This is a genomic window from Streptomyces sp. NPDC057253, from assembly GCF_042669125.1.
In the GTDB taxonomy this organism is placed as follows: Bacteria; Actinomycetota; Actinomycetes; order Streptomycetales; family Streptomycetaceae; genus Streptomyces.
This window is the reverse complement of record NZ_JBHUXV010000017.1, coordinates 56,308-111,968: the sequence shown is the minus strand read 5'-3', so window position 1 is coordinate 111,968 and position 55,661 is coordinate 56,308. Positions and strand designations below refer to the sequence as shown.

Annotated in this window: 55 protein-coding genes (2 of these 55 only partly in view); 31 read left to right on the top strand and 24 right to left on the bottom strand. The window is 71.2% G+C overall.

What is annotated here, in order from left to right:
* From ACFULQ_RS12460 to ACFULQ_RS12445, 4 genes are all read left to right on the top strand, one after another.
* A protein-coding gene (locus tag ACFULQ_RS12460) for an FAD/NAD(P)-binding protein (RefSeq protein ID WP_383541888.1) crosses the window boundary here: on the top strand, positions 1-621 show its final stretch. It extends 1,269 nt beyond the left edge of the window; only the last 621 of its 1,890 coding nucleotides appear in the window; the start codon falls outside the window, past its left edge; its stop codon occupies positions 619-621.
* Complete coding sequence (locus ACFULQ_RS12455) at positions 621-1,676, top strand: LLM class flavin-dependent oxidoreductase (RefSeq protein ID WP_383541886.1); 1,056 nt, start codon at positions 621-623, stop codon at positions 1,674-1,676. Before ACFULQ_RS12460 ends, ACFULQ_RS12455 begins: the two co-directional genes overlap by 1 nt.
* Complete coding sequence (locus ACFULQ_RS12450) at positions 1,673-2,974, top strand: NtaA/DmoA family FMN-dependent monooxygenase (protein ID WP_383541884.1); 1,302 nt, start codon at positions 1,673-1,675, stop codon at positions 2,972-2,974. The genes ACFULQ_RS12455 and ACFULQ_RS12450 overlap by 4 nt, the downstream gene beginning before the upstream one ends.
* A gap of 456 nt (positions 2,975-3,430) precedes the next feature.
* Positions 3,431-4,333, top strand: a complete 903-nt coding sequence (locus tag ACFULQ_RS12445) for a S1 family peptidase (protein ID WP_383541881.1) — start codon at positions 3,431-3,433, stop codon at positions 4,331-4,333.
* Positions 4,334-4,415: 82 nt separating this feature from the next.
* Here the strand turns inward: ACFULQ_RS12445 and ACFULQ_RS12440 are convergent, their stop codons facing one another.
* Positions 4,416-5,288, bottom strand: a complete 873-nt coding sequence (locus tag ACFULQ_RS12440) for an alpha/beta fold hydrolase (RefSeq protein ID WP_383541879.1) — start codon at positions 5,286-5,288, stop codon at positions 4,416-4,418.
* 89 nt (positions 5,289-5,377) lie between these two features.
* Between ACFULQ_RS12440 and ACFULQ_RS12435 the strand changes: the two genes are divergently transcribed.
* From ACFULQ_RS12435 to ACFULQ_RS12360, 16 genes are all read left to right on the top strand, one after another.
* Positions 5,378-6,298: a slipin family protein gene (locus ACFULQ_RS12435; RefSeq protein ID WP_383541877.1), complete on the top strand. Its 921-nt coding sequence runs from the start codon at positions 5,378-5,380 to the stop codon at positions 6,296-6,298.
* Positions 6,299-6,530: 232 nt separating this feature from the next.
* Positions 6,531-7,613, top strand: a complete 1,083-nt coding sequence (locus ACFULQ_RS12430; protein ID WP_383541874.1) for a S1 family peptidase — start codon at positions 6,531-6,533, stop codon at positions 7,611-7,613.
* 217 nt (positions 7,614-7,830) lie between these two features.
* Entirely contained in the window at positions 7,831-7,986 is a 156-nt protein-coding gene (locus ACFULQ_RS12425) for a hypothetical protein (protein ID WP_383541872.1), read from the top strand.
* Entirely contained in the window at positions 7,979-8,386 is a 408-nt protein-coding gene (locus ACFULQ_RS12420) for a hypothetical protein (protein ID WP_141204196.1), read from the top strand. The genes ACFULQ_RS12425 and ACFULQ_RS12420 overlap by 8 nt, the downstream gene beginning before the upstream one ends.
* A 120-nt stretch (positions 8,387-8,506) precedes the next feature.
* Positions 8,507-9,082 carry a phage tail protein gene (locus ACFULQ_RS12415; RefSeq protein ID WP_356592961.1) on the top strand — a complete coding sequence of 192 codons (576 nt, stop codon included), beginning with the start codon at positions 8,507-8,509 and terminating at the stop codon, positions 9,080-9,082.
* A gap of 37 nt (positions 9,083-9,119) precedes the next feature.
* Positions 9,120-9,410: a hypothetical protein gene (locus ACFULQ_RS12410; RefSeq protein ID WP_359433020.1), complete on the top strand. Its 291-nt coding sequence runs from the start codon at positions 9,120-9,122 to the stop codon at positions 9,408-9,410.
* A gap of 47 nt (positions 9,411-9,457) precedes the next feature.
* On the top strand, positions 9,458-9,820 hold the full coding sequence (locus ACFULQ_RS12405; protein ID WP_383541914.1) for a hypothetical protein: 363 nt from the start codon (positions 9,458-9,460) through the stop codon (positions 9,818-9,820).
* 91 nt (positions 9,821-9,911) lie between these two features.
* On the top strand, positions 9,912-10,625 hold the full coding sequence (locus tag ACFULQ_RS12400; RefSeq protein ID WP_383541869.1) for a hypothetical protein: 714 nt from the start codon (positions 9,912-9,914) through the stop codon (positions 10,623-10,625).
* 59 nt (positions 10,626-10,684) lie between these two features.
* Entirely contained in the window at positions 10,685-11,884 is a 1,200-nt protein-coding gene (locus ACFULQ_RS12395) for a hypothetical protein (RefSeq protein WP_383541867.1), read from the top strand.
* Positions 11,881-12,741: a phage distal tail protein gene (locus ACFULQ_RS12390; RefSeq protein WP_383541864.1), complete on the top strand. Its 861-nt coding sequence runs from the start codon at positions 11,881-11,883 to the stop codon at positions 12,739-12,741. Before ACFULQ_RS12395 ends, ACFULQ_RS12390 begins: the two co-directional genes overlap by 4 nt.
* Positions 12,742-12,779: 38 nt before the next feature.
* On the top strand, positions 12,780-13,862 hold the full coding sequence (locus ACFULQ_RS12385) for a hypothetical protein (RefSeq protein ID WP_383541862.1): 1,083 nt from the start codon (positions 12,780-12,782) through the stop codon (positions 13,860-13,862).
* Between the two features lie 25 nt (positions 13,863-13,887).
* Positions 13,888-14,889 carry a hypothetical protein gene (locus ACFULQ_RS12380; protein ID WP_383541860.1) on the top strand — a complete coding sequence of 334 codons (1,002 nt, stop codon included), beginning with the start codon at positions 13,888-13,890 and terminating at the stop codon, positions 14,887-14,889.
* Positions 14,889-16,031: a hypothetical protein gene (locus ACFULQ_RS12375; RefSeq protein WP_383541858.1), complete on the top strand. Its 1,143-nt coding sequence runs from the start codon at positions 14,889-14,891 to the stop codon at positions 16,029-16,031. The genes ACFULQ_RS12380 and ACFULQ_RS12375 overlap by 1 nt, the downstream gene beginning before the upstream one ends.
* Positions 16,028-16,201, top strand: a complete 174-nt coding sequence (locus ACFULQ_RS12370; protein ID WP_383541856.1) for a hypothetical protein — start codon at positions 16,028-16,030, stop codon at positions 16,199-16,201. Before ACFULQ_RS12375 ends, ACFULQ_RS12370 begins: the two co-directional genes overlap by 4 nt.
* Before the next feature lie 136 nt (positions 16,202-16,337).
* A complete protein-coding gene (dnaE, locus tag ACFULQ_RS12365; protein ID WP_383541853.1) occupies positions 16,338-20,021 on the top strand; it encodes a DNA polymerase III subunit alpha in 3,684 nt (1,227 codons plus the stop codon).
* Positions 20,018-20,986 (top strand): hypothetical protein, encoded by a 969-nt coding sequence (locus ACFULQ_RS12360; protein ID WP_383541850.1) that lies wholly within the window; start codon positions 20,018-20,020, stop codon positions 20,984-20,986. Before dnaE ends, ACFULQ_RS12360 begins: the two co-directional genes overlap by 4 nt.
* Positions 20,987-21,017: 31 nt before the next feature.
* On the opposite strand, the gene ACFULQ_RS12355 is transcribed toward ACFULQ_RS12360, so the two are convergent.
* The gene (locus ACFULQ_RS12355; RefSeq protein WP_383541911.1) at positions 21,018-21,392 is read right to left on the bottom strand and encodes a cupin domain-containing protein; all 375 of its coding nucleotides are present in this window, start codon (positions 21,390-21,392) and stop codon (positions 21,018-21,020) included.
* A 64-nt stretch (positions 21,393-21,456) separates the two neighbouring features.
* Between ACFULQ_RS12355 and ACFULQ_RS12350 the strand changes: the two genes are divergently transcribed.
* The gene (locus ACFULQ_RS12350) at positions 21,457-21,903 is read left to right on the top strand and encodes a MarR family winged helix-turn-helix transcriptional regulator (RefSeq protein WP_383541848.1); all 447 of its coding nucleotides are present in this window, start codon (positions 21,457-21,459) and stop codon (positions 21,901-21,903) included.
* 171 nt (positions 21,904-22,074) lie between these two features.
* Complete coding sequence (locus ACFULQ_RS12345; RefSeq protein ID WP_383541845.1) at positions 22,075-22,938, top strand: esterase/lipase family protein; 864 nt, start codon at positions 22,075-22,077, stop codon at positions 22,936-22,938.
* 56 nt (positions 22,939-22,994) lie between these two features.
* On the opposite strand, the gene ACFULQ_RS12340 is transcribed toward ACFULQ_RS12345, so the two are convergent.
* Positions 22,995-23,996 carry a lytic polysaccharide monooxygenase gene (locus tag ACFULQ_RS12340; protein ID WP_383541843.1) on the bottom strand — a complete coding sequence of 334 codons (1,002 nt, stop codon included), beginning with the start codon at positions 23,994-23,996 and terminating at the stop codon, positions 22,995-22,997.
* A 140-nt stretch (positions 23,997-24,136) separates the two neighbouring features.
* Here ACFULQ_RS12340 and ACFULQ_RS12335 point away from each other — a divergent pair, with 140 nt between their 5' ends.
* Complete coding sequence (locus ACFULQ_RS12335; RefSeq protein WP_383541841.1) at positions 24,137-24,586, top strand: GNAT family N-acetyltransferase; 450 nt, start codon at positions 24,137-24,139, stop codon at positions 24,584-24,586.
* 21 nt (positions 24,587-24,607) lie between these two features.
* Here ACFULQ_RS12335 and ACFULQ_RS12330 read toward each other — a convergent pair whose 3' ends face one another.
* Positions 24,608-24,742, bottom strand: a complete 135-nt coding sequence (locus tag ACFULQ_RS12330) for a hypothetical protein (RefSeq protein WP_383541838.1) — start codon at positions 24,740-24,742, stop codon at positions 24,608-24,610.
* Between the two features lie 139 nt (positions 24,743-24,881).
* On the opposite strand from ACFULQ_RS12330, the gene ACFULQ_RS12325 reads away from it, so the two are divergent.
* Positions 24,882-25,457, top strand: a complete 576-nt coding sequence (locus ACFULQ_RS12325) for a class I SAM-dependent methyltransferase (RefSeq protein WP_383541836.1) — start codon at positions 24,882-24,884, stop codon at positions 25,455-25,457.
* Here the strand turns inward: ACFULQ_RS12325 and ACFULQ_RS12320 are convergent.
* Together ACFULQ_RS12320 and ACFULQ_RS12315 are read right to left on the bottom strand one after the other, a co-directional pair.
* A complete protein-coding gene (locus tag ACFULQ_RS12320; RefSeq protein ID WP_383541834.1) occupies positions 25,454-26,005 on the bottom strand; it encodes a DUF402 domain-containing protein in 552 nt (183 codons plus the stop codon). The two genes, ACFULQ_RS12325 and ACFULQ_RS12320, sit on opposite strands and share 4 nt — an antisense overlap.
* On the bottom strand, positions 25,986-26,915 hold the full coding sequence (locus ACFULQ_RS12315) for a GNAT family N-acetyltransferase (RefSeq protein WP_383541831.1): 930 nt from the start codon (positions 26,913-26,915) through the stop codon (positions 25,986-25,988). The genes ACFULQ_RS12320 and ACFULQ_RS12315 overlap by 20 nt, the downstream gene beginning before the upstream one ends.
* 71 nt (positions 26,916-26,986) lie before the next feature.
* Between ACFULQ_RS12315 and ACFULQ_RS12310 the strand changes: the two genes are divergently transcribed.
* The gene (locus tag ACFULQ_RS12310) at positions 26,987-27,358 is read left to right on the top strand and encodes a GntR family transcriptional regulator (RefSeq protein ID WP_383541829.1); all 372 of its coding nucleotides are present in this window, start codon (positions 26,987-26,989) and stop codon (positions 27,356-27,358) included.
* A gap of 34 nt (positions 27,359-27,392) precedes the next feature.
* Here ACFULQ_RS12310 and ACFULQ_RS12305 read toward each other — a convergent pair whose 3' ends face one another.
* Together ACFULQ_RS12305 and ACFULQ_RS12300 are read right to left on the bottom strand one after the other, a co-directional pair.
* Complete coding sequence (locus tag ACFULQ_RS12305) at positions 27,393-28,112, bottom strand: DUF72 domain-containing protein (protein WP_383541827.1); 720 nt, start codon at positions 28,110-28,112, stop codon at positions 27,393-27,395.
* 15 nt (positions 28,113-28,127) lie between these two features.
* Entirely contained in the window at positions 28,128-29,222 is a 1,095-nt protein-coding gene (locus ACFULQ_RS12300) for a DUF5925 domain-containing protein (protein ID WP_383541824.1), read from the bottom strand.
* 166 nt (positions 29,223-29,388) lie between these two features.
* Here ACFULQ_RS12300 and ACFULQ_RS12295 point away from each other — a divergent pair, with 166 nt between their 5' ends.
* Positions 29,389-30,810: a xylan 1,4-beta-xylosidase gene (locus tag ACFULQ_RS12295; protein WP_383541821.1), complete on the top strand. Its 1,422-nt coding sequence runs from the start codon at positions 29,389-29,391 to the stop codon at positions 30,808-30,810.
* A 21-nt stretch (positions 30,811-30,831) separates the two neighbouring features.
* Here ACFULQ_RS12295 and ACFULQ_RS12290 read toward each other — a convergent pair whose 3' ends face one another.
* The 7 genes from ACFULQ_RS12290 to ACFULQ_RS12260 form a co-directional block, all read right to left on the bottom strand.
* The gene (locus tag ACFULQ_RS12290) at positions 30,832-34,662 is read right to left on the bottom strand and encodes a lipopolysaccharide biosynthesis protein (RefSeq protein WP_383541819.1); all 3,831 of its coding nucleotides are present in this window, start codon (positions 34,660-34,662) and stop codon (positions 30,832-30,834) included.
* Positions 34,655-35,455, bottom strand: a complete 801-nt coding sequence (locus ACFULQ_RS12285; RefSeq protein WP_383541817.1) for a polysaccharide deacetylase family protein — start codon at positions 35,453-35,455, stop codon at positions 34,655-34,657. The genes ACFULQ_RS12290 and ACFULQ_RS12285 overlap by 8 nt, the downstream gene beginning before the upstream one ends.
* Positions 35,448-36,437, bottom strand: a complete 990-nt coding sequence (locus tag ACFULQ_RS12280; protein ID WP_383541816.1) for a glycosyltransferase — start codon at positions 36,435-36,437, stop codon at positions 35,448-35,450. The genes ACFULQ_RS12285 and ACFULQ_RS12280 overlap by 8 nt, the downstream gene beginning before the upstream one ends.
* The gene (locus ACFULQ_RS12275; protein WP_383541814.1) at positions 36,434-37,255 is read right to left on the bottom strand and encodes a glycosyltransferase family 2 protein; all 822 of its coding nucleotides are present in this window, start codon (positions 37,253-37,255) and stop codon (positions 36,434-36,436) included. The genes ACFULQ_RS12280 and ACFULQ_RS12275 overlap by 4 nt, the downstream gene beginning before the upstream one ends.
* A 348-nt stretch (positions 37,256-37,603) precedes the next feature.
* On the bottom strand, positions 37,604-38,725 hold the full coding sequence (locus ACFULQ_RS12270) for a GNAT family N-acetyltransferase (RefSeq protein ID WP_383541811.1): 1,122 nt from the start codon (positions 38,723-38,725) through the stop codon (positions 37,604-37,606).
* Between the two features lies 1 nt (position 38,726).
* A complete protein-coding gene (locus tag ACFULQ_RS12265) occupies positions 38,727-39,122 on the bottom strand; it encodes a hypothetical protein (RefSeq protein ID WP_383541809.1) in 396 nt (131 codons plus the stop codon).
* Positions 39,123-39,267: 145 nt separating this feature from the next.
* A complete protein-coding gene (locus ACFULQ_RS12260; protein WP_383541806.1) occupies positions 39,268-40,476 on the bottom strand; it encodes a S8 family peptidase in 1,209 nt (402 codons plus the stop codon).
* Positions 40,477-40,753: 277 nt separating this feature from the next.
* Here ACFULQ_RS12260 and ACFULQ_RS12255 point away from each other — a divergent pair, with 277 nt between their 5' ends.
* Positions 40,754-41,548 (top strand): SGNH/GDSL hydrolase family protein, encoded by a 795-nt coding sequence (locus ACFULQ_RS12255; protein ID WP_383541803.1) that lies wholly within the window; start codon positions 40,754-40,756, stop codon positions 41,546-41,548.
* Between the two features lie 7 nt (positions 41,549-41,555).
* On the opposite strand, the gene ACFULQ_RS12250 is transcribed toward ACFULQ_RS12255, so the two are convergent.
* Genes ACFULQ_RS12250 through ACFULQ_RS12235 form a run of 4 tightly spaced genes read right to left on the bottom strand, consistent with a single transcriptional unit; the run spans position 41,556 to position 48,121 of the window.
* On the bottom strand, positions 41,556-43,142 hold the full coding sequence (locus ACFULQ_RS12250; RefSeq protein ID WP_383541801.1) for a serine/threonine-protein kinase: 1,587 nt from the start codon (positions 43,140-43,142) through the stop codon (positions 41,556-41,558).
* Between the two features lie 57 nt (positions 43,143-43,199).
* Positions 43,200-44,942: a sulfite exporter TauE/SafE family protein gene (locus tag ACFULQ_RS12245; protein WP_383541798.1), complete on the bottom strand. Its 1,743-nt coding sequence runs from the start codon at positions 44,940-44,942 to the stop codon at positions 43,200-43,202.
* Positions 44,939-46,531 carry a tetratricopeptide repeat protein gene (locus ACFULQ_RS12240; protein ID WP_383541795.1) on the bottom strand — a complete coding sequence of 531 codons (1,593 nt, stop codon included), beginning with the start codon at positions 46,529-46,531 and terminating at the stop codon, positions 44,939-44,941. The genes ACFULQ_RS12245 and ACFULQ_RS12240 overlap by 4 nt, the downstream gene beginning before the upstream one ends.
* 57 nt (positions 46,532-46,588) lie before the next feature.
* A complete protein-coding gene (locus tag ACFULQ_RS12235) occupies positions 46,589-48,121 on the bottom strand; it encodes a DUF4331 domain-containing protein (RefSeq protein WP_383541793.1) in 1,533 nt (510 codons plus the stop codon).
* 207 nt (positions 48,122-48,328) lie between these two features.
* Here ACFULQ_RS12235 and ACFULQ_RS12230 point away from each other — a divergent pair, with 207 nt between their 5' ends.
* The 3 genes from ACFULQ_RS12230 to ACFULQ_RS12220 all read left to right on the top strand — a co-directional run bounded on the left by ACFULQ_RS12230 (position 48,329) and on the right by ACFULQ_RS12220 (position 50,088).
* Positions 48,329-48,871 (top strand): sigma-70 family RNA polymerase sigma factor, encoded by a 543-nt coding sequence (locus ACFULQ_RS12230; RefSeq protein WP_383541790.1) that lies wholly within the window; start codon positions 48,329-48,331, stop codon positions 48,869-48,871.
* Complete coding sequence (locus ACFULQ_RS12225; protein WP_383541787.1) at positions 48,868-49,692, top strand: anti-sigma factor domain-containing protein; 825 nt, start codon at positions 48,868-48,870, stop codon at positions 49,690-49,692. Before ACFULQ_RS12230 ends, ACFULQ_RS12225 begins: the two co-directional genes overlap by 4 nt.
* Before the next feature lie 126 nt (positions 49,693-49,818).
* Positions 49,819-50,088, top strand: coding sequence for a hypothetical protein (locus ACFULQ_RS12220; RefSeq protein ID WP_028809926.1), 270 nt, complete (start codon positions 49,819-49,821; stop codon positions 50,086-50,088).
* 192 nt (positions 50,089-50,280) lie between these two features.
* Here ACFULQ_RS12220 and ACFULQ_RS12215 read toward each other — a convergent pair whose 3' ends face one another.
* Both ACFULQ_RS12215 and ACFULQ_RS12210 read right to left on the bottom strand, forming a co-directional pair.
* Positions 50,281-51,063, bottom strand: a complete 783-nt coding sequence (locus tag ACFULQ_RS12215; protein ID WP_383541784.1) for an ABC transporter permease — start codon at positions 51,061-51,063, stop codon at positions 50,281-50,283.
* Complete coding sequence (locus ACFULQ_RS12210) at positions 51,060-51,998, bottom strand: ATP-binding cassette domain-containing protein (protein WP_383541781.1); 939 nt, start codon at positions 51,996-51,998, stop codon at positions 51,060-51,062. The genes ACFULQ_RS12215 and ACFULQ_RS12210 overlap by 4 nt, the downstream gene beginning before the upstream one ends.
* A 63-nt stretch (positions 51,999-52,061) precedes the next feature.
* Between ACFULQ_RS12210 and ACFULQ_RS12205 the strand changes: the two genes are divergently transcribed.
* On the top strand, positions 52,062-52,811 hold the full coding sequence (locus ACFULQ_RS12205; protein WP_383541779.1) for a TetR/AcrR family transcriptional regulator: 750 nt from the start codon (positions 52,062-52,064) through the stop codon (positions 52,809-52,811).
* On the opposite strand, the gene ACFULQ_RS12200 is transcribed toward ACFULQ_RS12205, so the two are convergent.
* The 3 genes from ACFULQ_RS12200 to hmgA all read right to left on the bottom strand — a co-directional run.
* Positions 52,798-53,952 (bottom strand): type ISP restriction/modification enzyme, encoded by a 1,155-nt coding sequence (locus tag ACFULQ_RS12200; RefSeq protein WP_383541776.1) that lies wholly within the window; start codon positions 53,950-53,952, stop codon positions 52,798-52,800. The two genes, ACFULQ_RS12205 and ACFULQ_RS12200, sit on opposite strands and share 14 nt — an antisense overlap.
* Before the next feature lie 40 nt (positions 53,953-53,992).
* Positions 53,993-54,742 carry a GntR family transcriptional regulator gene (locus ACFULQ_RS12195; RefSeq protein WP_383541774.1) on the bottom strand — a complete coding sequence of 250 codons (750 nt, stop codon included), beginning with the start codon at positions 54,740-54,742 and terminating at the stop codon, positions 53,993-53,995.
* Between the two features lie 281 nt (positions 54,743-55,023).
* A protein-coding gene (gene hmgA, locus ACFULQ_RS12190; RefSeq protein WP_383541772.1) for a homogentisate 1,2-dioxygenase crosses the window boundary here: on the bottom strand, positions 55,024-55,661 show its end. It continues 712 nt past the right edge of the window; only the last 638 of its 1,350 coding nucleotides appear in the window; the start codon falls outside the window, past its right edge — the gene reads right to left on this strand; the stop codon is at positions 55,024-55,026.

Here is a 55,661-nt window from a genome sequence, read left to right as displayed (position 1 = left end):
TTCTTCAGCTATCTCGCCTCCGGGCCGCCCGGACCCCGGCTGCGGCAGCTGCTCGCGCTGTCCCGGGCCGGGGTGCTCCGGTTCGTCGGCGCGGACATGGAGGTCCGCGCCGAGGACGGGGTGTTCCGGGCCTCCAGTCCCACGGTGCCCGGAGCCGTGGTCGAGGCCCATGCGCTGGTCGAGGCGCGGCTGCCCGAGCCGACGGTCCGGCGGGCCCTCGATCCGCTGCTGCGCGAACTGCATGCCGACGGGGTCGGCGAGAGCCCGGACGGGCTGCTGCGGGTGGACCGGGCCGACGGGCGGCTCCTGGACCGGTCCGGCCGGCCGCACCCACGGCGCTTCGCGCTCGGGCCGCACACCGACGGCCGTACCCCCGGCGCCTTCACCAGACCGCGCACCGGCGGGCCGGCCTTCCGGCAGAACGACGCGACGGCCCGGGCCGTGCTGCTGTTCCTCGCCGAACGCGCCGAACGCGCCGAACGCGCCAAACGCAGCGAACACGCAGAACGCAGCGAACACGCAGAACACGCGGAACACGCGGAACACGCCGAACACGCGGAACACGCCGAACAGGCCGAACACGCCGAAGTCGCCGGCCGCCAGAAGAAGGCGGTGCTGTGATGCTGCATCTCTCCGTCGCCGTGGACCAGCCGTCCGGCTGTGACGCCGCCTCCTACGTCGCCCTCGCCCGGCTCGCCGAGCGCGGTGGGCTCGACTTCGTGACGCTGGACGACAGCTTCGCCCGGCCCGGCCCCGACGCGCTCGCCGTGCTGTCCCGGGTCGCGCCCGCCACCACCCGGATCGGCCTGGTGCCCACCGTCACCACCACCCACACCGAGCCCTTCCACGTCCAGGCCGCCGTCGCGACCCTCGACTGGGTCAGCCGGGGCCGGGCCGGATGGCGGCTCGACGTGTCGACCACCGAGGGCGAGGCCCGCCTCTTCGGCCGCCGGCACGCGGCTGCGGCCGACGCCCTGTGGCAGGAGGCCGGTGAAGTGGCCGACGCGGCCGCGAAGTTGTGGGACAGCTGGGAGGACGACGCCGAGATACGGGACGTGCCGACCGGCCGCTTCATCGACCGGGACAAGCTGCACCACGTCGACTTCCGGGGCACGTCCTTCTCGGTCAGGGGCCCCTCGATCGTGCCGCGGCCCCCGCAGGGCCACCCGGTCCGGGTGGTCGACGCCACCGAGGGCCATGCCCGGCGGACGGCAGCGCGGTACGCCGACGTGGCCCTGGTACGGGCCGTCAGCGCGGCGCAGGCAGCCGATGTGCGCACACAACTGCGCACCCAGGCGGCTGAGTTCGGCCGGGACCCCGACGGGCTGCGGGTCCTCGCGAGCCTGCTCGTCGATCTCGGCGCCGGTGAGCACGCGGCGGAGCCGGGGCACGGCGGGGGCGGTCCCCGGCCGAGTCCGCAGGGGCCGCTGTACCGGGGCGGTCCCGTCGACCTCGCGGAACTGATCGCCGGCTGGCACGGCGAGGGCATCGTCGACGGCTTCCACCTCACGCCCGTCGAACCGCTCCGCGACCTGGAGCGGCTGGTCAACGGCACGGTGGCGCTGCTCCAGCACCGCGGGCTGTTCCGCACCTTCTACCCGGGCGGCACGCTCAGGGAGCACCTGGGCCTGTCCCGGCCCGCCAACCAATACGCCGTGACCGGGGGAGCGTCATGAGCCGCAGACAGATGCATCTGGCGGCCCACTTCCCGGGCGTCAACAACACCACGGTGTGGGCCGATCCGCGGTCGAGGTCGCAGATCGAGTTCTCGTCCTTCGAGCATCTGGCCCGTACCGCCGAGCGCGGTCTGTTCGACTTCTTCTTCCTCGCCGAGGGGCTGCGGCTGCGTGAACACAAGGGCCGTATCCACGACTTGGACGTGGTGGGCCGGCCCGAGTCGATCACCGTGCTCAACGCCCTGGCCGCCGTCACCGAGCGGCTCGGGCTCGCCGCCACGGTCAACGCGACCTTCAACGAGCCGTACGAACTCGCCCGCAGGTTCGCCACCCTGGACCATCTCAGCGGCGGCCGGGCCGCCTGGAACGTGGTGACCTCCTCCGACGCCTTCACCGGGGAGAACTTCCGGCGGGGCGGCTATCTGGACCGGGCCGACCGCTACACGCGGGCCGCCGAATTCCTCGACACCGCACGGGAGTTGTGGGACTCCTGGACGCCGGAGGGGATCCCGCGGCCGTTCGCGCACCGCGGGCGGCACTTCGACATCGCGGGCGAGTTCGGTCTGCCGCGCTCGCCGCAGGGGCACCCGGTCGTCATCCAGGCCGGGGACTCCGACGAGGGACGGGAGTTCGCCGCCGCCTCCGCCGACGTGATCTTCACCCGGCACAGCTCACTGGCGGAGGGCCGCGCCTTCTACGCCGATGTGAAGCGCCGGCTCGCCGCGTACGGCCGTTCGCACGGGGATCTGAAGATCATGCCCGGGGTCGGCGTCGTCCTCGGCGACACCGCGGCCGAGGCCCAGGAGCGGGCCGCCGAGATCCGCCGGCAGCAGACCTCCCCGCAGACCGCGCTTCTGACCCTGGAGCAGATCTGGGGCGTCGACCTGTCCTCCTACGACCCGGACGGTCCGCTGCCCGACATCGACCCCGTGGTCGATCCGGCGCTCACCCAGGGGCGGACCCGGCGCGGCGACACGGTCGCGATCGCCGAGAAGTGGCGGGCCCTGTCCCGGGAGAAGGGGCTGTCGATCCGGCAGACCGTGATCGAGGCGGGCGGCCGGCAGTTCTTCATCGGCACGCCCGAAGCCGTCGCCACCGAACTCGAGGAGTTCGTGCGGAAGGAGGCCGCCGACGGCTTCATCCTCGTACCCCATCTCACCCCGGGCGGGCTCGACGAGTTCGTGGACCGGGTGGTCCCGCTGCTCCAGGAACGCGGCGCGTTCCGCACGGAGTACCGCGGCACCACCCTGCGCTCGCACCTGGGGCTGGGGCTCCCCGAACGCGTGAGCCGGCGCTGAGGGTCGCCGTCCAGGGCGACGTTTCGCCGGGGGCGGTTTTCGGCGATGCCGGAAGCGGGGGTGGAAGTCACTGATTCCGCTTCCGGTGCCCGACCGCGCCGGGCGCCGACGGTCGTACGACGACCGACTTCCGCCGTGTGCCGCTGCCGCCCCGCACCCGCGCTCGACCACCTCAGCTGCCCGTTCCCGCCGCCGCGGGACACCCTGGGCGTCGCCGTTGCGCGAGGGAGCGGGACGTAACCCGCGGGCATTCGGTTCCCTCCGGATCGCAAAGGTGGTTCAAAGCTTGGCGGCCGAAAGGCGCCCTTGCGGCGACCGGTCGTTCGGCCGAATACTCCCCCTCAGCGCTTGTCAGGGGCACGGCGTGTTCGAAACCCGGACGGACGTGCCTCCGACTGCGCCTCACGGGCCCCGACCCCACGCGGGCCCCCGAATTCCCCTGGGAGGGAACGAAACGTGAGGATCAAGCGCACCACCCCCCGCAGCGGCATCACGAGACGCACCCGGCTGATCGCCGGTACCACCGGCCTCGTGGCCGCGGCCGCCATCGCGGTCCCCAGCGCGAACGCGACCGCTGCGACCCCCTTCAGCACCGCCGAACTCAAGAGCGCCAGCAACTCGGTGCTCAAGGCCGACATCCCGGGCACCGCCTGGGCCGTCAACGGCAACCGTGTCGTCGTCACCGTCGACAGCACGGTCTCGCAGGCCGAGATCGCCAAGATCAAGGAGCAGGCCGGCAGCAACGCCGACGCGCTCACGATCAAGCGGACGCCGGGCAAGTTCAACAAGCTGATCTCCGGCGGCGACGCCATCTATGCGAGTAGCTGGCGCTGCTCCCTCGGCTTCAACGTGCGCAGCGGCAGCACCTACTACTTCCTGACCGCCGGTCACTGCACCGACGGCGCGGGCACCTGGTGGTCCAACTCCGGGCACACCACGACCCTCGGTTCGACGGCCGGGTCCAGCTTCCCGACCAACGACTACGGCATCGTCCGCTACTCGTCGAGCTACCCGGTCTCCTCGATCTCCGGCACCGTCGGCAGCGTCGACATCACCAGCGCCGCCACGCCCTCCGTGGGCACGACGGTCTACCGGCGCGGCTCCACCACCGGTACCCACAGCGGCCGGGTCACCGCGCTGAACGCGACCGTCAACTACGGCGGCGGTGACGTCGTCTACGGCATGATCCAGACCACGGTCTGCGCCGAGCCCGGCGACTCCGGCGGCCCGCTCTACTCGAACAGCGGTATCGCCTACGGTCTGACCTCCGGCGGCAGCGGCAACTGCTCCTCCGGCGGCACGACCTTCTTCCAGCCGGTCACCGAGGCCCTGAGCGCGTACGGCGTCAGCGTCTTCTAGGCCCTGGAACACCGGTAGCAGGCACCCGGTGAGCCCCCGCACGCGATGGCCGTGCGGGGGCTCACTGTCGGATCCGGCCCCGTCACGACTCGGCGGGCCGGAGCCAGTCCAGTACGGCGGGCAGCGCCTCCAGGGCGCCGAAGTGGCCGGCGTCCTGCTCCAGGACGGGGCGGGCGCGCGGGATGTGGTGCGCGAGCCACTTGAAGTGGCCGACCGGGGAGAGGGTGTCCCGGGCGCCGTGCCACAGCAGGACGGGCCGGGTGACGGTCCCCGGGTCGAAGCCCCAGTTGCTGAGCAGCGCGAGGGTGTCGTCGAGCCAGCCGTACGACGACCCGCGCAGCGCCTCTCGGTAGCCCCGCAGCAGCTGCTCACTCACCGCCGGGGTGGACAGGATCCGCCGGTCGGATTCGGTGAGTCCGTCGCGCAGCGAGACCAGCAGCTGGGCGGGGTCGCGGCGGACGTCGGCGGCGCGGGCGGCGAGCCGCTCGGCGAAGGCGAGCGGGTCGGTGAGCGCCAGGGTGAACTCCTCGACGCCGGAGCCGGCCATGCCGTCGAACCAGCTCAGGTCCCGCGCGTCCGGTGGCGCCGGTGAGGCCAGAGCCGCTGCCCGCCGCACCCGGGAGGGCAGCAGTGCGGCGCAGGCCAGCGCGTGCGGGGCACCGCCGAAGAGGCCGAGCACCGAGAAACGGCCGAGCCCGAGCGCGTCGGCCAGGTCCCGCACGTCCCGGGCGGCGTCGGCCACGCGGCGGCCGGGCAGCCGGTCCGAGTCGCCGTAGCCGGGACGGTCGTAGGAGAGGAACCGGGTGCGCGGGTGCGCGGTCAGCACGTCCTCGGGCACGACCCCGAGGCGGCAGCCCGGGGTGCTGTGCAGCAGGACCACCGGAGTGCCGTCCGGGTCGCCGTGCTCCTCGACGGTCAGTGTGCGGCCGTCCTGTGTCCGTATGCCGTGGGCCACCTGCGTCCTCCGTCTCCCCTTTGTGTACATGCCGGAGTTACCGTCGAAGTACACACCTTGAGCACCTGGTTCGGACCCTGGGGGTCGCGATGGTCGAGGAGCTGGTTGCGGCGGGCGTGGCGCTCGCGTCCGCCGGAGCGGTGTACGCGATGGCGGCCGCGCGGGTCGTCAAACAGTACGAACGGGGCGTGGTCTTCCGCCTCGGCAGGCTGCGGCCGGAGGTGCGCGGGCCCGGGTTCACCATGATCGTTCCGGGCATCGACAAGCTCCGGAAGGTCAACATGCAGATCGTGACCATGCCGGTGCCCGCGCAGGAGGGCATCACCCGGGACAACGTCACCGTGCGGGTGGACGCCGTCGTCTACTTCAAGGTGACCGGGCCGGCCGAGGCGGTCGTGCGGGTGGAGGACTACCGGTTCGCGGTCTCGCAGATGGCGCAGACGTCGTTGCGCTCCATCATCGGCAAGAGCGAGCTCGACGATCTGCTGTCCGACCGCGAAAAGCTCAACCAGGGACTGGAGTTGATGATCGACAGTCCCGCGGTGGAGTGGGGGGTGACCATCGACCGCGTCGAGATCAAGGACGTCTCCCTGCCCGAGACGATGAAGCGGTCCATGGCCCGGCAGGCCGAGGCTGACCGGGAGCGGCGGGCCCGGGTCATCAACGCGGACGCGGAGCTCCAGGCGTCGAAGAAGCTGGCCGAGGCGGCCAAGGAGATGTCCGAGCAGCCGGCCGCGCTGCAACTGCGGCTGCTTCAGACGGTGGTGGCGGTGGCGGCGGAGAAGAACTCGACGCTGGTGCTGCCGTTCCCGGTGGAGTTGCTGCGGTTCCTGGAGAAGGCGCAGCAGGGGGTTGGCGGGGGACCTGCGGTTGTTCAGCAGCCGGTGGGGCCGGCGGTTCAGCAGCCGGTGGAGCGATCGGGAGTGCAGCAACCGGTGCAGGAGCAACTTCCGTCTCCTCCGTCTCGGCTGGATGCCGCCTCCGGAGGGGCGGATTCAGGACAGGACTAGACCTCGCCCGGTCGTGAGGAATCGCGTGTGTGGTGTGTTTGCTCTGTGAATGCGCCTGGCGTGACTGTGCACTGTCAAATCGGAAGGGGCGTGCAATCGCGTTCTACGCGCGTCCGGAAGTCAACCTTGTGCGCCCCCTGCGGGGTTCGGAAGAGTGGTCGCTCGTCAACCAGCCTTCCGGTCCGTGAGCTCCCCACATGCCGCGGACCGACCCCCCACAGGAGGACGCGAGTTGAAGCACCGACGTATACCCAGGCGGCGAATCGTGGTGGCGGGCGCGGGTGTTGCCGCGCTGGTCGCGGCCGGAGTCACCTTGCAGACTGCGAACGCCAGCGAGACGCCGGCCCCGCCCGAGGTCAAGACCCTCTCGGCCCTCGCGGCCGGAAAGCTCGCCTCGACGCTCGGGGCGGACCTCGGCGCGGACGCGGCCGGGACGTTCTATGACGCGAAGACCAGGAGTCTCGTGGTGAACGTCCTCGACGAGGACGCGGCGCGGACCGTGTCGGCGGCCGGGGCCTCGGCGAGAATCGTGGCCCACTCGCTCGCCGAGCTGAAGAGCGCGCGGACGACCCTCGTGAGCGACGCGACCATCCCGGGGACGTCCTGGGTGACCGACCCCACGACCAACAAGGTCGTCGTCACCGCCGACCGTACGGTGTCCTCCGCCGAGTGGGCCAAGCTCACGAAGGTGGTCGACGGGCTGGGGTCGGTAGCCGAACTCCAGCGGACCGAGGGGGAGTTCAAGCCCTTCATCGCCGGTGGTGACGCGATCAGCGGATCGGGTGGGCGGTGCTCGCTGGGGTTCAACGTGGTCAAGGGCGGGGAGCCGTACTTCCTCACCGCGGGCCACTGCACCGAGGCCATCTCGACGTGGTCGGACGCCGGCGGGAAGGTGATCGGGACCAACGCGGCGTCGAGCTTCCCCGGTGACGACTACGGCCTGGTGAAGTACACGGCGGATGTCGATCACCCCAGTGAGGTGGACCTCTACAACGGGTCCGCGCAGGCGATCACGGGGGCCGCGTCGGCGACGGTCGGGCAGTCGGTGACGCGGAGCGGGTCCACGACACAGGTGCACTCCGGCACGGTCACGGGGCTGGACGCGACCGTGAACTACGGCAACGGGGACATCGTGAACGGGCTGATCCAGACGGATGTCTGCGCGGAGCCGGGGGACAGCGGGGGGTCGCTGTTCTCGGGGAGCAGCGCGATCGGGCTGACGTCCGGTGGCAGCGGAGACTGCACCTCCGGCGGGGAGACGTTCTTCCAGCCGGTGACGGAGGCGCTGTCGGCGACGGGGGCGTCGATCGGCTGACGCTTCGGTCCGTTGGTGTGTGAAGTCCCGTCCCCCTGTGCGGGGGCGGGGCTTTCGCATCTCCTGTCATCGTTATCCGTTCGAGACCGCAAGTTGCTCACGCTGCGCTTGGGACGGCCGTTACATTTGCGGTTCCTGGGGCGCAACTTCCCTTTGACCAAAGGAAGTTGATCTCCGGTCAGGTGCCTTCACAGCCAAACGTTTCGGGGGAAACGCTGTGCAGAAGATCCAGTTGACCTATTGGTGGAACGGGCACGAGCCCGGTGACGTCGTGGATGTCGACGACCCGGCCGCGCGGGAACTGCTCGGTGTCATCGCGCGCCCCGCGGAGGCTCGTGAGGACTCCGACGGCTCCGCCCACTCCGATGAGTGAGCCCTACATCACCTTCCCGGACGTGGAGCAGCTGGTCGTCGACCTGCTCAAGGACCGCAGCGAGCTCTCGGGTGTGGTCGTCGACGTCGCACCGCCCGCCGGGTTCGACGGCTCGCAGCGCGCCGTACTGGTCTCCCGGATGGGCGGTGCCTGGGCGGAGGATCCCCGGCTCGACAATCCGCTGGTCGACCTGGAGGTGTACGGCCCCTCCAAGGCCGCGGCCCACACCGTCTCCCTCGTGGCGCGTTCCCTGATGCTCCAGCTCCGGGGCGTGCGGCACGGCGGGGCGACCGTCGTGGACGTCGTCGAGGAGGACGGGCCGCGCTGGCTGCCCGACTACCGGCACGCCAGTGCCAACCGCTATGTCTCGACCACCCGCCTGGTGGTCCGCCCGGCCTGAACGGCCGTGTCACGGGCTGGGCTTCGTCGTACCCAACGCTCGGCTTCGCCGTACCACCGGCTCGGCTTCGCCGTACTCCCACACCAGCACCTCATGTCCATCTCCCAGCAAGGAGCAGTGATGGCCGGAACGAACGCCAAGGAGATCCGGGTCGCGGGCAGTGGCCGTGTCCTCATCGCCCCGCTCGCCACCGCACCGCCCGCCGACACCGCCGCCGCCTGGGGCGCCGGCTGGAAGGACCTCGGCTACACCACCACCGACGGGGTCAAGATCTCCAAGAAGGACAAGCTGGACCCCGTGGACACCTGGCAGAGCGTCAGCTCGGCGAGGTTCGTCTACTCCGACCGCGATCTCAGCTTCAAGTTCCAGCTCCTCCAGCTGAACGAGGACACCCTGCCGTTCTTCTTCGGCGGCGGGCAGGTCAAGGAGACGGCGACCGGGTCCGGTCTCTACAAGTACGAGCTGGCGGCCGAGCCGAAGTTCGACGAGCGGATGCTCGGGCTGGAGTTCAGCGACGGCGACGAGGTCAAGTACCGCATGATCGTCGCCCGCGGTCAGGTGACCGAGACGGAGGAACTCGCTCTCGTCCGTACCGCGCCCGTGAAGCTCGGCGTCACCTTCACCGCGCTGGCCACGGTGGACGGTGCCCCGCTGGCGACCTTCCTGATGAAGGACCCGAGCTTCAGCGCGGCCTGACCCTTTCGTACCTCTCGCAGCAAGGAGCTCCACCGACATGGCACCCTTCAACGTCAACGCCGCCCGTGCCCAGCGTCTCGAAGCGGTCGGGAAGAACTGGGAGTTCGAGGTGGACGGGGATGTGTTCCGACTGCCCACCGAGTTCCCGCGCAGTATCGCCAAGCAGATCGCCGAGCTGGACGACAACGACATCGACGGGCTGCTGGCGCTGCTGCTCGGGGCGGAGCAGTTCGAGCGGTTCTGCAAGTACGACACAAGTGTCCAGGACGTCTCCGCGATCCTGGAGGCGTACGGCAACGACACCGGTATGTCGCTGGGGGAAGGCTGAGCCTCGGCGCGCTGGTCGATGAGCACGCCGAGGCTCTGGAGGCGGATCTGCTCCGCCACTACGGGGTCGACCTCCTCGACTGGCACCGGGGGCGCCTCTCCTCGCGCCGTCTGCGGGTCCTGGTCGAACACCTGCCCGCGGACTCGTCCTTCGCCCGGGCGGTCCACGGCGAGCAGGCGGACTGGTCGGTCACGGACCACCTGCTCGCGGCGGTCGTCGACCATCTCGCCGTGGCGAACTGGATGTTCGCGACGGTGCATCGGGACGAGGACGCGGAGCCGGCGGACTATCCGGAGGCGGTGCCGCGGCCGTCCGGAGCGGCCGGGGTCGCCCAGTCCCCGCGGACCACGCGTGAGGAACGCTCCGCGACACCGGCCGAGATCGTGGCCTTCCTGAGTTCGCCCATGTGAAAGGAGGCATACCTTGGCCCCTTCGGAGTCCACCGGAGCCATTCCTCCGTGGATCTACGAGTACGCGACGTCCAGGTCCTTCCAGGACGCCGTGCGGAAGGTCGTGGATGCCAAGTGGCTGGCCGACAACGTACCGGTCACCGGTGCGAAGGCGGAGATCACCGGAGCGAAGGCCGAAGCCAACGCCGCCGCTCTCAGCGTTTTCGGAGTGCAGGCCGAGTACGGCCTGGTCAAGCACGAAGCCACGGTCTTCGACATCAACAAGATCATTGAAGGCCGCGTCCAGGAGGCGCGGGACAAGGAGCAGGATCGTCGGTTGCACGTCCTGAGTGTCGAGGCCGTGAGCATCAAGGACCTGGTGCAGAAAGTGAAGACGGACCTGGTCCGTGATGCGGGGGACATCCGGCGGGCCCAGAGTGCCGGTGACCGGCAGGTGGAGCGCCTGGTCACCGATCTTCGGGTCAAGGTCGTGGGCATTCAGAAGAAGCTGCTGGCCGACGACCAGGTGCTGCACGAGCGGATATCCAAACTCACCACCAGAGTCGGCAAGGTCAGCGAGGTCGCGCACAACGCGGACGACCGCAGCAAGGTTCTGCGTACCAAGACCAATGAGGCGCTCGGGAAAGTGAAGGCGCTGGACCACGAGGTCGAGAAGGGCCGGACGCTCGTCCGCAAGCTGGACAAAGAGGTCGGGACGGGAATGCAGCGGATTGGCGCGCTGGAGCGGGGCGCCACGGGTGCGAGCCGTGCCATCGAGAGCCTTCACCACCATCTCAACGGTCTGGAACAGGCCCTGCGCAGATAGCCGCTCACCTGCCCGCACCCCAAAGACCCCAACGGCGACAGCGACGGAGCCAACCCACCATGCAGACGTCACTCGTATCGGTCACCCGGGCGCTGAATCAGATGCGCACCGCGGCCACCAGCACCGGCGGTGCCGTCACGCGGATGCGGACCGCCGTCACCGGGGCCGGCGCTTCGGTCGATCGGCTGCGGAGCGCGGCGACCCAGGCCGGCACCGCCACCGTGCGGCTTCGGACCGGGGCCGGGCAGGCGAGCGCCGCGCTGAACCAGGTGCGGACCGCCGCCACCCGGGCCGCCGCCGATGTGCAGCGGGCGGGGCGGAGTGCGGCTTCGGGGGGTGGGCTGTTCTCGCGGTTCAGTCAGGGGCTGCGTACCGCCACCACCGCCCAGCGCGGGCTCAACACCGCCATGAAGGCCAACATCCTCGGTGCCATCCTCGCCCTCGTCATGCCGCTCATCACCAAGCTCATCGACATGGCGATGCAGTCCAAGACCGTGCAGGCCGTCATGCAGGCGGCGTTCAAGGTCATCGGGCAGGTGGTGGGCACGGTCATGAAGGGAGCGTCGGTCGCCATCAACTGGCTGATCGACGCCGGGAAGAACGTCGTCAACTGGCTCAAGGCCAACTGGCCGCTGCTCGTCGCCATCCTCACCGGACCCGTCGGGATCGCCGTGCTCGCGATCGTCAAGCACTGGGACCGGATCAAGGACGCGGTCGGGTCGGTGCGGGACTGGATCGTCGACAAGTGGAACGCCGTTGTCGACTTCCTGCGAGGAGTGCCCGGGAAGATCTGGGGCTTCTTCGCCGAACTACCCGACAAACTCATGCACTTGGGCGGCGACCTCGTCCAGGGCCTCATCAACGGCATCAAGAACTCGGCCTCGGCGCTCCTCAACACCGTGAAGAACTTCATCGTCAACACCATCCCCGGACCCATCCGCAGCATCCTCGGCATCGCGTCCCCGTCCAAGGTGATGATGGGATTCGGCGGTGACGTCGGCGAAGGGCTCGCCCTCGGCATGGAGGGCGCCGGGAACCGGGTCGCGGGCGCCGCCGGCCGGCTCGCCACCGCCACCGCGCGCAGCGTCATCGGACCCGGTTACAGCCTCGCCGGAGTCGCCGCCGGGGCGGCACCCCGGGCCGGAGCCGCCGCGGCCGGCGCCCCCGTCACCGTCAACGTCCACCCCCGCCCCGGCCAGTCCGAGTACGAGATCGGCCGGATCACCGCCCGCGAACTCGCCTGGGCGGCCAAGCGATGAGCGGCCGCCCGCTCCAGCAGCCGGTGTTCGAGGTGGACGGCTGGGCCGGCAACACCGTCGACGACGACGGCGTCGAGTGGTGGGTCACCAGCGAACAGGGCTGGGCCGCCACCCCGCCGGTCCGGCTCACCCTGACCGACCGCCCCGAGCGGCACGGCGCGTTCGACGCCCCCTCCTACCGGGGCCCCCGCGTGATCACCCTGGAGGGCATGGCCATCGCCCCCGAACGCGCCGTACGCGAAGAGGCGAAGGACCGGCTGGCAGCCGTACTCGCCGACGGCAGCACGCTGTCGCCGCTCGTCGTCACCGAACCGCACCGCGTCCGGCGGGCGTTGGTCCGGCTCACCGCCGAGACGAAGATCGCCGACCGCAAGTCCGGGGTCTTCGAGTTCTCCCTGACCATGACCGCGCCGGACCCGCTGCGCTACTCGTACGGGCTGAACACCAGCACCTGTCCGCTGCCCTCCTCCAGCGGCGGAGTCTCCTTCCCGCTCTCCTTCCCCCTGGACTTCGGGTCCGGATCCTCCGGCGGCCGGCTGCTGCTGGAGAACAAGGGCACCGTCCCCACCTGGCCGGTCTGGCGGATTCTCGGGCCCTGCGTCCAGCCGGTGATCAGCAACACCGCGACCGGTGAGGAACTCGCCTTCGAACTCACCCTCCAGGAAGGCGAGTTCCTCCTCATCGACACCGACGCGCGCTCGGTCCTGCTCCAGGGCACGGCCTCCCGCCGGGCCACGCTGCTGCCCGGTTCGGACTGGTTCCCGCTGCTGCCGGGCGCGACGCCCGTGCTCTTCCGCGCCCGTGACTACGCCTCGGCCGCCCGGCTGACCGCGGAGTGGCGCGACGCCTGGCTCTGACCCCGCCCGCCCTCAGCTACCAGAAGGAACGCACCCGCATGAAAGACTTCGAGCGCGACTCCGGATGGCTCTCCGGCGGTGTCGTCGACGCCGAGGACGCCCGGCTCGCCACCGGCGTGCTCGCCTCGGCGGCGGCAGACCCCGGCAATCCGATCGCCGCCCGCACGGGCATCAAACCCGGTCCCGGCAACCCCGGCGGTGTCGAGGCGGAGGCGACCCCCTCGCGCTTCGTGCAGATCCGGCCCTTCCAGGGGGTCGTGCAGGGCACCCGTGCGCCGTACGCGGGCGCGTACCTGATCACGCTCGGCCAGCTGAAGCGCCTCGACGTGCTCACCGACGCCCCGGCCCACTCGTCGTACGCCCGGATCGCCCTCGTCGTGGCCCGGCAGACCGACCGGCAGTACGGCGACGCGAGCGACGGCATGGTGGTGCAGGTGGAGGCCGGGGCGCCCGCGCCGACGCCGGCCCCGCCGAGGCTCACCGGCGACTACCTGCCGCTCGCCCAGATCACCGTGCGGCCGAACGCGGGGTCCGTCACCCAGACGGACATCAAGGACCTGCGGGTGTTCACCGCGGCCACCGGCGGAGTACTGCCGTTGCAGAGCTACGAGTCGCTCCCGGCCGACGGCTACGCCGGACAGCGGCTGTACGACCTCGAGACCGGCCTCGACCTGGTCCGCGTCGGCACCAACTGGCGTCCCGCGGTCACGGGGTCGGTGCAGTTCTTCGGGCCGGCGGACCCGGGCTGGCCGCTGGGCACCGGCTCGGCGGGGGCCACCGGGTACACCTTCAACCAGGTGACCGTGCCCGTGGCGCCGTACCCCCGCATGCTCCTGGTCACCGGGCAGTTGACCGCGCAGACCTCGGGGGCGAACGAGCGCTGGGACCACGTGGTGCGCATGCAGGACGGGACGCCCGTGTCCCTCGCCTGCTTCCACGGCGGCCCCACGGGGATCACCACCAGCATCGCCCAGGGGCACTGGCTGCTGCCCGCCGCGACACCGCTCGTGCTGACGCAGCTCGTCGCGCGGGGCGGTGGGATGACGACCGGTACCGCGAGCGTGTTCTCGCCCGCCGCGCACTACACCGGCCTGCGTGTGATCGCGTTCCCCGTCCCGTGACGTCCCGATCGGAAGAGGCATCCCCATGAGCACGCCCACCCCAGAACGCGACTCCGGCTGGATCTCCGGCGGGGTCGTCGACGCCGAGGACGCCCGGCTGGCCACCGGCGTGTTCGCCGCGCCCGGGCCGAGCCCGGTGCAGGCCCGCAGCGGTGTCCGGCCCGCCACCGGGGATCCCGGGCGGGTCCAGGCCACCGCCACCGTCTCCGGCAAGGTCACCGTCGCCCCCTTCCAGGGCGTGATCCAGGGGACCCGGGCCAGCGCCGCCGGCGCCTACCTGGTCACCCTCGGCCAGCAGAAGACCCTCGACGTCCTCGGCACCAACCCGGCCGACTCCAGCAACCCGCGCAACGACCTGGTGGTGGCCCGGCAGCGCGACGCGCAGTACGGCGACGCCACCACCGGCATGACCGTGGAACTCGTGAAGGGAACCGCCGCCGCCACCCCCGTCGACCCCGCGGTGAGCGGTGACTTCATCCCGCTCGCCCGGATCAGGGTCGCGAAGAACGCCTCCTCCGTCACCGCCACCGACCTCGACGACCTGCGCCCCTGGACCGCCGCGGCCGGTGGCATCCTGCGGGTCTGGGGCGAGGGCGGCCGCCCCACGTACCCCTACTCCGGCATGTACATCCACCGCTGGGACACCAACCACCTGGAGTGGTACGACAGTTCGGCGGGCTGGCGGGCGGTCAACGACGACACCGGCTGGGTCACGCTCCCGCTGCTGCCCAACTGGACCGTCTACAACAACGAGACTCCGTCCGTACGCCGGGTCGGTTCCGTCGTCCATCTGCGCGGCGCCCTCCAGACCGCGGTCGCCCTCTCGGCGAACGGCATCCAGATCATCGCCGTCCCGGCCGCCTTCCGCCCGACCACGGGGCACCACTGGTACACGGCGCTGGGCGGGGTGACCCGGGGGCTCGAACTGATGCTCCGCACCGACGGTTCCGTGGTGCTGTTCACGCAGGGCACCCAGTTGCCCGCCAGTCAGCTGATCTATCTCGACACCACCTGGCTGGTGGGCTAGTGACCCGCACCCCGACCCGCTACACCTACTACACAGCCGACCTCGCCACCGGCGTCATCACCGACGAACTCCCGCTGTACGACGTCACGTTCAGCACCGAGCTCAACGAAGCCGGCGAGTGCCGCGCTCGGTTGCCCCTCGGTGACCCGAGGATCACCGTCCACCGGCCCCGTGAACTCACCGAACCGGGACGCGCGGCCCTCTATGTCGAGCGGGACGGCGTGCTGGTGTGGGGCGGGGTGGTCTGGACCGTCAAGTACACCTCCGCCGACCAGCACCTGGAGATCGGCGCGGCCGGTTTCCTCTCCTACTTCGACCACCGGCGCGTCCTGCCCGCCGACTTCGACCCGGCCGACCTGGCCTCCGCCCACGTCTCCTTCACCGACCGCGACCAGAGCGACATCGCCCGCGCCCTCGTGGCCTTCGCCCAGGAGCACCCCGACGGCGACATCGGGGTGCGCCCCGAGTCCACCGCGCCCTCCGGCATCACCCGCACCCTTGTCTACCCCGGCAGCGACCTCAAGAGCACCGGCGAGGCCCTGCGTGAGCTGGCCAGCCTGGAGCACGGCCCCGACTTCGTCATCGACATGGCGTACGGCAGCGACGGCCGCCCCGTGCGCCGGCTCCGGGTCGGCACCCCGCAGCTCGGCCGGCAGGGCACCCCGCACGTGTGGGAGTACGGCGCCAACCTCATCGGCTACGCCTGGCCGGCCGACGGCGCCTCCACCGCGACCCGGGTCTTCGCCCTCGGGGAGCAGGGCGAGAACGGCCAGCTCGTCGCGGTCGCCGAGCCCGACCACCGCACCGGGCGCCCGCTCACCGAGACCGAGGTCTCCTACGTCCATCTCACCGACGCGGACCTCCTGCGCTCCCAGGCCAGGTCGGCCCTCGCCGCCGTCTCGGCCCCCGTCGTCCTGCCCGAGCTGACCGTGCGGGCCGACCTGGATCCGGTCCTCGGGTCCTACCAGGTCGGCGACGACGCCCTGGTCGTCATCAAGGACGTGTTCTTTCCCGAGGGCACCCGGTTCGGGGTGCGCATCACCGGGATCGAGGTCACTCCGGGCAATGACGCGGGCGAGGAACAGGTCCAGCTGACCGTGACACCCGCCATCGGCACCCCTGAACCAGAGGAGCACCCGTGACCAGGATCAACCGCCCCGACACCCTGCTGACCGAGCTGCGCGACATCAAGCGCCGTCTGCACGCCCTGGAGACCGCGCAGCGCACGACGACCACCGCCTCCCAGCCGGCCGTGGCGGCCGAGAACCGCACCGAGGAGCCCCCGGAGGCGGACACCGCCGGGCCCGTCTGACCCCGTCCCGGCAGCCGCGCCGACGACCGTTTCCGCAGGTCGGAGACGGTCGTACCGCTGTCGTACGCATGTTCGACTTTTGGTCTATGGTGGAGGAGAGGCGATAGGGAACTGATGTTCGATACGGGAGGTGCGGATGGCCGGCTTCACTCATCTGCACACCGTCTCCGGGTTCTCCCTGCGCTACGGCGCCTCGCACCCGGAGCGCCTGGCCGAGCGCGCCTCCGAGCGGGGGATGGACGCCCTCGCCCTCACGGACCGGGACACCCTCGCGGGGTCGGTCCGGTTCGCGAAGGCCTGCGCCAAGGCGGGGGTGCGGCCGTTGTTCGGGGCGGAGCTGGCCGTCGAGGAGATCGAGCCCGTACGGCGGGAGCGGCGCCGCGCCCCCGTGCGCGGAGGCGCCTTCGTCGACGAGTCGGCTCCCCGGGTCACCTTCCTCGCCCGGGACGGCGCCCACGGCTGGGCCGACCTGTGCCGGCTCGTCACCGCGGTGCACTCCGGCAAGGGGGCGGAGGGTCCGCCTCTGCTGCCGTGGGAGGAGAACCGGGGGGACGGGCTGACCGTGCTGCTCGGTCCCGCCTCCGACGTCGGCCGTGCGCTCGCCGCCGGCCGCCCCGACCGGGCCGCGCGGCTGCTCGTTCCCTGGCGGGAGGCCTACGGTGACGCCCTGCGCCTCGAAGCCGTCTGGCACGGCAGGAAGGGCACCGGTCCTGGCTCGCTGCGGCTGGCCGCCCGGACCGTCGGTTTCGCCGCCGAACAGCGGATCCGGCCCGTGCTCAGCAACGCCGTGCGGTACGCCGACGAGGGCCTCGGGCCGGTCGCCGACGTGCTGGACTCCGCCCGCCGGCTCGTCCCCGTCGGCGCCGTCAAGGAACGGGACTCCGGCGAGGCCTGGCTCAAGGACGCCGGTGCCATGCTGGCGGCCGCCGAGCGGATCGTCGAGGCCGCGGGCTTCCGGCGCGACACCGCGCACCGGCTGCTGGAGCAGACGCGGGCGACCGCGGCCGAGTGCGTCGTGGACCCTGAGGACGACCTCGGCATCGGCACCGTCCACTTCCCCGAGCCGCATCTCGTCGGCGCGGGACGCCGTACCGCCCAGCGGGCACTGGCCTCCCGGGCGGCGGCGGGGATGGTGCTGAAGGGGTACGCGGGCCGGGGGGCGTACTGGGAGCGGATGCACGACGAACTGGACATCATCGCCCACCACGGCTTCGCCTCCTACTTCCTGACGGTCGCTCAAGTCGTCCATGACGTGAGGGACATGGGGATCCGGGTGGCCGCGCGCGGCTCCGGGGCGGGGTCGCTGGTCAATCATCTTCTCGGGATCGCGCACGCCGACCCCGTCGAACACGGGCTGCTGATGGAGCGGTTCCTGTCCAAGCGCCGGATCGTCCTGCCCGACATCGACATCGACGTGGAGTCCGCGCGCCGGCTGGAGGTCTACCGGGCGATCATCGGGCGGTTCGGCAGCGAGCGGGTGGCCACCGTCGCCATGCCGGAGACGTACCGGGTGCGGCACGCCGTCCGGGACGTGGGGGCGGCCCTGTCCATGGACCCCGCCGAGATCGACCGGATCGCCAAGTCCTTCCCGCACATCCGGGCGCGGGATGTCCGCGCGGCACTGGAGGAACTGCCCGAGCTCAAGGCGCTCGCGGGGGAGAAGGAGCGCTACGACAGGTTGTGGGGGCTGGTCGAGGCCCTCGACGCGCTGCCGCGCGGAGTCGCCATGCACCCGTGCGGGGTGCTGCTCTCCGACGCGTCCCTGCTGAGGCGTACGCCGGTCATGCCGACCAGCGGCGAGGGGCTGCCCATGTCGCAGTTCGACAAGGAGGACGTCGAGGACCTCGGACTGCTCAAGCTCGATGTGCTCGGGGTGCGGATGCAGTCGGCGATGGCGCACGCGGTCGCGGAGGTGGAGCGGGGCACGGGCGAGCGGATCGACCTGGACGCGCTGGCGCCGGGCGACCCGGCGACGTATCAACTCATCCGGTCCACCGAGACGTTGGGGTGCTTCCAGATCGAGTCGCCGGGCCAGCGGGACCTGGTGGGGCGGCTCCAGCCCGCCACCTTCGACGACCTCGTGGTCGACATCTCGCTGTTCCGGCCCGGGCCGGTCGCCGCCGACATGGTGCGGCCGTTCATCGAGGCGCGGCACGGGCGGGCGCCCGTCCGGTATCCGCACCGGGATCTGGAGGGGCCGCTGAAGGAGACGTACGGGGTCGTCGTCTTCCACGAGCAGATCATCGACATCGTCGACATCATGACCGGGTGCGGGCGCGGTGAGGCGGACCGGGTGCGGCGCGGGCTGTCCGACCTGGAGTCGCAGGGGCGGATCCGGTTCTGGTTCGCCCAGCACGCGGCCGCGAACGGATACAGCGCGGAAACGATTCAGCGGACCTGGGAGATCGTCGAGGCCTTCGGGTCGTACGGCTTCTGCAAGGCGCACGCGGTCGCCTTCGCCGTCCCCACGTACCAGTCGGCCTGGCTGAAGGCGCACCACCCCGCCGCTTTCTACGCCGGGCTGCTCACCCACGACCCCGGGATGTACCCGAAGCGGCTGCTGCTGGCGGACGCGCGGCGGCGCGGGGTGCCGATCCTGCCGTTGGACGTGAACGAGTCGGGGGTCGCTCATCGGATCGAACTGGTGTCTGATAAACCCTCGGTGTGGGGTCTGCGGCTCGCCCTCTCCGACGTGTACGGCATCAGCGAGAGCGAGGCCGCGCGGATCGCGGAGGGGCAGCCGTACGCCTCGCTGCTGGACTTCTGGGAGCGGGCGCGGCCGAGCCGACCGGTGGCTCAAAGGCTGGCCCAGGTCGGCGCGTTGGACTCCTTCGGCGCCAACCGGCGTGATCTGCAATTGCACTTGACCGAACTGCACCGGGGCGGCCGGGGCGCGGGCGGCGGGCAGCTCCCGCTGGCCGGCGGGCGCAGGACCGCCCCGGCCGGGCTGCCGGACCTGTCCTCCGTGGAGCGGCTCAGTGCCGAACTGGGGGTGCTGGCGATGGATGTCTCGCGCAATCTGATGGATGACCACCAGGAGTTCCTGCGGGAGTTGGGGGTGGTCGGCGCGCGGCGGCTGCGGGAGGCGCGGCACGGGGAGACCGTGCTGGTCGCGGGGGCCAAGGTGGCCACCCAGACACCGCCGATCCGCTCCGGCAAGCGGGTCATCTTCACCACCCTGGACGACGGCACCGGCCTGGTCGACCTCGCCTTCTTCGACGACTCGCACGACGCCTGCGCGCACACCGTCTTCCACTCCTGGCTGCTGCTGGTGCGCGGAGTGGTGCAGCGGCGTGGACCGCGCAGCCTCAGCGTGGTGGGCGCGGCCGCCTGGAACCTCGCCGAACTGGTCGAACTGCGGGACGAGGAGGGCCTCGACGCGGTGGCGGGGCGGCTGGCGGAGCCGGTCCCGGTGCCGGGGGCGGGGCCGGGTTCGGAAGGGGCCGGTGACGGGAGCGGAGATCCGGTGGGTCCGGTGGGAGAGCGGGCCGGGGGTCCCTCGGAAGAGTCCACCGGGGATCGGGCGGAAGAGCCGGCCGGGGACCCCTCGGGAAGCCAGGGCGGAGAGCCGCCGGGACGGCGGTCCGGAGATGCGCCGGGACGGGGGGACGGAGATGCGCCGGAACGGCGGGACGGAGATGCGCCGGGAAGGCGGTCCGGGGGTCCGTCGGGACGGCGGGCCGGGGACGCGACCGGCGGTCGGCGAATCCAAATGCCGACGGGATACGAACTGCATCCGTGGGCCGATCTGCGGCCAGCGGGTCAAGAGGCTTCACAGGTACGGAAGTTGTGGCACCAGAGTCCGGGGAGTGCGGGATGACCATCCTCTGCGTACGTTTCCAGCTGCCGCCGACGCGGGAGGCGGCCCTGCCCGAACTGCTCGGCCTCCTGGAGGAGTTCACCCCGGTCGTCGAGGCGCTGCCACCGGACGGGGCGCTGGCCGATCTGCGGGGCGCCGAACGGTACTTCAAGCGCGACGCCGTCGAACTGGCCTCGGTGATCCGGGTCCGCGCCCTCGCCCTGCACGGAGTGGACTGCGCGATCGGTGCCGGACCCGGGCCGATGCTGGCCCGCATGGCGCTGAAGGACGCCCGGCCCGGACTGACCCGCGTGGTCCCCGAGGGCGCGGTGGCGGACTTCCTCGCCGGCCGGCCCGTCGTCGCGCTCCCCGGCGTCGGCACCGCGACCGCCCGTCTGCTGTGCGAGTACGGCCTCGACACCCTGGACCGGGTCGCCGCCGCACCCCTGGCCACCCTTCAGCGCCTGGTCGGCACGAGGACCGGCCGCGAGCTGCACGAGAAGGCGAACGGCGTGGACCGCGGCCGGGTGGTCCCGAACGGCGTCTCACGCTCCCTCGCCACCGAACGCCCGTTCACCCGCGACGAGTTGGACCCCGACCGGCACCGCCGCGCCCTGCTCTCCGCGGCCGAGGAACTGGGCACCAGGCTGCGTGCCCTCGACAAGGTCTGCCGCACCCTGACCCTCACCGTCCGCTACGCCGACCGCACCGCGACCACCCGCAGCCGCACCCTCGGCGAACCCACCGCCCACTCGGCGGCCCTGACCAGGGCGGCCTACGGCATGTACGAGGCGCTGGGCCTCCAGCGCGCCCGGGTTCGCTCCCTCGCCCTGCGGGCCGAGGGCCTGGACTCCGCCGAACAGGCCTCCCACCAGCTCACTTTCGACCCCACCGACGAGAAGCTCCGCCGGATCGAGGAGGCCGCGGACCGGGTCCGGGCGAAGTTCGGACCGCTGGCGGTGCTGCCGGGGACGCTGGCGGCGTAGCGGCGGCCGCCCCGGGGAGCCCGCGCAGGGGTCAGTTGGCCCACGGCGGGGTGATGCGGGTGCCGTCGGCCAGTTCCGCCTCCAGGCCGATGGAGGTGGTGACCCAGGTGAGAGCGGTGTGGGCGGTCGGGTTCTCGACGCTCAGGGTCGCGCCCGGGTTGATGATCACCGTGTCGCCCGCGGTGATCCGGTGGGTGGTGTCGTCGAGGGTGATCAGGAGTTCGCCGATGAGCAGATGGAAGATCTCCTCGCGGTTGACGGTGTGCGCCGGTGCCTTCGTCCCGGCGGGGATCTCGCCGCGCCAGGCGCACAGCTCCCTGCTGCCGGTCAGGGGAGTGGCGTACGAGACGAAACGGGCGCCGTGGATCTCGTGGGTGACGGCTTCGGACGAGCGGACTACGGGCATGCGGGCCTCCGCGATCGACAGATGGTCAAGCAACTTGAACAAGTAGCTTGACTATAGTTCCCTCATGCAGAACTCCGAAGCCCTTTTCCTGACCGCCGCCCTGCTCTCCGCCGCGAGCGATCTGACCCGGCGCATCAACGACGGGGTCGTCGCCCGTGGATTCGAGGGCGTGCGCCCCGCTCACGGCTTCGCGTTCACGCGGCTCGCGCCGGACGGGGCCACGGTCACGGAGCTCGCCGGGCATCTCGGGGTGACCAAGCAGGCCGCCAGTCAGCTGGTCGACGAGATCGTGCGCAAGGGATACGCCGAGCGGCGACCGCACCCCGAGGACGCGCGGGCCCGGCTCGTGGTGCTCACCGAGCAGGGGTGGGCCTGCACCCGGGCGGCGGAGGAGGCCGCCGCGGAGGCGGTCGCGGCGTGGGTCGATGTCATCGGGGAGGGTGAAGTGCGCGCGTTGTGCCAGCAATTGGGGCGTATTGCCCCCTATGGTCCCATCAGGCCAGCCTGGTGACGGTTCCTCAGTGGGTGCATCCGACGTGGTTACCACTGGAAGTTTTTACTGACGCGTAACTTCACAAGCTAACTACTCGTCCGTAACTTTCGAATTGAACAGCATCCTCGTGATCCGGATCACAGGGCGTACGGCCATCGCAACTCCCTTGAGCCGCAAGGAGATCACCCGATGCTGCCCTGGAAACGAGTGCTCAGACCCCTCGCCGCCCTGCTCCTGACCGCCGTGGTCGCCGTCGTCCCCGCCGCCGGAGCCGCTCAGGCGGCCACCGCACCCAACAGCGGCTGGAACGACTACTCCTGCAAGCCCTCCGCCGCCCATCCCCGCCCCGTCGTCCTCGTGCACGGCACCTTCGCCAACTCCGTCGACAACTGGCTCGCCCTCGCGCCCTATCTGGAGAACCGCGACTACTGCGTCTTCTCCTTCGACTACGGCCAGCTCTCCGGCGTGCCCCTGTTCTACGGCCTCGGCCCCATCGACAAGTCGGCCGAGCAGCTGAAGACCTTCGTCGACAAGGTGCTCACCGCCACCGGCGCCACCGAGACCGACCTGGTCGGTCACTCGCAGGGCGGTCTGATGCCCCGCTACTACCTCAAGTTCCTCGGCGGAGCCGCCAAGGTGAACGCCCTCGTCGGCATCGCCCCCGACAACCACGGCACCACTCTGTCGGGCCTGACCAACCTGCTGCCGTACTTCCCGGGTGTCGGTGACTTCCTCACCACCAACACCCCCGCCCTGGCCGACCAGGTCGTCGGCTCCGCCTTCCTCACCAAGCTCAACGCGGGCGGCGACACCGTCCCCGGCGTCAAGTACACCGTCCTCGCCACCAAGTACGACGAGGTCGTCACGCCGTACCAGAGCCAGTTCCTCAGCGGATCCGGCGTCCACAACGTCCTGCTCCAGGACCTGTGCCCGCTGGACCTCTCCGAGCACGTGGCCATCGGCCTGTTCGACCGGATCGCCTTCCACGAGGTGGCCAACGCGCTCGACCCGGCCCACTCCACCCCCACCACCTGCGCGTCGGCGCTGAGTTGAGCGTCGCCGGGGCCTGTCCGGCCTGAGCCGCCGGTCAGGCCCCGGAGTTCATCGGATCAACGGCCCTGCCGTCCAACCTGATTCACCGCACGCCGGCGCACCGAGCCGAACAGGATCGCCGCGCCGGCCGCGAGGCCGGCGGCCCCGCCCATCGCGAGATACGAGGTGCTGCGGTCGGCGCCGGTCTCGGCGAGGTTCTGCGAACTGCCCGCCGCCTGTACGTCGTTGGCCGGGAGGCTGCTCTCCGGCGCGGGCGCCGCGGCCGACTCCCGCACCGGCTCCGCCGACGTGCTCGCGTCGTCGTCACCGTGTCCGTGGTGCTCGATCGTCGACTTGTCGGTGCCGTCCTCGATCTGCTCCTCGGAGGGAGCGGAGGCGCTCGGCGCCGGGGTCGCACCGCTCGCCGCGCCACCGGAGGCGCCGCCCCCGAAGGTCACGTCCGAGCAGGAGTAGAACGCCTCCGGGCTGTCCGAGCGCTGCCAGACGGCGTACAGGAGCTGCTTGCCGGAGCGCTCCGGGAGCGTGCCGGAGAAGGTGTAGAAACCGCCCGAGGCGACCGGGTCGGTGGCCGACGCGACCGGGTTCGCCAGGTCCAGGTCGTCCCAGCCCAGCGGCTGCGCGGGGTCGTAGCCCTGCTTGGTGAGGTACACCTTGAAGGTGCCCTTGTGCGGGGCGGTCACGCGGTACTTGAAGGTGTACGACCCGCTGCGCACGCTCGTCGCCGGCCAGTCGGCGCGGGCCAGGTCCAGCCCCTTGAACTCGTCGTTGTTCGCGCTGCACAGCCTGCCGTCCGGGATCAGCTCCTGGTGCCGCCCGTTCGCGTCGCCGATGCGGATGCCGTTCCAGTCGTAGAGCGCCTGGGTGCCTCCCGCCGCGACCGCCGCCCGGCACGCGGCCGACTTCGGGCTCTCGGGACCCTCCGCGTAGCACTGCGCGACCCTGCTGACCGGGTCGCCCATCGAGCCGTGCGCGGCCGCGGGCGCGGTGGCCAACGCGGTCAGGGCGAGCGGGGCCAGACCGACGGCGGCGACGGCGGCAGCCTTGCGGCGTGCGGGCATGGGGGATCTCCTCGGAACCGGAACTGACGGGTGCCGGATCAAAGAAACCGTGAAATCCCCAGCTTGTGACGCCCGCTGACGATCTTTATGACTGTCTTAAGGGAGCGCTGAGACTGAGATCAGGTAGGTAGCGTGCGGGCATGACGAACGAGGAGATCAGGCCCGCCGGGACAGCCGACGTGCCGGCCGTGAAGGCCGTGACCGACGCCGCGTACGAGCACTACATCGAGCGCATCGGGCTGGTGCCGCAGCCCATGCGGCGGGACCACGCGGCGAACGTGGCCGCGGGACAGGTGTATGTCACCGGTGATCCCGTGATCGGGCTCGTGGTGGTGGAGGAACGCGCGGACCATCTGTACCTCGACAACATCGCCGTCCGTCCCGACGCCCAGGGGCAGGGAGTGGGAGGACGGCTGCTGCGGTTCGTGGAGGCACACGCGCGTGCGCTGGGCCTGCCCGAGGTCAGGCTCTACACCAACGCGAAGATGTGGGAGAACCAGGAGATCTATCCGAAGTTCGGCTACGAGGTCGTGGAACGGCGAGTGGACGGGCCCTTCGACCGCGTCCACTACCGCAAGCGACTGGTCTGATGCGGAGCATGCCTGCCGCCGTCAGCCGTCCGGCCACCAGGTTCGGGCGATGTCCTTGCGGACCTCGGGGCGTCCCGCGGGGCGCTCGTCGGCCTCCTCGTGGATCCGGCGGGCGTCAGTCCTCTTCAGGGGCTTCTGCACGGTAGTGCGGCGCATGGCTGCCTCCTTCAGTGCCTACCGAGTTCCGCGTTCTCACGGAGGTAGACCCTTTCGGGGAGAGTTCCTCATCGCTCCTGGTCTGTCAGTGGCGGGAGTCACGATTCGAGTGTCAGTGGCGGGTGTCACTCTTGGGCCCATGACGGACTGGAACGCCGAGGCGGCGACTTTCGACGACGAACCGGACCACGGCCTGCGCGACCCCGAGGTGCGGCGGGCCTGGGCGGGGCGGCTGCGGGAGTGGCTCCCGGAGAAGGCTTCCGACGTCCTCGACCTCGGATGCGGCACCGGGAGTCTGTCGCTCCTCGCGGCCGAGCAGGGGCATCGGGTGACCGGGGTGGATCTTTCACCGGCCATGGTGGAGCGCGCCCGCGCCAAGCTCGCCGGGCGTGACGCGGTGTTCCTGGTCGGTGACGCCGCGCGTCCTCCGGTGGGGGAGCAGCGGTTCGACGTGGTGCTCGTACGGCATGTGCTGTGGGCTCTGCCGGATCCCGGGCGGGTGCTGCGGGGGTGGTGGGGGTTGTTGCGGCCGGGTGGGCGGTTGGTGCTGGTGGAGGGGGTCTGGGGGGCGGTGGGGATATCGGCCGAGGTGGTGAGGGGGTTGGCTGAGCCGCTCGAGGCGAGGGTGTTCGTGGAGCGGCTCTCGGAGGACTCCTTGTTGTGGGGGAAGGACGTGCATGACGAGCGGTATGCGGTGGTGGTGAGGGGCGACTAAGAGCTCGGGGGCCAGCGCGGAGTGTCGGCTGCGGGTGCATCGTGGCTTGTCGCGCAGTTTCCCGCGCCCCCAAACAGGTGGGCCAGCGCATCCAACTCGTCCAGGGCCCTGGTCGCCGCCGACGCCGCCTCCGGATCCCGTTCCGCCAAGCCGCTCTCCTCGAACTCGTCCTCGTCCAGGCGGAGCACCTCCTTGCCGTCCGCCGAGACCCACAGGTCGAGGTCCAGGTCCTCCACGACCAACTCGGTGCCGTGCAGGGTCGCCGGGCGGGTGATGTCGCAGTACCAGCCCTTCAGGGTGCCGGCGGCGTCGCGGACCTCCTTCACCGCGTACCAGCGGTCCCGCCAGTAGTGCTCGGTGAAGACGTCGCCGGGCTCGAAGCGGACGAAGCCGAAGTCGCGGACGCCCTCCCCGGCCCAGGGGGCCCGGACCGTGACGCGGGTGCCGTCGTCGGTGAGGAGCTCGGCCTCGTAGCGGATCTTCGTACGGCCGGCCTTGACCAGAACGACCTCCACCCGCGGGAGAGGTTCAGATGAGTTCGCGGACATGACGTACCTCCGTGGCGCTGATCTCGTAGCCGAACCACTTGTTGATCGCGAGCATGGGTTCGTTGCCGGCGTCGTTGCCGGTCAGGGCCTCGGTGCAGCCGGCCGCGCGGGCGCGGTGCAGCGAGTCGTTCTTGGCGAGCTTGGCCAGGCCCCGGCCCCGGAAGGCGCGGGCGGTGCCGGTCATGGCGGTGGCGTAGCGGCCGGTGCCGTCGGTGTGGGCGGCGCTGAAGGCGGCGGGGCGGCCGTCCACGAGGGCGATCGTGGTCAGGGCATGGTCCAGGAGCGGGTGCTTCCAGTTCTCCTCGACCCACACCTCGTAGTCGGTGAACTCGGTGCCCACATCGCTCGGTTCGTCCAGCGTGGTCTCCGCGTCCAGCTCGAAGAAGGGGCGCGGGTCGTCCGCGAAGTCGGCGGCGGTGCGCAGTTCGACGCCCGGCGGGAGGGGCCGGCGCGAGGGCAGCGTGCCGTTCCTCAGGTCCAGACGCAGGAAGTGCGCGGAGCGGCCGGCCCGGTAGCCGTGCCGCTCGGCGAACGCGCGGTTGTGCGGCTCGTCCAGGACCCAGGAGAACAGCCTGGTCGCCCCGTGCGCCGCCAGGTGCTCCTCGGCGGTGCGCACGAGGAGGTCACCGGCACCGCGCCGGACGCGGTCCGGGCGTACGTAGATGTTCAGATAGCCCTGGCCCGGCTCCGGGCTGTCGTACGCGAGGCCGAGCTGCGCCGTGCCGATCACCTCGCCGTCCTCCTCCGCGACGAGGGAGCGGTAGTGGGCGTCCGGGTGGGTGTGGACCGTGCGGTGGACGACGCCGGCCGGCGTCCACAGCACGTGGGGGAGGGCCAGATGGCGGGCACGGGTGAAGTTCTCGACGTCGGCCGGGTCCTGTGGGCGCAGATCGCGCACGATCACGGTCATGAAGGCGCACGTTACGTGGGGGCCTTGCCCGGATGCCTCTCATTTTCCGGCTCGTGCGGGACAATCGGCTGGTGACCTTGAAGATCCACATCGACGACAGCGCACCGCCGTACGAGCAGGTACGGGTGCAGATCTCCGAGCAGGCCCGGGCGGGTGTGCTGCCGGTGGGGTACCGGCTGCCGACCGTGCGGGGGCTCGCGGAGGAGCTCGGGCTGGCCGCGAACACCGTCGCCAAGGCGTACCGGGCGCTGGAGAGCGACGGGGTGATCGAGACGCGGGGGCGCAACGGCACGTTCGTGGCTGCCGCCGGCTCGGCCGCCGAGCGGGAGGCGGCGTCGGCTGCTCAGGCCTACGTCGAGCGCGTGCGGCGACTGGGGCTCACGGAGGGCGACGCGCTGGCGGCCGTACGGGATGCCCTGCGGGCGGCTTACGGGGAGCGCTGAGCGGGGGACGGGCGGCAGCGGGAAGGCCGGCGGATCACAGCAGCGACTCGAACGTCATCGCGTCCCTTACGGCCGCCCCGTTCGGGTCGTTGTTGAAGTACGCGTACACGTCCTCGTCGTCGGGCCAGGTCTCCTCGATCCGCTCCGCCCAGGTCTTCAGGGACTGCCTGCCGTAGCTCGGCCACGCCCGGGCGCGACCCTCGTGGAAGCGGACGTAGCCCCAGTGCGTCGTGCGCCACAACGGGGTGACCGGGCGGGCCCGCACGTCGGCCCAGCACAGGGCCGCACCGCGGTTCTCCAGGACCTCGCGGGTCCGAGGCGTCCACCAGGACTCGTGGCGGGGTTCCACCGCGACCCGGGTCGAGGACGGGAAGCAGGCCAGGCAGGCATCCAGCAGATCCGGGTCGGCCTTCAGGGTCGGCGGGAGCTGGAGGAGGACCGGGCCCAGGCGCGGGCCCAGGCCCTCCGCGTGGCTCATCAGACGGTGGACCGGCTCCTCGGGGTCCTTCAGGCGCTTGATGTGGGTCAGGTACCGGCTCGCCTTCACCGCCACGACGAAGTCCTCCGGCACCCGGGCCCGCCACGCCTCGAAGGTCTCCCGGGTCGGCAGCCGGTAGAACGCGTTGTTGATCTCCACCGTCGGGAAGTGCCCGGTGTACTCCTCCAGCCAGAGCCGCACGGGCACGCCCTCGGGGTAGAGGACGTTCCGCCAGTCCTTGTACTGCCACCCCGAGGTGCCGACGTACAGGGTCATGCCTCCATCAAAGCACTACAGGTACAGCCCCGCGTCCGCCCCCGGCCGCGGCTCCGGCACCGCTGTCGGTGACGTTCCCCGGCGCAGCGCGTACAGCTCGGCCAGGGTCGCGCCCTCGCGGCCGACGCCCTCCTCGGTGCCCAGCCAGCCCACGGCCTCCCGGCGGGTCAGCGGGCCCACCTCGATCCGGGCCAGACAGCGGCCGGGCCGGACCACGGCCGGGTGCAGCCGCTCCAGGTCCTCGTTGGTCGTCACGCCCACCAGGACGTTGCGGCCCTGTCCGAGCAGGCCGTCGGTGAGGTTGAGCAGGCGGGACAGAGCCTGGCCCGCGGTGTGCTTGGCCTCGCCGCGGATCAGTTCGTCGCAGTCCTCCAGGAGCAGCAGCCGCCAGCGGCCCTTGCCCGTGGCGTCCTCCTCGCCGATCGCGATGTCCATCAGATAGCCGACGTCGGAGAACAGCCGCTCCGGGTCCAGCACGCAGTCCACCTGGCACCAGTCCCGCCAGGAGCGGGCCAGGGTGCGCAGGGCGGAGGTCTTGCCGGTGCCCGGCGGGCCGTGGAGCAGCAGCAGCCGGCCGGCGATGTCCTCCGGGGTCGTCTTCATCAGGCTGTCCATCGCGTCCGCGACCGGTGCCGTGTAGTTCTCCCGGACCTCGTCCCAGGTGCCCGCCGAGATCTGCCGGGTCGTGCGGTGCGGGCCGCGCCTCGGGGAGACGTACCAGAACCCCATGGTCACGTTCTCCGGCTGGGGTTCCGGCTCGTCGGCCGCTCCGTCGGTGGCCTGGTCGAGGATCCTCTTGGCCAGCTCGGGGTCGGTCGCCGTGACGGTGACGTCGGCGCCGCGGTTCCAGCGCGAGACCAGCACGGTCCAGCCGTCGCCCTCGGCGAGCGTGGCGCTGCGGTCGTCGTCGCGGGCGACGCGCAGCACCCGGGCGCCCGCCGGCAGGAGCGTGGCGCCGGTGCGGACCCGGTCGATGTTGGCGGCGTGGGAGTACGGCTGCTCGCCCGTCGCGAAGCGGCCGAGGAACAGCGCGTCGACGACGTCGGACGGGGAGTCGCTGTCGTCGACGTTGAGCCGGATCGGCAGCGCGTCGTGTGGGTTCGGGGACATGCGGCCCATGATCCGGCACGGGACCCCCACCCGCACCCGGTTTCCGCGCTGCGCCGGTTGTGTCGGCGCGTCCCGTGTCCCCGGTCCGTCCTCCACCTCCTGTTGCAGTTCTGTTTGTCCACGGCATCTGCCCGCACAGGCGTCCTCACGGATACCGTTGTCCTCAATGGGACGTCATGGGTGGTATTCGGGGGCACGGCGGTGGCGGCTCACCGCTCTGCTCGGGGTGGGCGCGGCGGCTCTCGCGCTGGTCGTGACCCTCCTCAACACGCTTCCCGGCAGCGGCGCGGGCACCGACGGCACCTCGCGCAACGGCGACCGGGTCCACGGCACCCCGACCACCACACCGGACGCGGACACCCCGGACGTCGGCTGGGGCTTCACCCACACCCAGTTCAGCGCCGACGAGGGCAGCTCCACGGCCGTCGAACGGGTCGAGCAGGAGATCAGGGACGCCGGCGGCATCCCGCAGAACCAGCACATCATGGGCTGGGGCGCCGACAACCCCGAGCCGGTCAAGGGGCGTTACGACTTCGAGGACCTGGACCGGCGTGTCGACTTCATCCGCGCCTCCGGCTCCACCCCGACCATCACCCTGTGCTGCGCCCCGGACTGGATGAAGGGCGGCGAGGCCGGCGTCGGCAACACCGACTGGAGCCAGGCGTCGCTGGAGACGGCCCCGGACCCGGCGCACTTCAAGGACTACGCCGCGCTCGCCGCGACGGTCGCCAAGCGCTACCCGGACGTACGGCACTTCATCGTCTGGAACGAGTTCAAGGGCTTCTGGAACAACGCGAAGGCCCGCTGGGACTACGAGGGCTACACCCAGCTGTACAACCTGGTCTACAAGGCGCTCAAGAAGGTGAACCCCGACATCATGGTCGGCGGCCCGTATCTCGTGATGGACAGCGTCGACCCGCGCTCCGCGGACGCCTCGGCGACCTTCAAGGGCCCCTGGGGCGCCATGGACCAGCGGATCCTCGACGCCTTCGACTACTGGAACCAGCACAAGGCCGGCGCCGACTTCGTGGTCGTGGACGGCTCCAGCTACACCAACGACGACGAGTTGCTGCCGAACGAGTTCGCGGCCACCGACAAGTTCACCGCGGTGAGCCGGTGGGTCAGACAGCAGACGGGGAACCTGCCGCTGTGGTGGGCCGAGTACTACGTCGAGCCCGCCGACAGCAGGGACGAACGCGAGGGCTGGTCCGAGAACCGCCGGGTCGCCGTGCAGGCCGCCGGGATGATCGCGCTGGCGAAGGGCGGTACCACGTCCGCGTTCTACTGGAACCCGGAGAACGAGAAGGGCACCGACTGCGCGGGGTGCCTGTGGACGCCGACGAGCCGCAGCGGCGGCGGCGGGACGCTGCCGATGTTCGATCTCGTGAGCCGCTTCGGCAAGGCCTTCGCGCCGGGGAGCAGGTACGAGGACGTCCCCGTCGCCGCCGACGACGTGCCCAACGTCCGGGTCCTCGCCACCGACCGGACCGTCCTCGTGGTGAACACCCTGAACCGGAGGATCAGCGCCGACATCGACGGCAAGCGGTTCGACATGGGGGCCTACGAGGTCAAGTGGCTCACCCGCTGAGCCACTCGACCCCGTAGGACCTCACTTCATCGTCAGGAACCGCTGCACCAACGCCGCCAGGAACACCGCCAGCAGGGGCAGCGAGAACCAGAAACTGCTCTGGAGCCACCGCAGTTGGCGCACGCTCGGCCGCACCGCGACCCGCACCACCTCACGGGCCGACAGCAGCAGGATCAGCGCCAGCGCGGCCAGCGCCCCCACCACCGACCAGGGCGTCCAGGTGATCTGCGGCCCGATCGGCCCCGGATCCGGCTTGGGCGCCTTCCCCGCGGGCTGGTCCCGCAGCGCGTACATGGTCACGTCCGCGTTGGTGAAGACCCGCTTGAGCTCCTTGCGGTTGTCCAGGTTCTCCAGCAGCCGCGGCTCCCACGTCCCCGAATAGCCCACGTCGAGCCGCAGATACGTGACCTGGCTGACGTTGACCATCAGATACGAGTTCGGGCCCGCGTCCTTCAGCGCCTTGACCAGACCCGACACCAGCACCGGGTCGGGCGGCGCCAACGTCGGCACGTAGGACACCTTCTCCATGTCCTTCGCGCCCCACGGCATCGCCGGCGTCACGTTGTTCACCGTGTCGTTGGACAGCCACAGCACCCGGACCGTCGGATCGTCATGGGCGTACACGTAGTCCATCGCGGCGACCTCGCCGGGCCGGATCCGCTCGAACGGCTCGTTGCCCCAACGGGCGACCAGGAAGCCGCCGATGAGCAGCAGACCCGCCATCAGCGCGGCCACCGGAGCCAGCGAGACCCGGTCCTTCTCGCGCTCCTTCGCGGTGACACCGGTGCGCGGGAAGAGCGCCAGCGCGGCGAGCAGGGCCGCACCCGGCAGGGCGAACATGAAGACGCGCAGGGCCATTTCGCCGCCGTACGACTGCATGCCGAAGCCGAGGAACGGGATGAAGGTGAGCACCAGCAGCGAGGCTTCCCGGTACTTGTGCTCGCGGCGGCGCCACCAGCCGTAGCAGGCCAGTGCCATGACCCCGCCGGCCAGCAGGACCCGGACGTACAGGACCAGCTTGTGGGTCGAACTGCCGCCCTCGATACGGCCGGAGACCGACGAGGAGACATTGCCGCCGACGCCCCCGACCCCGCCGAAGAGGTCGTCGAAGTGGCCCGACCAGTACGGCTCGGCCATCCAGCCGATCCAGGCGGTCACCATCACGGCGAACAGGACCGGCAGGCCCCGCAGTTCGCTGCGCCGGAACACCACGAGGGCCGCCAGCACGCCGAGCATCATGAACGGCGTGAGCTGGTGGGCGGGCACGCTCGCCGCGAACAGGCCGATCACCAGGGCCAGCAGGACGGCCCGTTGGCGCCGGTTCGTCGGCTCGACCTCGGCCTCACCGGGCCGCCGCCTCGTCCAGATCACCCGCGGGGCCCGGAACCAGACCAGCAGGACGGCCACGAACACCAGGTAGAGCAGATAGGTGAAGCCCTGCGGGGAGAAGTAGTCCTGGCCGACCCAGCCGCTGAGGACGAAGATCCAGATGCCGGTCCACTTGGCCCGCCAGCTCGCCCGCATGTGCCGTACGAGAAGGAACATCGGGACCAGGTAGGCCAGTTGGATCGCCGTCGGCCACCAGCGGATGACCTCGGTGAGGTCGGTGACCCCGCACGCCCTGGCGACGAACGCGGCCACCGCGAAGAAGCCCGGCCAGCTCCAGCGCGCGTCCAGGTCGGGCACCGCGGAGCCGGTCCGGTCGATGTAGTCGATGAACCCGAGGTGCTGCCAGGCCGTCGCGAACCGCGGCTCGGCCTCGATCACGGCGGGCAGCGCGTGCAGCGACACCACCGTGGCCACCAGGGTGAGCAGCAGCAGCGCCTTGTGCTCGCGGCCCAGCCAGAGCAGCGACGCGAAGACCACGACCAGGAGCGCCGCGCCGATCAGCGTGGGCAGCGGCAGGATCGAGATCAGCCCGAGGCCGCCCATCCGGTCCAGGTCGCTCTCGCCGAGACCCAGGACCGGCACCCAGTACAGGAGCAGCGCGACGGCGAGCAGGCCACCGAGGAACACACCCAGCCAGCTGGGCTGGAGCCGCTCCCGCAGGGACGGGGGCGGCGGCGGTTCCGCGGGCTCGGGCGGCTCCTCCGGTGCGACGGACTCCTCCGGCACGGCGGGCTCGTCCGGTACGGCGATCTCCTTGCCCGCGTCGAAGGCCACCTCGAACGGCGCGTCCACCTCCGGCTCGGACGGGCCCAGGGAGGACTCGGAGCCGGGCTCCCGCTCCTCCACCGGCAGTCCGAGCTCGGGGAGTTTCTGGAGCGCCCAGGTCGGGCGGTCGCGCGTCGGGCGCACGACCGGGGTGCCCGTGGGAGGGGTGCCGGGGCCCGGCCGTACGTCGGGGCGGCGCTCCTGGTGATCGAAGTCGACGTGGATCCCGAGGGCGAGGGTGTCCTGGTCGAGCGCCCAGCCGGGGCGGCGGGTGCGTCCGCCGGCCGGCGCCTCGCGCGCCCCGAGGTCGGCGAGGTCGCCGTCGGGAGCCGTGTCCGCCGGGACCTCGGCGGCCGGGGCGTGCCGGATCGTCCGGTACAGCCGGGGCGCGGCGATCGCGACGATCACCGCGAGCGAGGAGATCTCGGCGACGCCCGCGCCGGTCAGCCCCATGCGGGGCAGGAGCAGCAGGGTCAGACCGAGCACCAGGGCGCACAACAGGCCCTGGAGCCAGGCGAGTCCGGAGGTGCGGCTCTGCGCGCGCAGCACCGCGAAGTAGGTCTCCATGACGACCCTGAGCACCGCGCCGACCGCGAACCAGCGCAGCAGCGGGGTCGCCGCGTCCGCGTAGCCCGAGCCGAACACCCCGAGGATCCAGGGCGCCCCGACGAACAGGACCGCGGCCACCGGCAGCATGATCCGGGCCATCCGCCTCAGCGCGGCACGGGTGTTGGCGGCCAGCCGTCCCGGGTCGTGCGAGCCCTCCACGGTCAGGGAGGCGCCCATGTTGATGGCGAGCAGGTTGCAGGTGCCGCCGATCGTGGTGGTGATGTAGAAGTACGCGTTGTCCTGGGAGCTGACCTGGGCGGCCACGATCACCGGGACCAGGTAGACCACGGCGAGCGAGAACAGCGAGCCGGTGTAGTCGCCCGCGAGGAACCGCCCGATCTCCCGGAGGGAGGGCGGCTTCGCGTGGTCCTCGGTCGCCTTGACATGGCGGGGCGCAAGGCGTCGGAACACCAGCCAGCCCAGCGGCAGCACCGAGACGGCGATCGCCGCGACCCAGGACACGAAGACCCCGGCCGTCGGGATCGCCACCGCGAACGCGACCAGGAGTCCCAGCTTGACCGCCGAGAAGACGGTGTTGCCGACCGGCACCCACAGCGCGCTGCGCAGCCCGGTCAGCACACCGTCCTGGAGCGTGAGGACGTTCCAGGCGACCACGGCCGCGATGAAGCCGAGCCCGTTCACCGGCCCGTGCAGGAAGCGGTACGACGGCCCCCACACGTCCAGCGTGAGCAGGAAGACGGCCGCGGCGACCGCCACGACCACCGAACTGCCCGCGTACGTACGGAAGATGAGGCGTCCGGTGGCCCGGCCCGCGACCGGTATGAAGCGGGCCAGCGCGCCGGTCAGGGTCACCGCGGTCAGACCGGCGAGGAGCTTCATCGCGGCGATCGCGGCGGAGCCCTGGCCCACGGCCGACTCGGAGTAGTAGCGGGCCGCCGCCAGCCAGAAGCCGAGGCCGAGCACCGCGGAGATTCCGGTGTTGAGCATCAGGGCGTAGGCGTTGCGGAACAGCTGGCTGCCGCCGCCGGCGCCCTTGGCGTGTCCGAGCAGCCAAAAACGGCGCCCCGACTGCTCGGGCGCCTTCGCCGCGGTCGATTCGGGCTCGGTCGTGGTCGTCGTGTCAGACACGGGAACGGGAGACCTTCCGGCGGACCTGTCGTGCTCTTCGGACCAACGCGTACCCCTTGGTGAGGGCACGGTCCCTGGCGAAGTCCCGGGTGATCGCACGGCCCTGGACGAGCCGCTCGAACTCCTCGGTCGTGGTGGCGCGGCGCACCGTGAGACGGGTGAGCGCGTACGGCCCCTGACGGCGGCGCGCGAGGCCGTTGTTCACGGCGAGCGCCTGGCCGTACCCCGTCTCCCGCACCGCCCGGCGCACCCGGCGGCTGGAGTAGCCGTACGGGTAGGCGAGCGAGGCCGGCACGGTGCCGAGTTCGTCGCTGACGATCTCCTTGGAGTGGATCAGCTCGTGGCGCAGCGCGCGGTCGTCGAGCTGGTCGAGCTGCGGGTGCGTGTGGGTGTGGCCGCCGATCTCCACGTCCGCGGCGGCCAGTTCGCGCACCTGGTCCCAGTCCAGCATGGTGTCCAGGCCGCCGCCCATGTCGTGCGCGCCCCGGATCCAGCCCGTGGAGACGAACACCGTGGCCGGGAAGCCGTGTTTGGCCAGCACCGGCAGGGCGTGCCGGTGGACGCCCTCGTAGCCGTCGTCGAAGGTGATCAGGACGGGCCGCTCGGGCAGCGGGCGGCCCTCGCGCCAACGGGCGGCGAGGTCGGCCGTCCTGAGCGGAGTGCACCCCAACTCGTCCATGACCGCCATCTGTTGGGCGAAGGCCTCCGGGGACACCGAGAGCACCCGGGTGGCGTCGTTCGGGTCGGTCGAGACGGCGTGGTACATCAGGATCGGTACGGGCGGCTCAGCCATCCGACTCCCCCTCGATCGGCGCGACCGAGAACGTGGCACCGCCCCGCCGGGCCCGCACGGTGCCGACGACGTACCCGCCGGCCGCCGTCAGCACCCCCGCGACGATCGCGCCCGCCCGGCCCGCGCCCCCCGGCCGGGCCAGGGCCGCGTCCCGCAGCCCGCGCACCACCCCGGACGGCAGGACCCGGGTGGCGTACCGGCGCTCCGACTCAAGTCCCTTGTCGGCGCCGACACTTCGGGCGACCAGCGCCTTCGACAGGCCCTCCGCGTACGCGCGCGTGCGGAAGTACCCGAAGTGCTCGCGCGCCTCGGGCACCCGGTGGTGGATCACCGCCCGGTCGTCGATCAGCAGCACCGCGTCCGGTCTGGCCCGGCTCAGCCGGATGCACAGCTCGGTCTCCTCGCAGCCCAGCGGGCGCTTGTCGCCGTCCCGTCCGATGCCGGTCGCGAAGCCGCCCGCCGCGTCGAAGGCGCTGCGGCGGAAGGAGGCGTTGCCGCCGAGGACGTTGCGTACCCGGACCAGGCCGGACGGGATGCCCCGGTAGGTGCAGCCCACCACCCAGTCGAACTCCTCCGGGAACCAAGCGGGCCGGCGCCCCGACGCCCAGATCGGGACCGTGCGGCCGCCGACCGCCATCACCTTCGGGTCGGCGTAGGCCCCGGCGAAGTGCCGCAGCCAGTCGCGCTCGGCGACGGCGTCGTCGTCCAGGAAGGCGACCACCTCGCCGCGGGAGGCGGCGATCCCGGTGTTGCGGCCCGCGGACAGCCCGCGGGGGCCCGCGTTGGCGACCACGCGGACCTCGCCCACCTCCTTGTACTCCTTGGCCAGCCGGTCGAGCAGCGCCGGATGGTGGTCGACGACCAGCAACGTCTCCAGGGCCGGGTACGACTGCGTGCGCACCGAGGCGACCGCCGCGAGGATGTCCTCCCAGCGGTCCTCGGTGTACACGCAGATCACGACGGAGACGTCGGGACCGCTCAAGACACCTCTCCCCGGCGGGAGTCGAGCAGCGGGGAGTGGTGGGTACGCCGGCGCAGCGCACGCCGGTTGGACCGCTCCCCGAGGATCACCCTGAGCACCCGGAAGCCGTCCCGGACCGCCCGCAGATTGCTGGCGCCGTGGATGCGCAGGTACTCGTAGCTCGGGATCTCCTGGACCTTGAGTCCCGCCTTGACGACCCGGATGTTCATCAGGGTCTCCACCTCGAAGCCCGTGCAGTCGAGGTCGATCTTGTCGAGGCAGTGCCGCCAGAAGGCGTTGTAGCCGTAGCACAGATCCGTGTAGCGGGCGCCGAACTTGCGGTTGACGATGGTGCACAGCGCCCAGTTGCCGAGCTTGCGGATGAAGGTCATGTCGTCGGTGCCGCCGCCGTTGGCGAAGCGGGACCCCTTGGCGAAGTCCGCGCCCGAGACCAGGGCGGAGACGTAGGAGACGATCTCGTTGCCGTCGGCGGAGCCGTCCGCGTCGATCATGACGACGATGTCACCGGTGCAGGCCTCGAACCCGGTGATCAGGGCGTCCCCCTTGCCCTTGCCGTGCTGCTTCACGACCTTGACCTCGGGCCACAGCTCGCGGGCCACCGCGACGGTGTCGTCCGTGGAGTTGCCGTCCACCAGGACCACTTCGTGGATCCAGTCGGGCAGGGTCTTGAAGACGTACGGAAGGTTCTCCGCCTCGTTCATGGCGGGTATGACCACGCTCACCGGTGGCGCGATGGCCAGGTGAGTGGAGATCGGCCGGTACTGGCCGGCGACGGAAGCATCCTGGCCCGTCGTCGCCGGGCGCAGAACTGAACTCATGAGTCTGGTTCCCTCTCGTCCGGTGGACCGCCCGCCCCTGTGGGCGGTCCGGTTTTTTGCTCCGGTTCGAAAGGGGGGTTCTCACTCACGGCACGCCGGAAGGAATCTCCGTACCCGCCGGGTGAGCTGGCAAAGCTGGCCGACCGCCGTCTGAGACGACAGCCGGTCGCGCGGCACGGCTCGGCCACCATCGCGGCCACCGAGCACGGCACCCCCCTACCGCGCCCCGCGCCTGCCCGTCGCGGTCCTTGAGCCCTCCCCTAGAGCCGCTCGATGACGGGACGGTGCGGGTGAGATGTATGACGGTATTGACGATTGAACCCGTATGGCAAGACCTGGAACGAGGCCTCACGTTTTTGTTGGTTTGACCGTTACCGACGTTCCGGAACGGATCTTTCCTATTTTCTTCAGGAACCGGTCGGCCGGCTCGAACAGCTCCGGCCGTGACACCACGGCGTTGCGCAGCGCACGGGCCGGAACCCGGCGGGCGCGGTGTCCCACCGCGACCGGGTGCCGACGGGTCACCCACCCCTCCGACACGGTCAGTTCCCGTGTCTTCAGGGAGTCCTTGTACTCCTTCTGACCCCGGCCCAGATCGAGATGGGCGACACCGTCGGCGGCGGCCGCCTCGGCCATCCGCAGATGCAGGATCAGGCCCGGGGAGTACTTCGCGTACTCCGGGTCGTAGGCCGGGAACCAGCACGCGAGGACGCGCTCGGTGCGCAGCCCGAAGTGGGCGGCGACCGGCTTCCCGTCGGCGTACAGCACCGAGAGGATCCCCGCGAACGGCTCGGACCGGGTGTGGAACAACTGCCGGACCAGGTCGGCGATCCACGGGTGCGCGAAGCGGTCGCTGCGGCCGGTCCTGCGGTACTGGGCGGACTTCCAGTCCATCAGGGTGCGCAGGACGGCCGGGTCGCGCTCGTCGTGGACGTAGCGCACCTCGCTCGCGGTACGTGTCAGCCGGCGTTCCTTGGCGAGGGTGGTGCGGGTGAACTTCGGTGAGCGCAGCCGCAGTTGGGTCAGATAGGTCTCGTAGCCCTGGTCCAGGTCCATGACCGGCGAGGGGAAGCCCTTGGCGGCTCCCGCCTCGAACGGCCCCTGGCCCTCCACCAGATGGTCGAACTCCCAGACGGCGAGACCGCAGGCCCGTAACAACTCCCGTGCGTCCCAGACGAATCCGGGCCGGTGCACCAGTCCCTGGGCGTCCGAGATGCCGAGACCGACGGCCCGGCCGACGCCTGTGGCGCTCCGCTGGAACGGGAAGAACGCGACGGGCTCGCCCTGCTCCCGTACGACCGCGATCCGCACGCCCCGCCGGTACCGGCCCACCGCGAGCGCGAACTCGGGGGACAGGAACGGGTTGGCCAGCTGCGGTGAGCCCTGGAGATGGGCCTTGGACTGCAGAGCCGTCCACGCCGCCCGGTCGGCGCCGCTCAGCTCGCCGGGGCGGTACACGCTGATGTCCACGTCAGCTGTCCTGACCCTTCGCCGCCCGGCGTCGCCGCAGCAGCACCGGCAGCAGGATCAGGGCACTGATCACGGCCATCGCCACCACCCCGCCACGCGGTGACCAGCGGTGCGTGGCCAGCATGCCCTGCGCCACCAGCATGTTGAGGACGATCGAGCCGGCCAGCGCCGCCGGCACCCGGGCGAGCGGATCGAGGCCGCGCAGCGCGGCGGCGATGCCGGCGGCGGGCGCCACGAGCAGGAAGAACAGCACGAGCGGGGCCCGCAGCGGTGAGTCGGAGCCGGTGAGCGCGAGCAGCGCGCCGAATCCCCCCACGGCGGTCGCCGCGCCCGCGAGCAGCGGCGTCAGTTCTCTGCCGGACGCTTTCGAAGAAGTTTGTGCACGTGTGGTCTGCATGAGCGACGTTTCCCCCCAGAAAGCGCCGGATGCCGGGCTTCAATGTCGCGCAGCGCCGTACGAGCCGTCAAGGCCGTCTGGTACGGACTTGGACACGCGTGTCCCCGGAGGCGCAAAGCACCTCCGGGGAACGGGACTTCGGGTCTTACGGGACGAGCCTCAGGAGCTTGTTGGGCGAACCGCTGCCCGGGCTGGTGACCGCGTTGGACGTGGCACCGCCCACCAGCGCCGTGGCGACCTGGGCCGGGGTGGCCGAGGTGTGACCGGCGAGGTAGACCGCGGCCGCGCCCGCGACGTGCGGGGTCGCCATCGACGTACCGGAGATGGTGTTGGTGGCGGTGTCACTGGTGTACCAGCCCGCCGTGATGGAGGAACCGGGGGCGAAGATGTCGAGCACCGAGCCGTAGTTGGAGTAGCTGGCCCGGGCGTCGGTGCTGGTGGTGGCGCCGACGGTGATCGCCTCGGTGACGCGCGCCGGGGAGTACGAGGAGGCGTTGGCGCTGCTGTTGCCCGCCGCGACCGCGTAGGTGACACCGCTCGCGATGGAGTTGCGGACGGCGGTGTCCAGGGTGCTGGACGCGCCGCCGCCGAGCGAGAGGTTGGCGACCGAGGGACCGGAGTGGTTGTTGGTCACCCAGTCGATGCCCGCGATGACGCCGGCGGTGGTGCCGGAGCCGGAGTTGTCGAGCACGCGCACCGCCACGATCTTCGCCTTCTTGGCGACGCCGTAGGTGGAGCCCGCGATGGTGGTGGCCACATGGGTGCCGTGGCCGTTGCCGTCGGCGGCGGTGGTGTCGCCGTCGACCGCGTCGTAGCCGTAGGAGGCGCGTCCGCTGATCTGGGTGTGGGTGATGCGGACACCGGTGTCGATGACGTACGCCGTGACGCCGCTGCCCGCGGAGTCCGGGTAGGTGTAGGTGCCGGAGAGCGGGAGCGCGGCCTGGTCGATGCGGTCCAGGCCCCAGGGCGCGCTGGACTGGGTGGTGTCGGCCAGGTGGACGGTCTGGTTCTGCTCCACGGAGGCCACCGACGGGTCGGCGGCGAGTCTTTTCGCCTCGGTCGCGGAGAGCGTGGCGGTGTAGCCGTTGAGCGCGGAGCCGAACGTCTTGCGGACGGTCCCGCCGTACTCCTTGATGAGCCCCTTGCCCTCGCCGGACGAGGCCTTGAAGCCCGCGTTCTTCTTGAGCGTGACGATGTAGCTGTCCTTGACGGCCGTGGGGGAGCCGGCGGCGAGGACCTTGCCCTCGGCCGGGGCGGCCTCGGCGGGCAGGGCGGTGAGTCCGCCGACGAGGGCGGTGGCCGCCAGGGTGGTTATCGCGGCGAACCGGAACTTCTTGCTACGCAGTTGTGCCATTACGAGGGAGTCCTCCTCATGGGCGACCCGCGCCTGGGTCGGGCGCGGGTCCGTGGGGGGCGTGCGCGGGATCGCGCACACCACCAGGAGCGTCGCGTTCCGCTCTTGGCTGAGGTAAAGGCTGGGTCATCTACACGGGCAGAACAAGGGAGTTGAGGAGGAGTCAACAAATCTGTCATGTCCACGAAATCAATGGTGATTTTGGCATGGACACTTCCCGTCGATACGCCTGCTTGCTACGACAGATGTGGCAGAGATCCTGCTAAAGGGAGGTTCCATGAGACGTTCCCGATTTGCCGCGTACGTCGGCTCACTCCTCCTCGCCCTCGCCGCCGTCCTCACCGGGACAGGCACCGCCCACGCCGCCGAAGGCCCCTATGTGGCCCTGGGCGACTCCTATTCCTCGGGCGTCGGCGCAGGCAGCTACATCAGTTCAAGCGGCGACTGCAAGCGCAGCACCAAGGCCTACCCCTACCTCTGGGCAGCCGCCCATTCACCCTCGTCCTTCGCTTTCACGGCATGCTCGGGCGCTCGAACGGGTGATGTTCTGGCGAACCAGCTGACGCCCCTCAGCACCGGCACCGCCCTTGTCTCGATCAGCATCGGCGGCAACGACGCCGGCTTCGCCGACGTCATGACGACCTGTGTGCTCCAGTCCGACAGCTCCTGCCTGGCCCGGATCAACACCGCCAAGGCGTACGTCGACTCGACGCTCCCGGGTCAACTCGACAACGTCTACTCGGCGATCACCACCAGGGCCCCCAACGCCCATGTGGTCGTCCTCGGCTACCCGCGCTTCTACAAGCTCGGCACCACCTGCCTCGGCCTCTCCGAGACCAAGCGGAAGGCGATCAACGACGCCGCCGACTACCTCGACACCGCCATCGCCAAGCGGGCCGCGAACCACGGCTTCGCCTGGGGTGACGTCCGCTCCACCTTCACCGGCCACGAACTGTGCTCCGGCAGCGCCTGGCTGCACAGCCTCAACCTGCTCAACATCGGCGAGTCCTACCACCCGACCGCGGCCGGCCAGTCCGGCGGCTACCTCCCGGTCCTGAACAGCGCGGCCTGATCACCCCTCACGGGGACGCGGTGGAGGAGGCCTCGTCGCTGCCGGACGGGGTCTCCGTCACGCAAGTAAGCGAGAACGGGACCGAGTTGGACGTCTTCTCGACCGGGTCGCGGACCTCCACGCTGATGGTGTCCTCGAACGTCCCGCTGTCGTCCTGCGTGGTGACGAACCGCCGGTCCTGCTGCGTCTTCCCGCCTCCCGAGGGGAACGAAAGCGTCTTCCAACTCCCGTTCACCGAGCCGTTCTTCGACACCCAGCGGTACGTCACCGTCGCCGGGAGGCGGCCGACCGTCAGGGTGGCCGTGAAGCTGGGGGCCGCCGACCGGTCCGGCGGGCACGAGCCCGTGTAGTCGGTGTTCGAGCCGCTCAGGGAGACGTTCACCGACTGCGGCGGGGGCGCGCTGGTGGTCTTCTCGCTCGGGCTCGGGCTCGGGCTCGGACTTTCCTCGTCCGTCTTGTCCGTACCGGTCGTCGCGGGCGAACTCACCGCCGGACCGGTGTCCTTGGCGGTCTGCCCGTCATTGTCGCCGTTGTCGCGGTTCAGCAGCGCGTACGTCAGCCCCGCGATCGCCAGCGCGAGGGCCAGCACACCCACGACCAGGACCACCCCCGCGCGACGGTTGCGCTCGGGGGCCGTGGCGGTGGTGGTGGGAGTGGAGGTCGGGGTGGGCGCGGGCCGGTACGGGGCCGTGGGCGGCTCCTGCGGGAACGGCGCAGCCACCGTCGGGGCGTACGGCCCCGCCTGGACGGCGTCCGCCCGGGGCGTACCCCCGGCCGCGACGATCCGCAGCTCCTGCTCGGCCCGCTCGGCCGGCAGCCGCTGGGCCGGGTCCTTGCGCAGCAGCCCCTCGATGACCGGGGCGAGCGGACCGGCCCGGTACGGCGGCGGCAGCTCCTCGTCCACGATCGCGCGCAGGGTGCTCAGCGGGGTGTTCTGCCGGAAGGGAGAGTTCCCCTCCACGGCGGCGTACAGCAGCACGCCCAGCGACCACAGGTCGGACTCCGGACCCGGGGTGCGGCCCAGCGCCCGCTCCGGGGCGAGGAACTCGGGGGAGCCGATGACCTCGCCGGTCATCGTCAGCGCCGAACTGCCCTCGACCTGGGCGATTCCGAAGTCGGTGAGCACCACCCGGCCGTCGTTCGACAGCAGTACGTTGGCGGGCTTCACATCCCGGTGCAGGACCCCGGCCTCGTGCGCGGCCCGCAGCGCGGAGAGCACCTCGGCGCCGATGTGCGCGGTCCGCTGCGGACTGAGCGGACCCTCCGCGTCCAGGAGTTCGGCGAGCGAGACACCGCGCACCAGCTCCATCACGATCCACGGCCGGCCGTCCTCGGCGGCCACGTCGTACACCGTGACCACATTGCGGTTGGCGACCCGCGCCGCCGCCCACGCCTCGCGCTCCAGGCGGGCGTACAGCCGCTCGACCTCCTGCGCCGCGAGCCCGTGCGGTGCGCGCACCTCCTTGACGGCCACCTCGCGGTGCAGCACCTCGTCCCGGGCGCGCCACACGGTTCCCATGCCGCCCTCGCCGAGCGGGGACAGGAGGCGGTAGCGGCCCGCGATCACTCGCTCACCGCCCGGTTCTTCGGACACGACCGTCCCCCACTTCGTACTCCGCTCGACTTCGCATGATTTCTTGACAAAAGTAGCTCAGCCGAGTGCGGATGCCGCCCCCTTGAGCACCAAACCGGCCCCAAGGGCCACGACGACGAACGCGGACATCAGTGGTGCGGTCCTGCGCACCAGCGCGGTCAGCGGGCTCGCCGCCAGGCGGGGGCGCCGGTCCAGCACCCGTGTGACTCCGCTACCCAGCCTGACGACGGCGAATCCGGCCGCGGTCAGGGTCAGGGCGAGTCCGACGCCGTACGCCACCACGAGCAGCAGCCCGAACCAGGCCTGCCCGAGCGCGGCGGCGCCGACGAGCACGACGACGGCGGAGGGACTGGGCACGAGGCCACCGGCGAAACCGAGCAGGATCGTGCCGCGGATGGTGGGGGCGACGGCGTGGGTGTGGGTGAAGCCGCCGTGGGTGTGTTCGAGGGAGTGGTTGTGGTCGTGGTCGTGGTCGTGGGTGTGACCGTGGCTGTGGTCGTGGTGGTGGCCGTGTTCCGGGCCGTGGTCGTGGGTGTGGGCCGGTGTGTGGGCGTGGGCGTGGGCGCGGGCCTTGGCGGTGGCCGGGGCCGGTTCCGCGTGGGCGGCCACCAGCACCAGGGGGCGCTTCTCGGCCTCTTCGTGGTCGTGGGTGTGGCCACCCGGTCCGTGCGGGTGGGGGTGCGGGTGGTCGTGGTCGTGCGCGTGGTGTTGGCCGTGGTCGTGATCGTGGCCCTGACCAGGGCTGTGCGGATGCGGGTGCCCGTGGTGTCGGGTGCGCAGGGCCCGGCGCAGCAGGGTCACGCCCGCCGCGGTGACCATGAGGCCGCTCGCGATGCCCAGCCAGGCGATCACCGAGGGAGCCGCCGTCGAGCCGGCCGCGACCAGCAGGCCCAGCGCGACCACGCCCAGGGTGTGGGTCACCGTCACGGACGCGGCCAGGGGCAGGACGTCCTTCATCCGGGCCCGGCCGCCGCGGGCCGCGGCCACCGCCGCCATCAGCGTCTTGCCGTGGCCCGGGGCTAGCGCGTGCATCGCGCCGAGGAAGACGGCGATGAGCAGGGCGAGCGCCGCGAAGCCGACGGTGAGGTCATGACGGGCGACCAGGGAGTCCAGGGCGCGGGTCCAGCGGTCGGCGCCGCGGGGCAGCACCGAGGCGGCGGGGGCGTCCGTGCGCTCCTCGGCGAGGGCCGGTCCACCGGGCCGTACGCGCACGGAGGCGGTGACGGTGTCCGCGGGGGAGGACAGCAACTCCTGCGGATACGTGGTCAGTTCCTTCGAGATCGACGACGTGGGTACGTCCGACCCGGTGAGCGTCATCCGGTCGCCGCGCGCGGTGATCTCGCGCCAGCCGGGGCCGGAGTCGGTGCCCGCGCTGTGGAAGCCCAGGGAGACGGAGGCCTCCTTCGGCAGCGGGGCGGTCAGCCGGCACTCCACCCGCAGGGTGTTCAGACCGGCCTGTCCGGGACGCAGGCGTGCGTGGCTGCTCCTGACGACGAGGTCGGCCGGGCGGCCGTCGACGGTGACCTTGGCCCCCTCCGCCGCCTTCTGGCAGCGCTGTGCGGCCCACTCGGTGGTCCCGAGCCGCTCCAGGTCCGGCTTGACCTGGGTCGCCGGGATCTCGGCGAGGTCCTCGACATGGTCGACACGGAGCTGCCCGGGGGCGGCGACGAGACCGTCGTAGCGGTTGACGGTGAAGTTGCCGAGAGGGTGGGCGCTCGCGCTGCCGGAAGGGAGCAGCGCGAGCGCACAAGCCGCCGTCAGGACGGCCGGGAGGGACACGAACAGACGGCGGAGCTTCAACGGGCCATCTCCTTCAGTGCCTTGCGGGCCTCGCGGGCACCGAGCGGGGAGAAGCCGGGGTTCAGCTTCAGGGCGGAGGTGAGCTGGGTCCTGGCTTCCTTCTTGTCACCCGTGGCGAGCTCGATGATCCCGCGGTGGTAGCGGAAGGAGGCGTTGCGGTAGCCGGTGGCGGTGGCCTGCCGGGCGTACGGCAGGGCCTCCTTGTCACGGCCGTTGACGTGCAGGGCCCAGGCCAGCGCGTCCGCGGTGTGCACGGTGTGCCGGCGGGACCATTCGGCGCGGGCGGCGCGCAGGGCGGATGCCTTGTCGCCGTGGTCGGCGGCGGCCAGCGCGGTGTCGAGGTCGGCGTTGACGCCGTTGGCCCGGGCGAGGGCGATCCAGGCGTCGACGAGCGCGTACTGGTCGCGTGCCCTGGCCTTGTCCCCTTCTGCGCCCCGGTCCTCGTACAGCTCACCGAGTTCGACGAGCGGCCCGGGCAGCGGATACCGCGCCACGACGGCCTCCATGCCCTTGATCGCGGCGGCCCGGTCGCCGCTCGCGGCCTGGGCGCGCGCCCTGCCCTCCAGGGCGGGGAGGTAGGTGTCGTCGGCGGCCAGAGCGCGGGCGTAGTGGGTCAGGGCCGTGTCGTAGTCGCCCTGGGCCCAGGCGAGTTGGCCCAGCGCGGTGGCCACGTAGGCGATGTCGCCGGGAGTGGTCGCGCTGGACAGGGCCTGTTCCAGGACGCCGCGGGCGGTGCGGACGTCGCCGCGCAGTTCGTGGACGTACGCGTAGCGGGTGAACACCGGGATGCCGGGCCGCCGTGCGTCCGCGAGGTCGGCGGCCTTCGACGCCTCGTCGTAGCGGCCGAGTTCGACGAGGGCGTCGATGCGGGAGGACAGGGCGCGCTCGTCGTAGGGGTTCTGCTTCAGCGTTTTGTCGGCGTAGGTGAGGGCGCCCTTGAAGTCGTGCCGGGCGGCGGCGAGGGCGGCCAGGCCGGTGAGGCCCTGCTCGTTGTCCGCCGCCAACTCCACTGATTTCCGCAGGGCTTGCTCGGCCTGCGGATACCGCGAGGGGTCACCCTTGGTCCGGGCCTGCTCGACGTAGGCGAGCCCGAGGGTGGCCCAGCTGCCGAAGTCCTTGGGCTGAGTGCGCAGATGGGCCTGGATCGCCTTGATGCTCGCGTCGAGGTCCCCACTGGCCATGAGCCCGGGCGAGACCGCCGACGACGAACTGGCGACGGTGGTGGTCCTGCCGTCCCGCAGCGCCCCGAAGGCGATCGACCCGCCCGTCAGCGCCACGGCCAACAGCGCCGCGCACCCGGCGAGTTGAGCGGCCCGCCACCGCCGCCCGGCCGAGGAGACCCGCCGCACGGCGGCAACCTTCTCGTCCTCGGCGACAGTCGAGGGCTCCACGGTCTCCGAAGAACCGCTCTGCTCGTCCTCGGGTGCGCTGTCGGTCGTAGACCCGGACATGCCCTCTCCTGATTCATTCGTGGTGTACTGCGGCGCGGCCTGCACCGTGGGGGATGAGTACGCGCAGGCCGCGCCAGTTAAAGGGGGTGCGTGGAGGTTTTTGCCTTTAGGGGCGCGGGGAACTGCGCGACCAGCCACAGCCAACCCGCACCCGCCAGACGGCAGATCGAGGCACCCCCGTAGGCACGGCGAGCCTTAGTAGGCACGCCGCCGCATCCGACGCCACCACATCAGCGCCGCCCCGATGAGCACGATCCCGGCAGCACCGGCACCGGCGGACCCGGCGATCAGCGTCGTGTTGTTCGACCCGGACGCACCCGCCGGCGACAGCGCGTCCCCGAGCTGGTTACGGACGTCGTTCCCACCGGACGTGCCCTTGGCCAGCGGGCCACGAGAACCCTCCGTCGGCAGCGCGACGTACGGGAACGACTTCTCGAAGTCCTTGTCGTTCTTGTCGACCGCGTCACCCAGGTCGTTCTTGGACCCGACCAGCTCACCCTCGACGACCTGGAGCGAGGCGTCGATCACGTCGTCGGTCAGACGGCGCCCGTTCGGGAACCCGGCGTTGTCGCCATCAAGCACACCGAGCCGCTTCGGAGAATCGGTGGGCTTGATGGACGTGTTGAGGCGCAGCTCCTCCGCGGGCCGCACGTGGGGCGGCTGGTTCAGCCCCTTCACACCCTTGAGGAACACGTCCACGAGGTCGTTGCGCGGCTCCTTCGGGGCGGGGATCTTGTAGATCGCCTCGATGAGCTTCGGCAGCTCCGGGTTGGTCACGTTCTTCAGGAACTGCCCGTCCTCCCACGGCGAGGACGCGTTGAACTTGTCCTTGTCCTTCAGCGGGTTGACGACCTCGTTGACCAGCGGGTTGCCCAGGCGCGAGACCTGGGAGTAGTACCCCTGCGCGTTCCGGCGCTGGGTCGTCGACCAGATGCCCACGACCGGCTGGTGCGAGGACTCGGTGATCATGTCCGTCGGGACCTGGAGGGCTATCGAGTTGACGTTGTAGCCCTTGAGCGTGTCGTTGCCGACCTCGCTGAGGTTCCCGCCGTACAGCAGGTCGAAGACGCGCAGGTCCGCGAAGAACGGGTCGTCGGCCTGGCCGGCGAAGGACGTCGAGTCGTTGGGAAGCTTGTAGACCGCCTGGTCGCGCAGCTTCTCGTAGTTCGGCATGGACGCCTTGCCGACGTTCGACGGAGCCACCGGCACGTCGTCGGCGATCTTCGTCTTGTACTTGACCTTCTGGTTCTTCAGCTGGAAGAGCTCGATGTCGTACGTCTGCGTGACGTTCAGGTCGGGGTCGTCGAGGCTCTCGACCACGCCCGTGTTGTACAGGAACGACTTCTTGTTCTTGATGTGCGTCTTGAAGGTGAAGCGGTACAGCAGCTCGCCCTGACCGTCACCGTTGTTGTCGATGTGCAGGTCGTACTGCGCGTCCTCGGCGAACTGGTAGAAGTTCGGCCCGCCGCCGGGCTCCTGGAAGGGGATCCAGTTGGCGATGATCGTCGTCGAGTCCGGCTTGTCGGGGCTGACGAACGCGTACACGTCGGTGTTGTCGTACTGGGGGGTCCCCGAGATCAGCGGGGCCTCCCGGTGACTGGAGGCGGAGGCCGCCCCCGGTTCCAGCGTGGCCACGCCGGCGGCTACGAGCCCCCCGGCGGCCAGCGCACCACATACGAGGGTCGCGAGACTCCTGCGTCCCGAGCCGCTCCTGGAGATAGGTGTCATGCCGTCCGTCCTCAGTCCAACTTGCCTGACGCTCGGTGATTCGGAGTGGTGGGCAGGGTGGATTGGTCGAATCTCAAAACTTCTTTTCTGCTGCTCGACCCGCGTTTTCGGCGATCTGATCCGTAACCCCATCCGGAGGTGTGTTCGTTGCGAATACCTCGTGGGACGGGACGGCCCAGGTGCGGCTTTGCGGGAGGGGGCGACGAGTTGGAGGCGGATGAGCTTCTGGTGCTCGTGGCGGGCGGTGACCAGAAGGCTTTCGAGGAGCTCTACGGGCTCGTGGCCGGGCCGGTGTTCGGGCTGGTACGGCGTGTGGTGCGTGATCCGGCGCAGTCGGAGGAGGTGTCGCAGGAGGTGCTGCTGGAGCTCTGGCGGTCCGCCGCGCGGTTCGACCCGCGCCGGGGCAGCGCGCTGTCCTGGGTCCTCACGCTCGCGCACCGCCGCGCCGTCGACCGGGTGCGCAGCGCCCGCGCGGCCGGTGAGCGCGAGCAGCGCGAGGCGTTCCGGGCCCACCACACCGCCTTCGACCAGGTGACCGAGGAGGTCGAGGCCGGCCTGGAACGCGAGTGGGTGCGCCGGTGCCTGGAGCGCCTCACCGAACTCCAGCGCCAGTCGGTCACCCTCGCCTATTACGACGGGTACACCTACCGTGAAGTGGCTGAGCGGCTCTCCTTGCCGCTGGGAACGGTGAAGACGCGCATGCGTGACGGACTGACCCGCTTGCGGGAGTGCCTGGGAGGTGTGGCGTGAGTCTCTTCCGCCGGGAAGATCTCCACTCCCTCGCGGCCCCCTACGCCCTCGACGCGCTGGAGCCCCCCGAGCGGGCCCGCTTCGAGCGCCATCTCAAGGGCTGCGACAGCTGCGCGGCGGAGGTGCGTGCGCTGTCCGAGGACGCCGTACGGCTGGCATGGTCGGCGGCCGCTCCACCGCCGGCCGCGATGCGCGACCGGGTGCTGTCCGCCGTGCGCTCCATCCCGCAGGAGCCCGCCGCGCGGCCGGAGCCGGTGCGGGCCCGGCCGGAGCCGGCCCGGGCGCGCAAGTCGCAGCTGCCCCCTCATGTGTGGGGCGTGCAGCCGCCGCCCAGGCCGCGCCGACGGCGGCCGCTCTTCGTGCCGTTCGCGACGGCCACCGCGGCCGCGGCCCTCGTCGTCGCTTCCCTGTTCGCCGTCCAGGCCAACCGGACCCAGGACGAACTGGACGCGCAGAAGGCGCAGGCCAGTGAGATCGCCCACGTTCTGGGGGCCTCGGACGCGCTCGCGACCCGGGGGCAGGACGCACAGGGCCGAAGTATCGGAGTGGTCGCCTCCGCATCGGAGGGGCGTGCGGTCGTCACCCTGAGCGGGTACAGCGCGCCCCCGAGCGGCCGCGTGCGCCAGTTGTGGCTCATGCGCCCCAACGAGCAACCGCGCTCCCTGGGGCTCTTCGACGCCGACACGCCCTTGGTCGCGACCGGACTCGACAAGTCTGCAACATCACTCGCAGTGACGGTCGAGCCGGACGGCGGCTCACCGCAGCCCACTACTCAGCCGGTTGTCCAACTCGCCCTGAAATCTGTTGGATTCGGAGAGTAATCATGGAGGGGTCGTCAACACCCTTACGGGGAAGGTGAATCCTGTGACGCCGATACACGTGTGCCCCGGCGGGGCGATAGGGTTACCCTGCCCGGGCCGGGTGGACTCGTACGGGTGGGGAGTGACATGGAACAGATAACAGTGCGCAGGGCGAGGGTCCCTGCGATCACCTGCGGGAGCAGCGCGACCAGTTCGCGCCTGGACCGCCATCTCTCGGTGCTGTCGGGGCCCGCCGTCCCGCAGCGTGAGGCGGCCGAGGCGACCTCGCTGATGCGTGAGCTGACCGCGCGTGACACCACCAAGCAGGAGCGCAGCGACCGGGGTGCCCGGGTCCGCCGCGTCTCGCTGTTCGCACCACTGCGCCGACTGCGCCGTTCGCTGTTCGGCGGGCACTGAGCCCCAGCCGCCCGGGTTCGTGCTGCGATCTGTCCGTCATCCCCACGGCATGCAGCACGATCCAGGTGAGCCGGCCGAGCGAGGGGCCCGCCCCCGGCTCGGCCTCCCCGTACGCAACACCTTTGGCATGTATGCCTCCGAGGTCGGCCCGGGCCCCGGCAGGGCCCGAACTCCCCTCCCGGCACGAGGCGTTCAGCCCTCCCCGCGGCCGTAGCGCCTTACGGCGAGCGGTGCGAAGACCACGAGCAGCAGCGCGCACCACAGCAGTGACCCGGCGATCGGATGGGCCACCGGCCAGGCCGCGCCCTCCGGCACCGGCGCGTTCCCGAACAGGTCCCGCAGAGCCGTGGTCACCGCGCTGATCGGGTTCCACTCGGCGAGGGTCCGCAGCCAGCCGGGCAGCCCCTCGGTCGGAATGTAGGCGTTGGACAGCAGCGGCAGGATGAACGTCGCTCCGCCCAGCTGACCCGCGGCCTCCTCGTCGCGGGTGAGCAGGCCGAGGAAGATACCGATCCAGGTCGTCGCGAACCGGAACAGCAGCAACAGCCCCACCGCGCCCACCGCTTGGAGCGTGGAGCCCTCGACGCGCCAGCCCACGGCGAGCCCCACCAGCAGGAACGGCACCATGCCGGCCGCGGTGACCACGACGTCCGCCACCGACTGCCCCAGCGGTACGGCCGCCCGGCTGATCGGCAGGGTGCGCAGCCGGTCCGTCACGCCCCGGTGGACGTCCTGGGCCGACTGGAACATCCCGGTCATGATCCCGTTCGCCGCCGTCGCCACCAGCAGACCCGGCACCAGGAAGGACCGGTACTCCTCGCCCGGCATCGCCAGCGCGCTGCCGAAGACATAGCCGAAGAACATCAGCATGGTGATCGGCATGGTCTGGGTCAGGACCAGCAGCCCCGGGTTGTTCCGCACCCGCCGCAGCTGACGGCCCAGCATCGCGGTGCCGTCGTGGACCGGCGTGCTCATGCGGCGACCTCCTCGGTGAGTCGCAGGAAGACGTCGTCGAGGGTCGGCGGCCGGATGCTCGCGTCGAGCAACGGCACGCCCGCCGCGTCCAGTTCACGCACCAGCCGGGGGAGCGTGAGCGTGGTGTCCCGGGTGACCGCGCCCACCGAGTTCCGGGCGCGGTCGAACGACGGTTCCCCGCCCGTGAGTTGGTCGAGGACGCCGGCCGCCTTCACCAGGACGTCGGGGTCCGCGACGACGATCTCGACGTGCGCCCCGATCAGCGCCTTGAGCTGGGCCGGCGAACCAGTGTGCGCCACCCGTCCCTTGTCCACCAGGGCGATGTCGTGGGCGAGTTGGTCGGCCTCCTCCAGATACTGCGTGGTCAGCAGGACGGTCGTGCCGTCCGCCGTGAGATCGCGGACGGCGTCCCAGATGAGAGCGCGGCTGGCCGGGTCGAGGCCGGTCGTGGGCTCGTCGAGGAACAGGATCTCGGGGCGGCGGACCAGGCTCGCCGCGAGGTCGAGGCGGCGGCGCATGCCGCCCGAGTAGGTGGACGCGGGGCGGTCGGCGGAGTCGGTCAGCCCGAAGCGCTCCAGCAGCTCGGCGGCCCGCTCGGCCGGCCCCCGCACCCGGTGCAGCCGGGCGAACAGCCTGAGGTTCTGCCGTCCGGTGAGGTCCCCGTCGACCGACGCGTACTGCCCGGTGACCGCGATGGCCCGGCGGACCGCCGCCGGCTCCCGGACCAGGTCGTGCCCGGCGACCCGCGCGGAGCCGGCGTCCGGTCGTAGCAGTGTGGTCAGCAGCCGTATCGCCGTGGTCTTGCCGGCGCCGTTGGGGCCGAGGATGCCGCAGACCGTGCCCGGAGCGACCGCGAGATCGAGGCCGCGCAGGGCATGCACCTCCCCGAACCGCTTCTCCAGACCTTCACTAAGTACAGCGTACGTAGAAGTCATGGCAGGACCATAGCGCACTACGTACGCTGTACGTAACTAGGATGGTGGCCGAGGTGATGATCGATGGCGGGCCGAGCGGCCGTACCCGAAGTGATCTGGGCTCGTCCCGAACGGACGGGGCGCGGGCCCAAACCCGCGTTCACCAGGGCGGACATCGCGGCGGCGGCGGTGCGGCTGGCGGATGCCGGCGGGCTGGACGCGGTGTCGATGCGGCACGTGGCGGCCGAGCTGGGCTGCGGCACGATGTCGCTCTACAACTACGTCCCCCGCAAGGAGGACCTGTACGAGCTGATGGTGGACGCGGTCAGCGGGGAGCACGAGCTGTTCGAGCCGACCGGTGACTGGCGGGCCGACATGCTCCGCAACGCCCGCCAGACCAAGGCGCTCATGCACCGGCACGCCTGGATGGTCCGGCTGATGTCAGGGGTGTACGGCTTCAGCCCCAACGCCCTGCGCTACCTGGAGCACTGCCTCGCCTGCCTCGACCCGCTGGACGTGCCCTACGGCACGAAGATCGAGCTGGTCGCGATGCTCAACGGGTGTGTGACGACGTACGTCTCGAACGAGCTGTCCACGGCTGAGCGGGTGCGGTCGTTGCCGTGGTCTCAGGAGCAGGAGAACGCGGTGCGGATCGCGTATCTGGGGGGTCAGGTGGCGTCCGGGGCGTATCCGCGGTTGGCGGCGGCGTTTGCGGAGGACTCGGGGCCGGTTGATCTTGACGCGGTGTTCGAGAGGATGTTGGGGCGGGTTTTGGACGGGTTCTCGCCGCGGGGGACACAGCCCCGCGCCCCTGGGGTGGCTACAGCAACGTGAGTTGACCCTCTGGCCCCTCCTCGTGACCGTCCAGGACCGATGCCGGTCGGCGCGACGCCTCAGGCACGGGCAATACGCCCGCCTCGCGCAGGTCGGTCGTCGTGATCTGTGAGGTCAACTCGTCCTCCAGGGGCTGTAGATCCGCCAGCAGGGCCAGCACCGTGATCAGTTCCAGGAGTTCGGACGTCCAGGTCTGCGGCCAGGTCGTCGGGCGGATCGCTGCCAGAGTGCCCGGTTCCGGTTCCTCGGTCCGGGTGGTGAACCACTGCTCCAGGACCCGTACTCCGGCCGCCTCGAAGTCCCAGGCCTCGGGCGGTACCGGGGAGATGCGGCCCTCGTCGACCAGCAGGGCCTCCTCGTCGCGGTCGTAGTCCAGGGTCAGGGGGCGGGACGGCAGAGGTGCGCGGACGTACGGGCGGCGGCCGCCGGGGAGCTTCGGGCGGTCGCCGTGGCGGCGCATCAGCCACAGGGTGCGGTGGCCCGACTCGACACCGCGGAACCAGAGTTCGGGGTCGTCGGTGAGCGGGACGGTGAGGTCCCGGCGGACCGCCGCGAGGATCCAGGCGAGGACGTCCAGGGGCTCCACCGCCGTTTCCAGACGGGTCCGCAGGTGGTCCAGGAGGCCCGGCGCCAGGTTCGGTTCCGTGGCCCCAGGGCGGCGGTACAGCGGGCGGACGCGGCCCGGGCGGAGCAGGGGGAGCAGCGAGGTCGCGAGGAGCCGGGGGCCCTGACCCTCCGTCGGCGTCTCCACCACGAACACCTGCTGCTCGTCCGCCACCCGCCACAGCTCGGGCCGGGCCGCGTCGATCAGCCGGTGGTCCGGGATCAGCCACTGCTCGTCGAACGGCGCGTGCAGGACCCGTACCGGCTCCGGGCAGGGGCCGGTGGCCCGGGCGAGCCGCTCCGTGCCGCCCGTCCGCCCCGGCAGCTGTCCTACCGCCGAGCGCAGGGTGCGGGACCGGGTCGGCTCGAACAGGGCCTCCCGGTCGGGCCCCTCGGCCTTGAGCAGCGCGTCCCAGCGGGCGTTCAGGGATGCCGCGTCGGGGCCCGTCGGCCACCCCCGGCCGAGCCGCGGCGGTGCGACGGACCACGGCATGAGGTCCGCGAGTGGCGGAGCGTCGTCGTGCGTCACGCTGGGCATCGTACGACCTTTCGCCGACAGGCAGCCGGGGCCAGTGGGCTCACGTGGCGTCCAGGGTGACGGTGAAGGAGAAGCGGTCGCCGCGGTAGTGGATCACCGCCGCGTCGAGGACCCGGCCCTCCCCGTCGTACGCCAGGCCCGTGTAGTGCAGGATCGGACTGAGCAGCGGGACTTGGAGCAGCCGGGCGGTCTCCGGGTCCGCGAGCCGTGCCTCCACGGTGTCCGTGATGCGGCTGATGTCCGCCCCGACGACATCCCGCAGCACCTTCGTCATCGGCCAGCGGACCAGGTCCGACGGGTCGATGTGCGCGGCCAGTTCGGGGCGGACGTAGTTGCGGGCGTGGTTGGTCGGTTCGCCCGTGCGTTCGTCGCTGCGCAGTCGGTGGTACGCCGCCACCTCGTCCAACGCCGGGAAGTGCTCGGCGAGTTCGGGCGGCACGGGGGACTTGCCGTGCTCCAGCAGCTCGGTCGTCATGCCGGACTGCTGGGCCACGATCGCGTCCACCGAGCCCAGCAGCCGGACCGGGGTGCCCCTTCTCGCGTCCGGCTCGATGAAGGTGCCCCGGCGGCGGTGCCGGGTGATGAGCCCCTCGTCCTCCAACTCCTTGAGCGCCTGCCGCATGGTCAGCACGCTCACGCCGTAGTGCCCGGCCAACTGCTCCTCGGTGGGCAGGCGGAGCGGGTCCTGGGGGGAGCGGCCGAGTATCGAGGCGCGCAGCGACTGCGACACCTGGTACCAGAGCGGCAGCTTGCGGTTCAGGACGATCGAGTCCGGAGCGAAGGAGGTCACGGGCTATCCGTACCTTTCGCGGATCGGTCGGTGCAACGGGGGGATCGGTGGGGTGGGCGGATTGCAGGGCGGGTGGGTCGGTGTGACGGGTGGATCCGCGAGGTGGGTGGGGGTCGGTGCGGTGACTGGATCTGCGGGGCGGGCGGGTCGGTGTGACGGGCGGATCCGCGGGCCGGCTGGGGAGTTCGACCGGCGGATCCGCGGGGCCGGCGGGTCAAGGCGTCGGGCGGATCCGCGGGGCCGGCGGGTCATGCGTCGGGCGGATCCGTGGGACCGGCGGGTCAGTTCGGCGGGCGGAAGTGGCGTTGCAGGCCTCGCCACACGTCGTCGTAGCGCGGCTGGAGGTGGTCCGCGCGGGCCGCGTGTGCGGTGAGCGTCACCGGCCAGCGGGTCTCGAACATGAACGCGAGGCCGTCGTCGACCTTCTGCGGCTTGAGCTCGGCCGCGCTCGCCCGGTCGAAGGTCTCCCGGTCCGGTCCGTGCGCCGACATCATGTTGTGCAGCGAGCCGCCGCCCGGCACGAAACCCCCCTTCCCAGCGGTCTTCGCGTCGTACGCGCCCTCGATCAGGCCCATGTACTCGCTCATCACGTTCCGGTGGAAGTACGGCGGCCGGAAGGTGTCCTCCCCGACCAGCCAGCGCGGCGCGAAGACCACGAAGTCGACGCCGGCCAGCCCCGGGGTGTCCGACGGGGACGTCAGCACGGTGAAGATCGACGGGTCGGGATGGTCGTACGAGATGGAGCCGATGACGTTGAAACGGCGCAGGTCGTAGACGTACGGCACATGGTTGCCGTGCCAGGCGACCACGTCGAGCGGGGAGTGATCGTAGGTCGCCGTCCAGAGGTTGCCGCAGAACTTGTTGACCACCTCCACCGGCCCCTCGACGTCCTCGTACGCGGCGACGGGGGCCTGGAAGT

Bases quoted from the DNA above. Each gene is read 5' to 3' on its own strand.
- ACFULQ_RS12385 (WP_383541862.1), top strand. From the start codon at position 12,780: ATGAAAGACTTCGAGCGCGACTCCGGATGGCTCTCCGGCGGTGTCGTC.
- ACFULQ_RS12415 (WP_356592961.1), top strand. From the start codon at position 8,507: ATGGCCGGAACGAACGCCAAGGAGATCCGGGTCGCGGGCAGTGGCCGT.
- ACFULQ_RS12435 (WP_383541877.1), top strand. From the start codon at position 5,378: ATGGTCGAGGAGCTGGTTGCGGCGGGCGTGGCGCTCGCGTCCGCCGGA.
- ACFULQ_RS12350 (WP_383541848.1), top strand. From the start codon at position 21,457: ATGCAGAACTCCGAAGCCCTTTTCCTGACCGCCGCCCTGCTCTCCGCC.
- ACFULQ_RS12260 (WP_383541806.1), bottom strand. From the start codon at position 40,476: ATGGCACAACTGCGTAGCAAGAAGTTCCGGTTCGCCGCGATAACCACC.
- ACFULQ_RS12330 (WP_383541838.1), bottom strand. From the start codon at position 24,742: ATGCGCCGCACTACCGTGCAGAAGCCCCTGAAGAGGACTGACGCCCGC.
- ACFULQ_RS12200 (WP_383541776.1), bottom strand. From the start codon at position 53,952: ATGCCCAGCGTGACGCACGACGACGCTCCGCCACTCGCGGACCTCATG.
- ACFULQ_RS12410 (WP_359433020.1), top strand. From the start codon at position 9,120: ATGGCACCCTTCAACGTCAACGCCGCCCGTGCCCAGCGTCTCGAAGCG.
- ACFULQ_RS12355 (WP_383541911.1), bottom strand. From the start codon at position 21,392: ATGCCCGTAGTCCGCTCGTCCGAAGCCGTCACCCACGAGATCCACGGC.
- ACFULQ_RS12340 (WP_383541843.1), bottom strand. From the start codon at position 23,996: ATGCCCGCACGCCGCAAGGCTGCCGCCGTCGCCGCCGTCGGTCTGGCC.
- ACFULQ_RS12255 (WP_383541803.1), top strand. From the start codon at position 40,754: ATGAGACGTTCCCGATTTGCCGCGTACGTCGGCTCACTCCTCCTCGCC.
- ACFULQ_RS12285 (WP_383541817.1), bottom strand. From the start codon at position 35,455: ATGGCTGAGCCGCCCGTACCGATCCTGATGTACCACGCCGTCTCGACC.
- ACFULQ_RS12320 (WP_383541834.1), bottom strand. From the start codon at position 26,005: ATGTCCGCGAACTCATCTGAACCTCTCCCGCGGGTGGAGGTCGTTCTG.
- ACFULQ_RS12335 (WP_383541841.1), top strand. From the start codon at position 24,137: ATGACGAACGAGGAGATCAGGCCCGCCGGGACAGCCGACGTGCCGGCC.
- ACFULQ_RS12455 (WP_383541886.1), top strand. From the start codon at position 621: ATGCTGCATCTCTCCGTCGCCGTGGACCAGCCGTCCGGCTGTGACGCC.
- ACFULQ_RS12275 (WP_383541814.1), bottom strand. From the start codon at position 37,255: ATGAGTTCAGTTCTGCGCCCGGCGACGACGGGCCAGGATGCTTCCGTC.
- ACFULQ_RS12215 (WP_383541784.1), bottom strand. From the start codon at position 51,063: ATGAGCACGCCGGTCCACGACGGCACCGCGATGCTGGGCCGTCAGCTG.
- ACFULQ_RS12395 (WP_383541867.1), top strand. From the start codon at position 10,685: ATGCAGACGTCACTCGTATCGGTCACCCGGGCGCTGAATCAGATGCGC.
- ACFULQ_RS12345 (WP_383541845.1), top strand. From the start codon at position 22,075: ATGCTGCCCTGGAAACGAGTGCTCAGACCCCTCGCCGCCCTGCTCCTG.
- ACFULQ_RS12220 (WP_028809926.1), top strand. From the start codon at position 49,819: ATGGAACAGATAACAGTGCGCAGGGCGAGGGTCCCTGCGATCACCTGC.
- ACFULQ_RS12265 (WP_383541809.1), bottom strand. From the start codon at position 39,122: ATGCAGACCACACGTGCACAAACTTCTTCGAAAGCGTCCGGCAGAGAA.
- ACFULQ_RS12420 (WP_141204196.1), top strand. From the start codon at position 7,979: ATGAGTGAGCCCTACATCACCTTCCCGGACGTGGAGCAGCTGGTCGTC.
- ACFULQ_RS12295 (WP_383541821.1), top strand. From the start codon at position 29,389: ATGGGACGTCATGGGTGGTATTCGGGGGCACGGCGGTGGCGGCTCACC.
- ACFULQ_RS12300 (WP_383541824.1), bottom strand. From the start codon at position 29,222: ATGTCCCCGAACCCACACGACGCGCTGCCGATCCGGCTCAACGTCGAC.
- dnaE (WP_383541853.1), top strand. From the start codon at position 16,338: ATGGCCGGCTTCACTCATCTGCACACCGTCTCCGGGTTCTCCCTGCGC.
- ACFULQ_RS12205 (WP_383541779.1), top strand. From the start codon at position 52,062: ATGGCGGGCCGAGCGGCCGTACCCGAAGTGATCTGGGCTCGTCCCGAA.
- ACFULQ_RS12380 (WP_383541860.1), top strand. From the start codon at position 13,888: ATGAGCACGCCCACCCCAGAACGCGACTCCGGCTGGATCTCCGGCGGG.
- ACFULQ_RS12360 (WP_383541850.1), top strand. From the start codon at position 20,018: ATGACCATCCTCTGCGTACGTTTCCAGCTGCCGCCGACGCGGGAGGCG.
- ACFULQ_RS12305 (WP_383541827.1), bottom strand. From the start codon at position 28,112: ATGACCCTGTACGTCGGCACCTCGGGGTGGCAGTACAAGGACTGGCGG.
- ACFULQ_RS12450 (WP_383541884.1), top strand. From the start codon at position 1,673: ATGAGCCGCAGACAGATGCATCTGGCGGCCCACTTCCCGGGCGTCAAC.
- ACFULQ_RS12210 (WP_383541781.1), bottom strand. From the start codon at position 51,998: ATGACTTCTACGTACGCTGTACTTAGTGAAGGTCTGGAGAAGCGGTTC.
- ACFULQ_RS12325 (WP_383541836.1), top strand. From the start codon at position 24,882: ATGACGGACTGGAACGCCGAGGCGGCGACTTTCGACGACGAACCGGAC.
- ACFULQ_RS12390 (WP_383541864.1), top strand. From the start codon at position 11,881: ATGAGCGGCCGCCCGCTCCAGCAGCCGGTGTTCGAGGTGGACGGCTGG.
- ACFULQ_RS12235 (WP_383541793.1), bottom strand. From the start codon at position 48,121: ATGACACCTATCTCCAGGAGCGGCTCGGGACGCAGGAGTCTCGCGACC.
- ACFULQ_RS12315 (WP_383541831.1), bottom strand. From the start codon at position 26,915: ATGACCGTGATCGTGCGCGATCTGCGCCCACAGGACCCGGCCGACGTC.